The sequence below is a fragment of the Mesorhizobium sp. M0496 genome (assembly GCF_040321205.1).
Taxonomy (GTDB): Bacteria; Pseudomonadota; Alphaproteobacteria; order Rhizobiales; family Rhizobiaceae; genus Mesorhizobium.
Window position 1 is genome coordinate 167,127 of sequence record NZ_JAMYRC010000003.1, and the last position, 57,671, is coordinate 224,797.

The following is a 57,671-nucleotide window of genomic DNA, read 5'->3' on the forward strand; positions in this document are numbered from 1 at the left end:
CATTGACGTAGAAACGAATGTGCCGCTCGTCATTGCCGGGCAAAAGCGTATCGATCGGCTCGATGTCGGCCTGCCGCTGCTGCGCCTTTTCGAAAGCAGCCGCGAAGGCTGGCCGGTCCCGTTCATGGATCACCGTATCGAGCCGCACACGGCGATCGACCGCATCGCGATCGACGACGGATGAAAACAGCGACAGGAACGGCGCATTGGTGCGCAGGATGCGCCCGTTATGGTCGACGCCGGCTATCGCCATCGGTGTCGAGTTGAAAAAGCGGGTGAAGCGCACTTCCGAGGCCCGCAAATCGGCGGAGGAGTCCTCGCCTTGGGTGCGGTTGAGCACGATCGTGCGCGTCGGCCCGTTGAGGCCTTCGCGGCTGGCCGAAACGCGATGCATGAAGCGCACCGGCAGCGCCTCGCCCGTCATCGTCGTCAAGTCGAGATCGATGACCGCGTTGCGCGTCGTGCCGGGGTCGGCCTTGACCGAACGGACCAGCGCCATGCCGTCGCCGGCCACGATCTCGGCCAAGGAGACGGCACCGGGCGTGAAGCTGGTGAGGTCGATGCCCAGCCATTCGGCGAGCGTGGCGTTGATGTAGGTGACGCGGCCCTCCTGGTCGGCCGAAAAGAAGCCGGCCGGCGCGTGGTCGAGATGATCGATCGCTTGCTGCAAATCGAGGAAAAACCGCTCCTGCTCGGCCCGCTCCTGCGAAATGTCGGCAAGCTGCCAGGCCAGCATCGGCAGCCGCTGGCCTGGAACGCTGAAGGTGCGGGCGCGCGCCCGGTACCAGCGGGCGCCGGGCTCGGCTCCGGGCCGAATGGATTGCGCGAGCCGAAACTCGCCGTCGCCCGGCTGGCCGTCGCGCAGGCCGGACGCCAGGCGATAGATCGTCACCGAAGCTTCGGGGACATCCGAGAGCAACCCCTCGACCGTCTTCAAGTCGGCTGCTGACGACGCTCCGGTCATGTCGGCATAGGCGCGATTGGCGTAGACGACACGGCCCTTGGTGTCCGTGACGAGAAGCCCCTGCGACATCGAATCGACGAAGGATTTCGACAGTTCGTCGCCTGTCGAGCGCGGCGTGACCTGCACGAAGCCGATCGCCGTGGCAAACAGGAAGCCGACGCCGATCATCGCCAGCACACCGAGCATGCCGAGCAGGAAAGGATCGCCGAGGCGCTCGCGGAAAAGGCCGAAGACGATCGCCGCCCCCGTCAGGACGACGATGAAAATGATGAGCCGGGTGACCGCGCCCGGTCGCGTATTCTGGTCGACGATCGGTACCGGATAGAAATCGCCGCGCGCTTCCTTGGCCATGTGCCCCCTGCTCGTGAATTCCGGTGTTCCGACACCCGCCCCTAGCGGGTTGAATCACATTCTCCTAGTCCGGAAAAGGCCTTGGCGGCAAATGTCCGATAAAAATGATGTCTTCCGGCCTTTGGAGTTTTTCAAGCTGTTCACCAGCGTGAAACGTAACTTGCGGTGGCCCGCCGCAACGGTCTAGTGTCACGTTTCTTCCAAGGGCAATCAGGGGAAACCAATGCAATGGCTGGATAGCGTGGCGGGCCCTGGTTATGCCGCAGCACTGTTGTGGACGTTTGCAGCACTTGTCTTGCTGGTCATCGTTCTCGTCATCATCAAGCTGGTGCGCAATCTGACGTTCGGAACCTTCGTTGCCGGTGGCCGGAACCGCAAGACGCGGCTGGCTGTCATGGATGCGACCGCCGTCGACAGCCATCGCCGGCTGGTGCTGGTGCGCCGCGACGACATCGAGCACCTGCTTTTGATCGGCGGCCCGACCGACGTCGTCGTCGAGCGCGATATCCGTCTTTCGGCGCTACGCCGTCCGGCATTGACCGGAGACGGCGGCTTGCAGCCGGTCCCAGCCACCGCGGCCCCGGCGGCAAGGCCGCGTCCGCCGCAACCCGCTCCACCGCCGGCGAGACAGGCACCCGCCCCGCAGCCGGTGAACACCGCACCGCCCGCCCGCCCGCGCCAAACAGCACCGGCGCCGGCACCGGCACCGGCGCCAAGACCGGCAACGCAAAGCTACCAACCGACCAATGTTACGCCGCTGCCCGCCTATGGCTCCGCCAATGCCAACACGGTCAGGCATGCGCCGCCGCCGTCAGCAGCGCAGGACAGCATCGACGACACGCTGATGAGGGAACTCGAAGTGTCGCTTGACCAGCCCCGCTCCGGCAGCCCGGCGGGCAAACCGGCGGCAAAGACGCCACAGTCGCTCGACGATGAAATGACCAAGCTTCTCGGCGAACTCTCCAGCCAGAAGCGATGAGCGGCCGCTGAATAGCTATCCCACGCGAAAATCGTAACCGGTTGGGCTGCCGAACCACACTTTTGGAAGGCCCATTCTTCAAGGGCCCATACTTCAGAGCCCATGTGTCAAGCGTTTGTGGATTTCGTACGCCTTGGAAGGTGTCTGCCGCGCCAATAAAAATGGCCGGAAAACCCGGCCATTTCAAGATCATCGTCGCCCATGACGGCTGGTCGCGCCGCCGGCCTTGACCCTCAGTCGTCGCGGTAGACTTTTTCGCGGCGCTCGTGCCGTTCCTGCGCTTCGATCGACAACGTCGCGATCGGACGTGCATCGAGCCGCTTCAGCGCGATCGGCTCGCCGGTCTCTTCGCAGTAGCCATAAGTGCCTTCGTCGATGCGCTGCAGTGCGGAATCGATCTTTGCAATGAGCTTGCGCTGACGGTCGCGCGCCCTGAGTTCGATGGCGCGGTCGGTTTCCGAAGAGGCGCGATCGGCCAGATCGGGATGGTTGGCGTTTTCTTGTTGCAGGATTTCCAGTGTTTCGCGCGCTTCGCGCAATATGTCATTCTTCCAGGTGACGAGCTTTGAGCGGAAGTAAGATTTCTGCCGCTCGTTCATGAACGGCTCGTCTTCGGAGGGTACGTAATCGGCGGTAACGATGTCGTTCATTCGACTCACCCAAACTGCCCCAAATTTGGCGCCTATATATTCGCCGTCCGACGCCTGCACAAGCGCAATCAGCCGCTGTCTCACGCAATTGTTAATGTGCGCCGGCGCGCGCCTTTGCAGCGGCATACGGTCGTTTTGATACCAAACTACTCTGTGGCGCTTTGGATCCGGCGCAACATGCTTTCGGAACATCGGCTGTGATTTTCGGCCGGTGCACAACCGCCTTTTGCGGCACCGCACCATGGGTGATTCGGGTATTCGAAGCACACAAGCCATTGTGCGCAACGCGTTCTCGTGGCTAATCCTGGAAGGCTTCGGCATCGGAGGTTGGGTGAGCAGGCTTTATCTGTTGCGACATGCCAAGGCTGGCTGGGCACTGCCCGGCATGCGCGATTTCGATCGCCCGCTCGATGAATCCGGCCGTGCCGACGCCGAAATGATGGGCGCCGCCATGCGCTCCCGCTCCTATGTTCCGGACCTGAGCTGTGCTCCAACGCCAAACGCGCCAAGGAGACGCTGGAAGGCCTGGCCGGCCAGACCGACACTGGCCGAGTGCTGTTCTTCGACTCGCTCTACAGCGCGGACGCGGCCGGTTACCTCCATCTCATCCGCGAAAATGGTGGGGCGGGCTCATTGCTGGTCATCGGCCACAATCCGATGACGGAAGACCTCACCATGGCGGTTTCGGGCGACGGCGACGAGACGGCGCGGGCAACGCTCAACCATGGGTTCCCGACCGCGGGCCTGGCGGTCGTCCGCTTTGACGGCGCTCTTGCCAAGGCCGCCCAGGGCACCGGCTATCTCGAAGCGTTCCTGACGCCGGCCGATCTTTGAAGCCATTTCAAAGCCTGGTTGCAGAGCCTATATCGGACGGACCGAAGCCCTGAGAGATCACATTTTGGCATCATCGCTGACCACCTTAACCGACGAGGCGAGGATTGCCCTCGACACGTTGTCGGGACGCGCTACCGGGCTTTTTTCCCCATCGCTGCGCCTCGGCGTGACCGGATTGTCCCGCGCCGGCAAGACGGTGTTCATATCGGCCCTTGTCCACAATTTGATCCATGGCGGGCGCCTGCCGCTGTTTGAGGCGCAAAAATCGGGGCGCATCGCCCGTGCCTTCCTCGAGCAGCAACCGGACGACGCCGTGCCGCGCTTTCAGTACGAGGATCATATCGCAGCCCTGGTCAACGATCGCGCCTGGCCCGATTCGACTCGCGCCATTTCGGAACTGCGGCTGACCATCGAATATGAATCGGCCTCCGGCTGGAGCCGCATGTTTTCCTCAGGCAGACTGTCGGTCGATATCGTCGATTATCCCGGCGAATGGCTGCTCGACCTGCCGCTACTCGGCAAATCCTTCGCCGATTTTTCGCACGAAGCCTTCGAAATGGCCGTTCTGCCGGTGCGCGAGGACCTGTCGCAGGCGTGGCGGGCGCTCTCGGCGGAGATCGACCCGAATGCCGATGCCGACGAGATGACGGCGCGCCGCCTGGCCGAGAGCTTCGCCGCCTATCTGAAGGCGTGCAAGCTCGACGAGCGGGCGCTTTCGACCTTGCCGCCCGGCCGCTTCCTGATGCCTGGTGATCTCGAAGGCTCGCCGGCACTGACCTTCGCGCCCTTGGCCGGGATCGGCGACAGGCGCCCGCGCCCGGGGTCGCTGCACGCCATGATGGACAGGCGTTACGAGGCCTACAAGACGCATGTCGTGAAACCGTTCTTCCGCGAACACATCACCCGCCTCGATCGTCAGATCGTGCTGATCGACGCCATGCAGGCGCTGAACGCCGGCCCCGGCGCCATGGCCGACCTGGAACGCGCGGTGACCGAGATCCTCAGCTGTTTCCGTCCGGGCCGGGGCAGCTTCCTTACCGACCTGTTCTCGCGGCGCATCGACCGCATACTGGTTGCCGCGACCAAGGCCGATCACCTGCACCACGAAAGCCATGACCGCCTGCAGGCTATCGTGCGGCGGCTTGCCGACCGCGCCGTGGCGCGCGCGAATTTCACCGGCGCGGATGTGGATGTCGTCGCCATGGCGGCGATGCGCGCGACACGCGAAGGCACCGTCAAGCAAGGTCGAGAGACGTTGCCGGTCATCATCGGCATGCCGATCGCCGGCGAGAGGATCAACGGCGAAACCTTTGATGGAAAGACGGAAACAGCCATATTTCCCGGTGACTTACCGGAGAAGATTGATGCGGTGTTCGATGTTTCGGGCCCCGATCACAAGCAGGACTCCGCGGACCCGGCAATCCGCTTCGTCCGTTTCCGTCCACCAAAGCTCGAACGCACGGCCGAAGGCGTCACGCTGTCGCTGCCGCATATCAGGCTCGACCGTGCCTTGCAGTTCCTGATCGGAGATCATCTGGCATGACCGCGCCCCGCAAGCCGGCAGCATTCCGCATCGAGCCGGAGCCCGTATCCCGGCAGGAAGCGCCGCAGGCGCACCGTGCCCACGCCGATCGTGCACAGACCGACACGGGGCGAAAGCCCCGCGCGATGAAAACCGATGTGGCGATGGTCATTCCGGCGGAAATCGATGTCTTCGACGAGCCCGACATCATTGCCGCGGAGCCGCCGCCGGCGATCGCCCCCAGGAAACGCTCGCTGCTCGGCAGCATCTTCTTCGGCGCTTTTGGCATCCTGGTTTCGCTGGCTGTCGGCCTGTGGACCGACCAGCTCATACGCGACCTCTTCGCCCGCGCCGAATGGCTGGGCTGGCTGGCCGCGGGCATGGCTGCCGTCGCCATGCTGGCGTTGCTGATCATCCTGATTCGCGAATTCCTGGCGATTGCCCGTCTCGCCGAGGTCGAAAAGCTGCAGATGCGGGCGCTCGACGCGATCGCGCGTGACGATCCCAAGGCAGCACGATCGGTCGTCGACGAATTGTCGGCCTTTGTCGCGGCCAAACCCGAGACCGCGGCCGGCCGGCGCGCGCTGGCCGAACTGCGAGGCGAAATCATCGACGGCGGCAATCTGGTGCGCCTGGCCGAAGCCGAAATTCTCGGCCCCCTCGATGCCAGGGCAAAAATAATGATTCTTGAGGCCGCCAAACGCGTCTCGCTGGTGACGGCGGTCAGCCCGCGCGCACTCGTCGATGTCGCCTATGTCGTATTCGAGGCCGGGCGGCTCATCCGCCGCCTGTCGGAACTTTATGGCGGACGGCCGGGAACGCTGGGTTTCTTCCGCCTTGCGCGTAGCGTGCTGGCGCATCTGGCGGTCACCGGCTCGATCGCGATCGGCGACAGTTTCGTCCAACAGATCGTCGGCCACGGCCTGGCGGCGCGCCTTTCGGCCAAGCTTGGCGAGGGCGTCGTTAACGGCATGATGACAGCGCGCATCGGCATCGCGGCGATGGAAACGGCGCGCCCCCTGCCCTTCAGCGCCGCGAAGCGTCCCGGACTGGGCGATTTCCTCTCCGCCCTGACATCGTTTGCCACCAGGAAAGACGGTGAAACAGCCCCGCCTGGCAAGTGAGCCGGGCCGGAGCGTTTGGACCTTCGGAATTGTTACCGGACTGCTTTGTGGCGACACCGTAGTGACGAAGCATTAACCAATCTTGTTCATGGTCAGACGGGTTCCAAACAGCCTCTTTGTTGCCGGGTGTCGTCGATGAAAAGCGTATTTCTGTCCAGCCTCCTGCCCCTGGCAACCGTGATCACAGCAGTCGTCGGTATTGCCGGAGCGGCCTCCGCGGCGGAGCCGGACAAGCAATTCTTCCAGTCGGCCGAAGGCAAATGGATCGGCCCCGGCGAAATCGTCGCCGGCAAGTACAAGGGCACCAAATTCAACTGCAGCTTCACCGGCTCGACACCCGACGGCAAGGTCGGCATGTCACTTGACGGCGGCTGCCGGGTCGGCATGTTCACCCAGCCGATGTCGGCCAAGATCGAGCGCAAGGGCCGCGAGGGCTACAAGGGCAGCTTCATGGGCGGCGCGAGCGGCTCCGGCCTCGACATCATCGGCGGCAATGTGGTCGATCCCCGCAAGGTGGTCTTCACCATCAACCGCAACCAGTTGCGCGGCGTCATGCAGGCGCGCATCCCCGACGACAATTCGATGACAGTGACCATTGCCGTGCGCGTCGACGACCAGTTGGTGCCGGTGATCGGCATGAGCCTGAAGCGCGTCGACGCCGTCGAAGTCGGCTCCATCGCCCCGAACTGACAAATCATCGATCGCTGAAAGCAAAAAAGGCGGCGACCCCATGGTCACCGCCTCATTCTAACAGCTAGAATCGGGCGCTTAGCCCTTGATCGCGGCCGTTACTTCGTCGTTCAGCCGCGAGGCTGTAGCAGCGCCAGTAGGGCCGTCGCCGCCGCAAGGACAGCGGTCAGAGTCAAGGGCGCCGTGGCACCATAGGTGTCCACGACATAACCACCGACAACCGCGCCGATCGTGATGGCAACTTGGAAAGAGACGACCATCAGGCTACCCGCCGCTTCCAGCGCATCAGGCGCCGCACGCGACAGATTGGTCGGCAGCACCACCGGCCCCATGCCGAAGGCGAGGCCCCAAAGTGTAACGAACCCGAAGGCAACGCCGATGTGCACGCCCCAAAGCACCAATGCCAGCGCCGCAAACGCCATCAATGCGGCGGTTACCACGAGAGCAATGCGGATATTGGCGTCGGCCATGCGGCCGCCGGCAATATTGCCAATCACGGCGGCGATGCCAAATCCGAGCAGAGCCAGGGCAATTGGCCCGGTTGCAAGCAGCGTCACGTGTTCGAGGAAGGGACGCACATAGACAGAGCCAGCAAAATGCCCTGTCATCAGCAAGACAATGGCAAGCATGCCGAGTTGAATACCACGCCGCCGTGTCAGCCGAAATACGTCTGCAAGACTGTTGCTTGCTGCTGCAGGCAAGGTCGGCAGGCTAAGCAACTGCAAAAGCATGGCAATCACGGCCAGCCCCGCCGTCATGGCCATGGCGCTGCGCCATCCCAGCCAGTCGCTGATCAACGCACCCATCGAGGGCGCGGCAATGGTGGCGAGCGAGACCCCGAGGGTGACGATGGCCATGCCTCGACCTGTCGCATTGGCGCCGACCAGCCTTGCAACGACAGCAACCGAAAGTGCCCAGAAAGCGCTGAGAGCAATCCCCAGTCCGGCCCTGCCTAGCAACAACAGCCAGAAATTAGGCGCCAACGCTGCAAGAATATTGGAACCGACCGCCAAGGCCATGAGGCCAACCAGCACCGTCTTGCGGTTCAATCGGCCGATGAGAACATTGCTCAACATGGCCGTCACGGCGCCGACGGAGGCGGTGGCGGTGACGACCTGTCCAGCCGTCCCCTCGCTGATGCCGAGATCACGCGCCATTGGCGTCAACAGACCTGCCGGCAGGAATTCGGCTGATACAAGGGCAAAGCTGGTGGCCGCCAATGAAAGGACCGCGAACCAGGTGGCCGCGCTCCACGCGACCGGCGCGTCGGCATCAAGGCCAATCGCGGCGTCTTCAAGCTGTAATGTTGTGTCAGTCACTGAAGGATCTCCAAAGTTTAGAGATCTTCATAGGCGAGTCCTTACGGATGATATGTATCTCAAAATCCGAAATTCATGTCTATTCGTCCGGGAATTGTGCGGCGCACAACACCGGGCGAGACATTGGTGATGCGCTTGAACGCGCGAGCGAAGGATGCCTCGGAATCATAGCCCAAACGGGTAGCGACTTCGGCAACCGACAAGCCGTTTTGCCCCAGCAACTCGCGGGCAAGCTGCATACGCAGGCGAGCGAGATAGCGTGCGGCACCCTCCCCCAATACAGCGCTGAAGCGCTCGGCGAAAATCGAGCGCGATTGGCCTGCCACGCCGGCGAGGCTTTCCAGCGTCCAGTTACGGCCGGGGTCTCGGTGCATTGCTGCCAGCGCGCGGCCAATATGGGGATCGCGGATGGCTGCGAGCCAACCCGTGGTCGAGGCTCCCGAGCAATTGACCCAGCAGCGGATGAGCCGGGCTGTCAGCAAGTCCGCCATACGCGACAAGATGGTGGCGCTGCCCATCTGCGGATGTGCGGCCTCCGCCGTCATGGCCGCCAGCAAAGGACCAACGACCGGGTCATTGCCGGCCACGTCGCAACCCTTGATGATAGGCGGCATCAACGAGATCAATGGGTTAAGCGCACAGGAGTCCAAGGTCATGGAGCCGCAGAAAAGGGTGCTCGTCGCGCCCGTTCCTTCCCGGACCACCTCGCAGACGTTGCCCCCCAACTTGATCACCTGGCAACCCTGGAGCGAGTCGCCTGCAACATTCGGCGCACTCGCCAACCGATGGGCGATGCCTTGCGGCAGCAGCACCAGATCGCCATTGCGCAACTCCTGCCAGCCTTGCGCTTCGGTATGAATCCAGCATGGACCCTGGCCGACAAAATGGAAACGAAGCAGATTTTGTTGCGGAAAGTCTATGCTCCATGGATGCCGGAGCTCGCAGCGGCCATAGTTGACACCACTCAAGCGAAAGTCTTGCAGAACTTCGCTAAGCGCGTCCATCGGGATGTGCGGCAACGACGGGCGGGACGAATAGTCAGGCATATAGCTGATATAGATGCCGAACGTCCGGCAAGCAAGCGGAGACCATTGTTCCACCAAGGAAATCGCGTCAACGGCACCCTACCCTTCCTGTCAAGCTTTGTGCCCTTGCCTCCCGCTCCCAGTGCATGCAAGGAGTGCTGTCAGACACAGGGAAAAGAGGCATGGCGGAAGCATCGGGCAGCGAGCTTATTCAGGTGGTGGCGCTGCTTGCCGCGGGTGTCGTCGCGGTTCCGATCTTTAAACGCATGGGGCTGGGCTCGATCCTCGGCTATCTCGCCGCAGGCGTGGTCATCGGCCCGTTCGGCCTCGGCGTCTTTTCCGAATCGGAAGCCATTCTTCACGTCGCTGAACTCGGCGTCGTCATGTTCCTGTTCATCATCGGGCTGGAAATGCAGCCGTCGCGGCTGTGGGGCCTGCGCCGCGAGATCTTCGGCCTCGGCGCCCTGCAGGTCGGCGTCTGCGCGCTTCTGCTGACCGGCGTTGGCATGGCGGGAGGATTTCCGATCGCGCAATCCTTCGTCGCCGGCGCCGGCTTCGTGCTGACCTCGACGGCGATAGTCATGCAGCTTCTCGAGGAGCGCGGCGAAATCGCCTCCCCGAAAGGCCAGCGCATCGTATCGGTCCTGCTGCTCGAGGATCTGGCCATCGTGCCGCTGCTGGCCCTGATCGCATTTCTGGCGCCCGGTGGGGCCGACACCAGCCTGTCGGAGCGGCTGACGGAGGTCGGCATCGGCCTCGCCGCGATCGTCGGCCTGGTGGTGGCCGGCCGGTATCTGCTCAATCCGTTCTTCCGCATCCTGGCGGAAGCCCGTGCCCGCGAGGTGATGACGGCAGCAGCACTTCTGGTCGTTCTCGGATCCGCGCTCGCCATGCAGCTTAGCGGCCTGTCGATGGCGATGGGCGCCTTCCTGGCCGGCGTGCTGCTGTCCGAATCGACCTTCCGCCATCAGCTCGAAGCCGACATCGAACCCTTCCGCGGCATCCTGCTCGGCCTGTTCTTTCTCGCGGTCGGCATGTCGCTCGACCTGCATGTGGTCGCCGCGAACTGGCGGCTGATCGCCATCTATGTCGTCGCCTACATGGTGATGAAGGCGTTCGGCATCTACATCGTTGCCCGCATCCTGAAATCAGGTCATCGCGAAGCGCTGGAGCGCGCGGTCTTCATGGCGCAAGGCGGCGAATTCGCCTTTGTCCTTTACTCGGCGGCCGCGGCCGTCGGCATCATCGACGGCAACGCCAACGCGACGCTGACGGCGATCGTCATCATCTCCATGGTTCTGACGCCGCTGGCGATCATCGCCTTGCGGTATCTGACGCCGCGCGACGAGCAGTCGCTCGACGGCGTCGATATCGCCGATGGCCTGACCGGCAGCGTGCTGGTCATCGGTTTCGGCCGCTTCGGGCAGATAGCCAGCCAACCGCTGCTGCTGCGCGGCATCGACGTGTCGATCATCGACAATGATGTCGAAATGATCCAGGCGGCGGCCGATTTCGGCTTCAAGGTCTACTATGGCGACGGCACGCGGCTGGACATCCTGCATGCCGCCGGCGCCGGCCGGGCACGCGCCGTGCTGATCTGCGTCGACAAGGCTGATGTGGCCGTTCGCATCGCCCAGTTGATCAAGGCTGAGTTCCCACTGCTCACCGTGCTGGCCCGCGCTTTCGACCGCGGAACCGCGCTGCAGCTCATTCGCGCCGGTGTTGATTTCCAACTGCGTGAAACCTTCGAATCCGCACTTGTTTTCGGTGGCTCGGCCCTGGAATCGCTGGGTGTCGATCCGGAAGATGTGGCTGAAACAATCGAAGATGTCAGGCGCCGCGACACCGACCGCTTCGAAACCCAGCTCGCCGAAGGCATTCGCGCCGGACAGCGCTTCTTGAGGGGCAATATCGGCACGCCGATTCCGACGCCGCTTTCCACGCCGCGCCGCCCTGGCCAGGCGCTCAACGAAGAGACGGCCGGCGTGCTGCACAAATCCGAAGCGGCCGATTGAGCAAGGAATTATGCATGGAATTGGACAGCAGAGCCTTGTCGGTCACCAAATTCTGGCGCGATGCCGGCGAGGATGCGTGGTTCGAGAAGAACGAGGCATTCGATGCCGACTTCCGCAACCGCTTTCTCGATCTCCACTACGCCGCCGCGCGGCGTGAATGCGACGCCTGGCTGGAGCATGCCGAAGGCTCGCTGGCGCTGATGATCCTGCTCGATCAGTTTCCGCGAAACTGCTTTCGCGGCACCGGCCATATGTACGCGACCGACCCGCTCGCCAGATATTTTGCCGCAAAGGCGATCGCGGCCCGTCATGATCTGGCGCTTGAGGAAGAAATTCGCGTCTTCCTCTATCTGCCATATGAGCATTCGGAACTGCTTGCCGACCAGCACCTATCGGTCGATCTGACCCAGGCCAGGGCCGAACCCTATCTGAAGTATGCTGTCGAACACCGCGATATCATTCAGAGTTTCGGCCGTTTCCCGCACCGAAACAGGATGCTTGGCCGCGAAACCACCCCGCAGGAGCAGACATTCCTGGATGGCGGCGGATTCTCGGGCTAAACGTCCGGCTGCCGCCTCGTCCGGACCTCAGGCCAGCCACCAATCCCGGCCGGACGACAATCGCTCGATGCCGGATGTGTCGACGGCGACCAGCCGGTCCGTGATGCTGCGACCACTGACAACCAGGCCGGGCGCGATCTCGGCCAGCGGCGCCAGCACGAAGGCACGCTCCAGCATGCGCGGATGCGGCACCTCCAGCCCGGTTTCGTGAATGACGCGGTCGCCGAACACCAGAATGTCGATGTCGATCAGCCGCGGCCCCCAGCGCTCCTCGCGCACCCGCTTCAGCTTGCGCTCGGCATCGAGGCAGAGGTCGAGCAAGGCACGCGGCGCCAGCCCGGTGGAAATTGCGGCAGCCGCATTGAGAAAATCCGGCTGATCGAGCTTGCCCCAGGGCGGCGTGCGATAGAGCGAGGAGACGCCGGTGACACGCGTGTCCGCGTCGGCGTCCAGCATGCGCAACGCCGCGCCCATTGATTTCGCCGGGTCGCCGAGATTGCCGCCAAGGCTGAGATAGACCGTACTATTCGGGCCAGACAACGGTCACCTCGACGTAATCGAGCACGCCGGGCACCGGGGCATTGGGCTTGCGCACGGTGATCTCGGCTTTCTTGATCTGCGGAAAACGCGCCGTCAGCGCACGCGCCACTTCGAGCGCCAGGGACTCGATCAGAAAACGGCGATGCCCGGTGATGATCTCTTCGATCACCGTGAACGCAATGCCGTAGTTGACGGTATCCTCGATGGAATCCTCGACAAGCGCCCGGCCGGGATCGACGGTGAGAGCGGCATCGACATAGAAGCGCTGGCCAAGCCTTTCCTCCTCGTCCAGCACGCCGTGCCGGGCAAAGAAAGCGCAGTTCTTCATGCGGATGACATACATCGCTCAGTCTCTCGCCCGGTCGGTTTGACGCGCCAGCATAGCATCTGCGAGCGCCAGCGCGTCCACGTTGAATGCGACATCGTGGACGCGAAACAGATCGGCGCCCTTGAGCCGCAGGATGACGCTGGTCGCCGCCGTTCCAACACCTCTGTCGGCCGCATCGCGGCCGGTGACTGTGCCGATGAAGCGTTTTCGCGACGTGCCGGCCATCAGCGGCAAGCCGAGTGTATGCAATTCCGAAAAGCGCGCCATCAGGTCGAGATTTTCGTCCGCCGTCTCCTTGGCGAAGCCGAATCCCGGATCGAGCACGATATGGTCGTCGGCAACGCCGTTCTGGTGGGCGATTTCGAGCGATTTTCGCAGGAATTCCAACTGATCGGCAATCACGTCCGGCAGCTTCTGGCGATCCCGCCCGGTATGCATGATGACAAGCCCGGCGCCGGTATCGGCGGCGACACGCGCAATGTCAGGCTCGCGCTGCAAACCCCAGACGTCGTTGACGATATGGGCGCCGGCGGCCACCGCGAACCTGGCGGTGTCGGCGCGATAGGTGTCGACCGAAATCAGCACCTCACTGGTGCTCGCCAGCGCTTCGATCACAGGCAGGATGCGGGCCTGTTCCTCGCTTGCCGATACCGCGGCGGCACCGGGGCGGGTCGATTCTCCACCGACATCGACGATCAGCGCCCCTTCCGCCATGATGCGCCGTGCCTGGGCCAGCGCCTTTTCAGGGGCGTCGAACAGACCGCCGTCGGAAAAGCTGTCGGGCGTGACGTTGAGGATGCCGACGACCACGGCCTTGCCGCCAAGGTCGAGATGGCGTCCATGCGCCAACTGCCATCGCCTAGCCGTCATTGTTCATCAACCATGGGGCTCATCAACCTAGGCTCATCAACCATGTGTGATCCCTAGCGGATCAATTCCGTTGCGCCGGCAACGGCCGTAAAGCAAGGTGGTCGAAGAGGCAACATGATGAAACGATCCATGCTTGGCATCAAACAATCCTTGGCTGGCGCGCTGCTGCTCGCCGTGACCCCGATCCCGGCGGGTGCGGCCAACCTCGTCAAGACGTACAGCTACTTCGCCGTTGGCGGCAGCACGCTCGACGACATCGAGGCGCAGCTCTTCAAACGCGGGCCGGAGGTGAAAAGCACGGGCACACGCCACCCGGGCGCCACCCAGATGGCCTTCACCACCCGCGTCAGCTATGCGCAGACATCGAACTCCTGCCGGATCGCCGACGCTGTGGTGACCGTCAAGGTGAAGGTGATCCTCCCCGAGTGGCGACGCCCACGCAAGTCCGATGCCGATGTCAGGCTGTTCTGGGACACGCTGGCCGCCGACATCAAGCGCCATGAGGAGCGCCACGTCGAGATTGCCAAGAACCATGGCCGCGAACTCGAAGAGGCGCTGAAAGCCACCTACCCGCAAAAGAACTGCAGCGCCGCCAAGGCCAAGGCCGCCGCGATCACTGCGGCTGTTCTTGCCAGCCACGACCGGGCCCAGCTCCAGTTCGACCGTGTCGAAAGCGTCAATTTCGAGAGCCGCATCCTGAGGCTGCTGCGCTACCGGATGGAGCGCATCGGGAACGGTCAATTGCCGCCGGCCTGAGCGCGCTCGAACTGACGAAAGCCAAATTCGCCGAAGCGTAGTGCCAGCTTCGAAAAACTTTCGAGCCCCTGTCGAAATCGGCCTATATGGGACGACATATAGCAGGCTCGCCAGGCGCGAGTTCAAAACGCCAATGCTATCGAGACGGTCAAAGCACCGGAACGGCTGAACAGCGCCGGTCAAATCGCAAGCTTACGGATGAACGATCATGGACCAGGCTGTCGACAATCAAACGATGGTGGAAACTGGCGCGCCGCTGACCGAGAGCGAGAAGAACGCCATCATCGGCGGCGTGCTCCTGTCGATGCTGTTGGCGGCACTCGACCAGACCATCGTCGCGCCAGCCATGCCGACCATCGGGCATGCGCTCGGAAACGCACAATATCTGCCATGGATCGTCACCGGCTACCTCCTGACTGCAACCGCCGTGGCCCCGCTCTACGGCAAGATATCCGATGTTTATGGCCGCCGGCCGACCGTTTATGCCGCGATCCTGATCTTTTTGGCGGGATCACTGGTCAGTGCGATGGCCCCCAACATGTTTGTGCTGGTTGTCGGGCGGGCGATCCAGGGCGCCGGTGGCGGCGGCTTGTTCGCCTTGACACAGACCGTCGTCGGCGATCTCGTTCCGCCACGCGAGCGGGCACGTTACGCCGCCTGGTTCTCCGGCACATGGGCCGTTGCCAGCATTGCCGGACCGTTGCTCGGCGGCACTTTCGCCGAGCACCTGCACTGGTCGCTGATCTTCTGGATCAATATCCCGCTGGGTTTTCTTGCGATGGCGATCATCAACAAGCCGCTCAAGAAACTGCCCATCGCTGCCAAGCACCATCGCATCGACGGCCTGGGCGCGCTGCTTCTGATCATTGCCACGGCGCTGTTGCTGCTGGCCTTGAATTGGGGCGGCAGCGCCTATCCCTGGATGTCGCTTGAGGTCATCGGCGTTCTCTGCGGCTCGGCGATTTTCTGGGGCGCTTTTGCCTTGCGGCTGATGCGAGCCGCCGAACCGCTCATCTCGCTCGAAGTGCTTGGCAATCCAATCGTTCTGGCAGGCACGCTTTCGATGTTCCTGCTTCAGGCCGCAAGCGTCGGTATGGCGGTGTACCTGCCCGTCTATCTCCAGTCGGTGCTCGGCCTGTCGGCAGCAGAGTCGGGCACCGCGATGCTTGGGCTTCTGCTGGGGACCGTCGGCGGCGCGACATTCAGCGGGCGTATGATACCGCGCTTCACCCACTACAAGCGCATTGCAATGGTGGGCGTCGTCTTCAGCATGCTGTGCCTCTGCCTGCTGGCCTTTGTCGCGGGGCATGCATCGCTGCTGGAAGTAGAGGTTTTGACGATTTGCATAGGGTTGGGGACCGGAACGACGTTTCCGGTCACCACCGTGTCGGTCCAGAACGCCGTCGACCGCATGCATCTTGGCGTCGCGACCGGTGTGCTGACATTCCTGCGCTCGCTGGGCAGTGCGCTTGGGGTCGCGATGCTCGGCGCGGTCGCTCTGGGCTATGGCCTGCCGCTTGCCGGCGAAGGCGTGCGGATCGCTGGTCATAGCGCATCGGTCGAGCCGTTCGTGATGATCTTTGTCGTCGCCGCAGCCACATTGCTGCTGGGGCTGATCACGCTGATGCTGATGCCCGAAAAGGAGCTTCGCGGTTATGCCGACGACGCAGCTCCAATCCTCGCGGAGTAAAAAGTTAGCCGGAGACGCCGAGCTTCTTCTGCAGACTGGTCGACGAGGTCGTGTACTGGAACACGATACGCTCGCCGGGGCTGATGATGCGCTTGGCGGCCTGCGCCATCAACGCCACCTCGTGGAAGCCCGACAGGATCAGCTTCAGCTTGCCCGGATACCAGTTGATGTCGCCGACCGCGAAGATGCCCGGCACCGATGTCTGGAACTTCTCTGTATCGACCGGAATGAGGTTCTCGTGAAGATTGAGGCCCCACTCCGCGATCGGTCCGAGTTTCATGGTCAGGCCGAAGAACGGCAGCATGCGCGTGCAAGGCACCTCGACGTCGCCGTCCGGTCCCTTGATGGTGGCCGATGACAGCTGGCCCTCAGTGCCGGTCAGTCCGGTCACTTGCCCGACCTGGAACTCCAGCTGCTTCATCTCCTGCATGGCATACATCTTGTTGACGCTGTCGGGCGCGGCACGGAACTCGGGCCGCCGGTGCACCAGAGTCACGCTCTTTGCCACGGGCTGCAGGTTGAGCGTCCAGTCGAGCGCCGAGTCGCCGCCGCCGACAATGACGAGGTCGTGGCCGCGAAAATCCTCCATCCGGCGCACCGAATAGAAGACGCTCTTGCCTTCAAAAGGTTCAATCCCCGGGATCGGTGGACGCTTGGGCTGAAAGGAGCCGCCGCCGGCGGCAATCACCACCACCTTGGCCTCGAACACTTCGTTCTCATCGGTGGTGACGCGAAAACTGCCGTCCTCCAGCTTTTCCAGGCTGGAAACCATGCGGTTGTAGGTGAAATCAGGCTTGAACGGCGCGATCTGCTCGAGCAATTTGTCGACCAACCCCTGCGCCGAAATCGAGGGCCAGCCGGGAATGTCGTAAATCGGCTTTTCCGGATAGAGTTCCGCGCATTGGCCACCGGGCCGGTCGAGGATGTCGATCAGGTGGCACTTCATGTCGAACAGGCCGAGTTCGAACACGGCAAACAGGCCGACCGGCCCTGCCCCGACAATAAGCACGTCTGTCTTGGTGGTCTCGGTCATGCGATGTGCCTCGCTGCGAAGAGAGCAGGACACTGCATGACCAATGCTCCGCTGCCAAGCCGCAGCGGGAAAAATCAGTTGGCAAAGATCCCGCGCTTATCCCTGGCGGGCGGGCACGCGGACAACCAGGCCGTCAAGCGCGTCGCGCACCTTGATCTGGCACGACAGGCGTGAGTTCGGCTGGACCTCGTAGGCGAAGTCCAGCATGTCCTCTTCCATCGCTTCCGGCTCGCCGACCTCAGCCGTCCAGGCTTCGTCGACATAGACGTGACAGGTCGCACAGGCGCAGGCGCCGCCGCATTCCGCCTCGATCCCGGGCACAGCGTTCCGGATCGCGTTCTCCATGACCGTCGAGCCGTTCTCGGCGTCCATTTCGAAATGTGTGCCGTCATGGGCGATGAAAGTCAGCTTGGTCATTTGTCACCTGAAGGGAGTCTCAGCCGAGATAATCACTCCGGCGAGCAAGTCAACTGCCGCGCGAAAGCGCCGCTTCGTGACGTTTTCCGCAAACCGGGTTTAGCGCCGGATTCAGCGACTGATGGCGGCGATGAAATCGCGCACTTCGTCGATCAGCGTGCCGAGCCGCTTGAGCGTCTGGTTGTCTTCCGGCCGGTGCTCGATCTCGGTGACGCAATCGGCAATGGCAAAGGCACCCACGCCCCGTGCCGAGCCCTTGAGTCCATGGGCGAGCAGAAGCCGGTCCTTGATGTCGGCGTCGACTATTCTGTCGCGCACCGACAGCGCCTGTTGTACAAACAGCGCCAGCACCTCCTGCTCGAGGCTACGGTCGCCCATCGTCTGGCGGGCAAGGTGTGCCAAATCGACCGGCCGTGACCGTCTTGGTCCGGATACGTCGCCCCCGGGCATTGAGAAGGCGATGCCGCTTTCGCCACGCATGAACTCGAACTCCGTTTTCTTCGATCGCCCAAAAACCTAAGCGAATCCAGTGGACAACGGGTTAATGGTTGGCCCGGAAAAATGGTGCGAAAACGGCGCCGAAATCACGGTTGCGTTAACCTTATATTTAAAGTTTTACGTATCCCGCGGAATGCATGTTTTCTTTACCCCCCTGTGTCATTACGATACGAGGGGTCCATTTTCAGCCTCCTGCGCGTGGTAAGACAAACAGAATTATAAGCCCGCGGCAGCTAGTACAGGGTAGCGAAGGCATGGCAAAGAAACCAACGACGAGAACTCTCGACAACGAAGTGGCCAGGGAACTGGAAAAGGCGCTTGATTTCGACCTCAGCAATGATGTCGGCAGCGGCGACCTCGACATCGCGGCTTCGATGGAGGATCTGGAAGCGCAGATATCCCAGGCCGCCGACGAGCTGGCACGCGAGGGACGCGATCAGAAACCGGAGCCCGTGGTCAATCAGAGCCAGTCCCAGAGCCAGGCCGCAAAACCCGCGCCAAAGGCCAAGCCTGCCGAGTTGCGTCCCGTGGAAACACGCAATGGCGCCCAGCCTGCGGGTTTCGCGCCGGCCAATGACGATCGCCAGAAGGACTACAAGACGCTCCTGCACAGCCTCAACAGGCGTGCCTCGAACACCATTTACTGGGTTGTCGCCTTTGTTTCGCTCGCCTGGTTCGCCGGCGCCGGCGGATTGGCCAATCTTCTTTTCGGACCGAGCATCTGGAAAATCCGCACGCTTGACCAGTTCCTTGCCCGTCCGGAGCTGATCGGCCTCGCCGTCGCGGCGATCGTGCCCGTCATCCTGTTCTGGGCTTTCGCGGCCATGATTCGCCGCGCCCAGGAAATGCGCATCGCCGCCCAGTCGATGACCGAAGTGGCCTTCCGTCTGACCGAACCGGAAAACCTTGCCCAGGATCGCGTCATGATGATCGGCCAGGCCGTTCGTCGCGAGGTCGCGGCCATGGGCGAAGGCATCGAACGCACGCTTGCCCGCGCCGTCGAGCTGGAAACGCTGGTGCACAGCGAAGTCAACCAGATCGAACGCTCCTATTCCGAGAATGAATCCCGCATCCGTTCGCTGGTCGACGGGCTAGGCAGCGAGCGCGAGGCCGTCGTCACGCACGCAGAGCGCGTCCGCGCCTCGATCACCGGCGCGCATGAGACGCTGAAGGACGAGATCGGCGCCGCCTCCGACATCATCCGTGATTCGATCCTCAATGCGTCGACCAAATTGTCGATGACCATCACCAATTCCGGCGACACGCTCATCGACCGCATCAACGAAAGCTCGATGTCGATCTTCGATTCGGTGGAAGGCCGGCTCGATTCGATCACCGACCGCCTGTCGACCTCCGGCGAGGCTTTCGCCAGCCTTCTTGATACCCGCATCGCCAAGCTGACGGACACCACGGACGGCCTGACACGGTCGTTGACCGATCTGCTCGACGATCGCACCACCGGCATGGTGTCGCTGCTTGGCGGTGCTGCACGCACCCTCAATTCCGAGTTCGAGGCCAGCCTCAACGGCATCGAGCGGACGCTCGCCGAACGCGGCCAGGCGCTGATCAGCGAGTTCCAGACGCGCGCCGAGGCGCTGGACACCGGAACGCAGAAGCTCAATGCAGCCCTCGAGGCCCGCGCCCGCCAGATCAACGAGACGCTGGTCGAGCGCGCCCGTGAAATCGCCCACACCTTTGCCGAGAGCAAGGACACGCTGTCGGCGATGATCGATCAGGGCAAGACCCAGATCGGCGCCGACATGGCCGACATCGTCACCTCGACCTCCTCCATGCTCGAAGCCCGCGCCAGCGACTTCGCCGGGCGCATGGAAGCCGCCCGTCACGTCGTCTCGCGTTCGTTCGACAGCGACATCCAGCGGCTCGCCGATGCCCGTGTCGGCATCGAGGAAGCCGTCGAGAACCACAGCAGAAAGCTGTCCGAAAGCCGCGAGCGCATGGCCGAAGCCATGCAGGCCGATCTGGCGAAGTTCGCCGAGGGCCGCGCCGGCATCGATGCGGCGGTGACCAACCAGGTGCAGAAGCTGGCCGAAGGCCGCAGCCTGATCTCGCGCGCTCTCGAAGAAGATTTGCGCAAGGTCAATGAATCGCGAGCGGCCATCGATGCGTCGCTCGGCAGCCATCTCGAAAGGCTGGAAGAAGGCCGCAACAGGCTCTCCACTGCCCTGAACGAAGACTCCGGGAAATTGGTGCAAGCTCGTACGATCATTGATGAAATGGTTGCCGGCCACGTCGGAAAGCTCGCCGAGGGCCGCAACATCCTGTCGCGCGCACTGGAAGCCGATCTCGGCAAACTATCCGACAGCCGCGCCGACATCGACGGTCTTGTCGCCGGTCAGGTCGAGAAGATCGCGGAGGGCCGCGCCGTGCTCGCCAAGGCGTTGGAAAACGACATTATAGGCATCAAAAATCTCATCGAAACCCATTCCGCCAAGCTGGCGGAAGACCGCACCCAGCTTTCGCACTCGCTCGACAGCGATCTGTCCGGCATACGCGGCCTGATCGAGGGTCATTCGGGACGCCTCGCCGAAGACCGCAGCCTGCTTTCGCAGACCCTCGAAGCCGACCTTGCCAAGCTTGCAGAGAGCCGCTCGAGCATCGACGGTCTCGTCGCCGGTCAGGTCGAGAAGCTGGCCGAAGGCCGCGACATTCTCAAACGGGCTCTGGAATCCGATCTGAACACGATCAAGGGCGTCATATCGAGCCAGTCGGAAAAGCTGGCCGAGGATCGCGGGCAGCTTTCGCGGGTCCTGGAAGCCGACCTGCAGAATGTGAACAGCGTCATCGCCGACCACATGAACAAGCTGGTTCAGGACCGTTCGACCCTGTCGAAGGCGCTCGAGGACGATCTCGCCAAGCTGGCCGACAGCCGTTCCAGCATCGACGGGCTGGTTGCCGGTCAGGTCGAGAAGTTGTCTGAGGGTAGAGATATCCTGCGGCGCGCCCTGGAATCCGACCTCAATGCGATCAAGGGAACCATTGCAGACCAGTCGCAGAAACTGGTCGATGACCGGGCACAATTCGCCCGGGCGCTCGAGGCTGATCTCGAAAGCGTCAACAGCCTGGTCAACAGCCATTCCGAACGGCTCGCCCAGGACCGTTCGACCTTGTCGAGGTCACTTGAGGCCGACCTCGAAAACGTCGGCGGCCTCGTCAACAGCCACGCGGAAAGGCTTGTCCAGGAACGCTCGACCCTGTCGAAGGCGCTTGAAGACGATTTGGCCAAGCTCGCCGAAAGCCGCTCCAGCATCGATGGCCTGGTCGCCGGCCAGGTCGAGAAACTGGCCGAAGGCCGCGATATTCTCAAGCGCGCGCTGGAAGCCGATCTGGCCAAGCTGGCCGAAAGCCGCTCCAGCATCGACGGTTTGGTCGCTGGTCAGGTGGAGAAACTGGCCGAAGGCCGCGACATTCTCAAACGCGCCCTCGAAGCTGACTTGCAGAAGCTGAGCGAAAGCCGCAGCGATATCGACGACGTCATTGCCGGACATGTCGGCAAGCTGTCCGAGGGTCGCAATATGCTGACCCGCGCGCTGGAAGACGATCTCGGCAAGCTCGCCGAGACCCGCAAGGACGTTGACCGCTCGCTGTCGGGCCATATCGACCAGATAGCCGCCAGGAGCACCAGCATTTCCGACGCGATCGCTGCCGATGTCGAGAAGATCGAGCAGGCGTTCGGCCGTCAGACCGGCATCATCGAGGAGCGCGCCGGCACTATGGAGCGTGCGCTCTCGACAGGCGTCGACAACGTCCGTGCCGTGCTCGAGAAGAGCGCTGTGTTTGTCGCCGGCGCCCTGCGCGAAAAGGTGCTGGAAGTCACCAGCACGCTGCATGAGCAGGCCGGTGCCGCGTTCAGTGACGCCGACCGCAAGATCGCCGAGCGCGCCGAGCAGACCTCTGCCGCCCTGCTGGCACGGGCCGAAGATATCGCCCGCACCTTCGAGGACGCCGACCGTCGCCTGCACGCCCGTGCGGAAGATACGTCGAACGCCTTGCTTGCCCGCGCGGACGATACGTCCAGCTCACTGCTGGCCCGCGCCCATGAAACCGCCGATCAGCTGGCCGCTCGTGCAAGCGAGATTGCCGGCGCCTTCGACGTGGCGGACCAGAAGCTCGCCGCCCGCGCCCAGGAAACCGCCGATCAGCTGACCGCCCGTGCAAGCGAGATCGCCGGCACGTTCGATGCAGCCGACCAGAAGCTGGTCGCCCGCGCCATCGAAACGGCCCAGTCGCTGGCCGCGCGCGCCGGCGATATCCTGCGCAACTTCGAAGGCGCCGACCGACGGCTCGGCATGCGCATCGGCGAATCGGCCGAAGCGCTTGCCGCCCGTGCCTCGGACCTTGGCCGCATCTTCGATGCAGCCGACCAGCAATTGGTCTCGCGCATCGCCGAAGGTTCGGAAGCACTGTCCAGCCGCGCCTCGGAAATCGGCCGCATCTTCGACGACGCGGATCAGCGCCTGGTGTCGCGCATCGCCAGCAGCACCACCACGATCGGCGAGCATGCCGAAACCATCGTCGGCGCCTTTACCGATACCGAGCAAAGGGTCGCCGAACGTGCAAGGCGGACCGGCCAGGAAATGGCCGTGCATGCCCGCGAAATCGAGCAGGCGCTTGCCGGCGCCGATGAGCGGCTTGCGTCGAGCGCTGCGGCTACGGCCGCCCGTGTCGAAGAGCAGGTCTCAGGCGTCGAGAACCGCCTCGCCCACACGGCCGAGACGATGGGCCAGAAGCTCAACGAGCAGGTGTCGAATGCCGAGGCGCAACTCGTTTCGCGAGCCAATGTGATCGCCGAGACCTTCACTGCGGTTGGCCAGCATATCGGCCAGAGCACCAACGATGCCGCCAAGACGATCGGCGCCAACACCCGCGAACTCAACACCATGCTCGCGGCGCGTTCGGCCGAAATGTCGAAGATCCTCGACGAAACCGCACGGCCTTTGGTCGAGCGCTTCGCCCAGGGCGGTTCGGAACTGCAAAAGAGCATGGAAGAGGTCACCGAACGCGCCACCGAGAAGCTGCGCAGCGAGAATGCCGCACTTGTCGACGCGCTCGCCAGCCGCACCGCCGAGACCTTGTCGGCGGTCGAAGGCGCCCGCTCGTCGCTGTCCGACAGCGTCGCCGACCTCATTGGCCGCATGACCAAGTCCAGCTCGCAGCTCGGTCAGCTGATCGAGCAGGCCGCCGTCAATCTCGGCGAGGTCGATGAACGCCTCAGCGGCAGCACGCAAAGCTTCGCCGCCACCACCGAGAAAGCCGCGCAGACCTTTGCCAGTTCGGCGCGACTGGTCGATTCGAACACGACAAGGCTGACGGACCTGTCGTCGTCCACCTTGCGCGAGGTCGCGTCGATCGCCACCAAGTTCGACGAACACAGCCGTCTGCTGTCCAGCGCTTCGGACCTGTTGAGTTCGGCCCAGAGCAACCTCGAGCACACGCTCGAAAGGCAGTCGTCGCTCGAGGATCTCGCCGTCGGCCTGGTTAAGAAATCGGAAGATCTCGAAAGGGTCATGCGCTCGTTCGAAAATCTCGTCGGCCAGACGCTGCAGAACGCCGAAGGCAAGACGATGGAGTCGGCCGACAAGATCCGCAACGCCATCACCGACGTCGTCGATTCGGCTACCAAGCGCTTCGCCGATGCGACCGAGGAGATGCGGCGCACCGCGGGCTCGATCAAGAGCGAACTCGACCTCACCCGCGCCGAACTCAAGAAGGGCGTCATCGAGATGCCGGAAGAGGCAAAGGAATCGACCTCGGCCATCCGCCGCGCCGTCTCCGAGCAGATCAATGCCCTGAAGGAGCTTTCGGACATCGTTGCGAAGTCCGGCCGCAGCAGTGATGGCGCCGAGCCCCGCAATCTGCGTCCGGCGCCGCAAGCGCCAGCCGCACGCACCGCCGAGCCGCCGCGTCGCGCACCGCCGGCACCGCAGCCGGAGCTGCGCACCCCTCAGGCGCCGTTGGGCGGCCCTGCATTGCGCGGCACGCTCGACCTTGAGCGCCCCGCCGAGGCGGCACCACGCCAGCGTGGTGATGCACGTACGCCTCAGGGCGGTTGGGTGCGCGATCTCCTGACCGCGGCGTCGAACGACGAGGACCTGAGGTCCGCAGCACCTTCGGCGCCCGCGGAAGCACCGCGCGCGGCCCCTGCCCAGCGCTCGCCCCTGCATGTCGTGGAATCGCTGAACTCGCTCTCCGTCGATATCGCGCGAGCCATCGATCACGAAGCTTCGATCGAGTTGTGGAACCGCTACCGGCGTGGCGAACGTGACGTGTTCACGCGGCGGCTCTACACACTGAAGGGCCAGCAGACGTTCGACGAGATCCGTCGCAAGTATCAGGCGGAGGCCGAGTTCCGCGCCGCCGTCGACCGCTACTGCGACGATTTCGAGAAGCTGCTCAAGGATGTCTCGCGCAACGACCGCGACAACATCATGGCGCAGACCTACCTGACGTCGGACACCGGCAAGGTCTACACCATGCTGGCCCACGCCAGCGGCCGCCTGCATTGATCAGCCGATAGGGCAAAAAACAAAAAGGCGGGAAATTTCCCGCCTTTTTCATGTCGGCCGATTTGTGTTGTTGGCGCATCTGCCGACGCCGCGGCCGTTGCAGTGCCTCTGACATCAGCGTTGGCAGAAGTGTTATGCGATCAAGCCTTTACGGAGATCAGATCACCGAATCCGTCCAGCGCACGATCTGCCTGGCGGCATCGCCGAACGCGTTGTCGAGCGCACTGACATAGGCCGGATTGCCGCTGCCCGAAACAGGCGCGGAGGCGGTGAAGCTCTTCGAGGCACGCACCTCGCCATTGCGGTCGTTCAGAATGCGCACGAACAGGTCGACCTCGGCATGTTCGCCGCCGTCGACGCTCACTTCGAATGAACGGATCTCGACGATCACCTGATAATCGATCGCCAGGCCCTCGCCCGGCTTGCCGACGCCGGCAAAGCTGCCTGAACGCTGGAACGTCTCGGCCAGCCGCGCCTGCACGATCAGCGGCAGCCGGTCGGCCCATTGCGCGCCCTTGAGATACTGGATCGAGCGATCCGATGGCTTGATGACGATGTTCTGGCTGTCCAGCGCCTTGAGCGCCGAAGGCTGCGCGATCAGGATCTGACGGCGGCTATGGCCATGCGCGTCGACCGAAGGCGCCGACAGCTCAAAGGTGTCGAGCGGCGCAGGCTTGCCACCCAACGCTGCGCAGCCGACCAGCGTCAGGGCAAGCAGTGCCGCAGCCGATGTCCGCCCGCCCGTTCTCACCCACACAGATTTCACACGCGATCCCCGTTGTCCCCGGATCGTAAGATCAAGCCGCTTTCGCGGCCCATGTTTCTGGGGCGCGCCGACACCGAAGTCAACGCCGCGCCCTGCCATCGAACTGCCGGACCTCGCCCTCGCCACCCGAAAGGATGCGCTGCGGATTGCGGCTGAGATCTGTCACCGCCTCCTCAATGCGGCTGATCGAACGGCGGCTGTCCTGCACCAGCGCCTCGACATTCGAAAGCCCCTGGCCCGAGAAGCGCGTCAGATTGTCGGTGATGACGCCAAGACGCGCATTCAGCGTGTCGGCTACCTGCTTGAATGATTTCAGCGTGGCTCTGGCGTCGGCCATCACGCCATCGGCTTGACCCGAGCCGAGCAAGGTGTCGACCCTGGCGAGGATGCCGTCGACGCGCACCGAGGCATCGTTGAGGCGTTGGGCGAGTTGCTTGGCATCCTTGATCGTCTGGTCGATGTCGTCGGCCCGGTTGGCGAATTTGTCGGTCACTTCTGCGATGTCGGCGGCCGCCTTGTCGGCGTTTTCGCTGGCCTTCTGGATGTTGGCGAGTGCGGAACGCACCTGCGCCGGATCGATGCCGTCGAGCACACCGTCGACCTTCGTCAGCGTGCCTTGCGTCTGCTTGGCGAAATCGTTGACCGATCCGACGGCCGTATCGACGTTCTTGATCACGCCGTCGAGCTGTTTCGAAGTCTCCTTGAGGTTGCCTGTCACCGTATCGACGTTGGCGACAATGCTCTTGATCTTGTCCTTGTCGACGGCGTTGAGCAGACCTTCGGCTGCCTTGAGCGTGCCGTCGAGCTTGCCGGAAACGCCTTTCAGCTCATCGGACAGCGCACTGGCGGCGGACAGGAACTTGTCGATACCGTCCGAATTCTTGGCCAGCGCATCGGAGAAGGTCTGCACGTTCTGCACGGTCTGCGTCAGCGGCCCGCGAACGTCCTTGGTGAAGCCTTCGAGTTCCGTGAGCACCTTGTCGGCGCGGGTAAAGATGTTCTGCGCTGTCTGCAAGAGGTTGGTCACCGCCGACGGGTTGGCGACGATCTCGGCGACCTTGCCTTCCTTTTCCGCCTGGTCGAGGAGTTTTACTTCCTTGGGGTCAGCGCCCTTGAGTTCGATGTTGGCCTGTCCAGTGAGGCCGGCAAGACCGATATCCGCCTGCGTCGACTTGGTGATCGGCGTCAGTCGATCGATCTCGGTGTCGGCGATGGCGACAGTCGGATTGTCGACGTCGATATAGACGCGCCTGACATCACCAACCTTGACGCCGTTGAACAGCACGAAACTGCCGCGGCCAAGCCCGGACGCCGAGCCTGGAATGCGCACGCGCAGCAACGTCGTCTCGCCCTTGTCTCCGATCGCCGCCGTCCAGTAGACGAAGGCAAACGCCGCCAGGATCGCGGCCAGCGTGAAAATGCCGACAATGACGTAATTGGCTCTGGTTTCCATTGTCCCACTTATGGCTATGCGCGCGCGGCAAGATCAAGTTGCCGAGCGCGTTTTCCGCGGAAATAGGACTTTACCCACGGCTCCTCGCTCTTCAGCATGTCGTCGATGGTGCCTTCGACCAGTACTTTCTTCTTGCCGAGCACGGCCACGCGGTCGCAAGCGGTGAAAAGCGTGTCGAGATCGTGCGTCACCATGTAGACGGTCAGATCCATCGTATCGCGCAGCTTGACCACCAGCTCGTCGAACTCCGCCGCGCTGATCGGATCGAGGCCCGATGTCGGCTCGTCGAGGAAGACGATATCGGGGTCGAGTGCCAGCGCCCGCGCCAGCGCCGCTCGCTTGATCATGCCGCCGGAAAGTTCGGACGGAAATTTCTGCGCCGCGTCCGGCGGCAATCCGACCAGTTCGATCTTGAGCAGCGCCAGCTCATCCATCAGCTTCTTAGGCAGGTCGAGATATTCGCGCATCGGCACCTGGACGTTCTCCAGCACCGTTAGTGCCGAAAACAGAGCTCCGTGCTGGAACAGCACGCCAAGCCGCATATCGATGCGCAGACGCTCCACTTCGCTGGCCTTCTCGACATCGACGCCGAACAGCTTGATCGTTCCCGACTGCTTGCGCGTCAGGCCAAGGATGGTTCGCAACAGAACGGATTTGCCGGCACCTGAGGCGCCGACAAAGCCGAGGATTTCGCCACGCCTGATATCGAGCGACAATTTGTCGAGGATGAGCTTGTCGGCGAAGGAGACGCTGATGTTGTGCGCGGAAAGCACGATGTCGCCTTCGCCCGCATCGTCCGCCACCGCAATCGTCTTTGTCCTGCGCCGCAGCTTCATTTCAAAACTCGATCGCTGCGTAGAACATGGCGAAAAGCCCGTCGAGGATGATGACGACGAAAATCGACTTCACCACCGAGGCTGTCACGTGCTGGCCGAGCGATTCCGCGCTGCCGCCGACCTTCATGCCTTCGACCGAGGCAATCGTGCCAATGATCATGGCCATGAACGGCGCCTTGATCAGGCCGGCGAAAATCGTACTGAGATCGATGGCGACACGCAGCCGGTCGAGGAAGGCGGCCGGCGCGATGTCGGAATAGAGCCAGGCAGCCAGTATGCCGCCGCCGAGTGCGGCGAAATTGGCGATGATGGTCAGGCACGGCAAGGCGATGACCAGCGCCACCAGCCGCGGAAAGACCAGGACGCCGATCGGGTTGAGCCCGATGACCTTCAGCGCGTCGACCTCCTCGCGCATCTTCATCGAGCCGATCTCGGCGGTGATCGCGCTGCCGGAGCGGCCGGCGATCATGATCGCCGTCATCAGCACGCCGAGTTCGCGCAGGATCAGCACGCCGACCAGGTCGACGACGAATATATCGGCGCCGAAATAGCTGAGCTGATAGGCGCCTTGCTGGGCAACGATGGCACCGACGATCGCCGACATCAGCACCACCACCGGAATGGCGCCGACACCCATGCGGTCGATCTGGTTGAAGATCGCCGCCGGGTTGACGGCGTGGCCGCGGCCGAGCTTCATCTGCGCGCCGCGAATGGTGGCGCCGAGGATGTTCATCGAGGAAAGGAAGTCGTCGCGCATCTCGTAGACGCGGCGGCCGACCGCCTCCAGCGCGCGGATGACGATATTGGGCGGACCGGCAGCGCCGGATTCGGGTTCGCGCCGCACGGCCTCGCCTACCGCGTCGAGCAGGATCGAAGCGATCTCGCTCTGGCCTTGCATCTGGATCTCGACGCCCTTCTTCTCGAAGGCGCTTACCAGCCGGTCGATCAACCAGGCGCCGGCGGTGTCCATCTTCTCGATCTTGGAAACATCGAGCGCCAAGGTCTTGAAGCCGCTTCGTTTTTCGATCTTGCGCATGTCGGCGTCGATCAGCGCGACGGTCCGTGTCGTCCAGATTCCGGAGAAGGCGCAGCCGAGAACGCCGTCCTCCTCGCCGATTGCCACGCGCGGTTCGTGGTCAGCCTCCCCTGCGGTCGTGCCGCTTGCGTCGCGCTTGCCGATGGTCAACATGGCATCCTGTTTAGCCTGACGGGTCTGACCTGTCGATTTGCCGACAACGCTTGTCGCATAGCAGGAGCAGAAAAATATGGCGCGTGTCATTTCGGTCGAGGCCGAGCGTTTTCCAATCGCCGGAACCTTCACCATCTCGCGCGGTTCCAAGACCGAAGCCGAAGTGATCTCCTGCACGATCAGCGAGGGCGGCCACGCCGGCCGCGGCGAATGCGTTCCCTACAAGCGCTATGGCGAGACCATGGACCGCGTGCGCGAGACGATCGAGGCCATGCGCGACCGGATCGCCGGCGGCATCAGCCGGGCCGCCTTGCTCGATGCCATGCCGGCCGGAGCTGCCCGCAACGCCATCGACTGCGCCCTGTGGGACCTCGAAGCCAAGCTGAGCGGCAAACCAGTAGCATCCAGCATCGGTGCCGCTCCACTACGGGCGCTCGAAACCGCCTACACGCTGTCGCTCGGCGAACCGGAGGCGATGGCGGCGCAGGCCCGCGCCAATGCCGCACGGCCGCTTCTCAAGGTCAAGATCGGTGGCGACAACGATATCGCCCGCATCCGCGCCGTCAGGCAAGCGGCACCCGACAGCCGAATCATCCTCGACGCCAATGAGGGCTGGAACGACGACAATATCGTTGCAAACCTTGCATTCGCCGCCGAGCAAGGCATCGCGCTGATCGAACAGCCGCTGCCGGCCGGCCATGACGAGATCCTGGGCCATATCGCGCATCCCGTGCCGATCTGCGCCGATGAAAGCGTGCACGAGGCGAAGAACCTCGCAGCTCTTGTTGGCCTCTACGACGCCGTCAACATCAAGCTCGACAAGTCGGGCGGCCTGACAGCCGCCCTTGTGCTGCGCGATCGCGCCCGCGAACTCGGTTTCGGCGTCATGGTCGGCTGCATGGTCGGCACGTCGCTGGCGATGGCCCCGGCGGTGTTGCTCGCTCAGGATGCAGATTTCGTCGACCTCGACGGTCCGCTGCTGCTTGCCCGCGACCGTGTGCCCGGCCTTGTCTATCAGGGATCGCTGGTGTCACCGCCTGATACGGCGCTGTGGGGCTGAGCGCGCCGCAAACCCGATCAGCACCAGTCCGATCAAGGCGATCGGGATCATGGCAAAAAAGCCGTCGACGCCGAAACGCTCGTAAAGCGGGCCGGACGCCAGCGTTACCACCGCCATGAAGAAGCCGTTGGAGAAATAGGCAATGCCTTGCGCGGCACCGGTTCGCTCCTCGGAGACCGTTTCGCCGATCATCTTCTGCAGGCCGATCAGCACCAACGCCACCGAAACCGAGTGCAGCGACTGGACGCCAAAAAATCCGGCAACGCCGAGCCCGAGCGGCCAGACCAGCGGAAAGGCGATCCAGCGCACGATCGAGCCGATCCCTGCCATCACCATGATCGACACGACGGAGAACCGGTCGAAAAAGCGGGTGAACATCATGAACATGCAGACTTCCGACACCACGCCCCAAGCCCACAAAAGGCCGACAACCGAATCGCTGAGGCCGATCGATTTCCAGTAGATGGAGACGAAGCCGTAGAGAAATGCGTGGCTGGCGGTGATGATGCCGACGCCGATCGAAAAATACAGGAAATACGGGTTGAGAAGCTTCGGTGCTGAATGCTGGATGTCTGTGGCCGACAGCGGTGAAGCGCGCCGCGGACGGCCAAGACGCGGCGCCAGCAGCCCTGCGGCAAGGGCCGCGACAAACGCCACGAGAATGATCACCGGAACCGCCCGCGACCCGGTTGCCGACAGGATGAAGCCGCCGGCGACATTGGCGAGCAGATAAGAGATCGAGCCCCATTTGCGCATGCTCGTATAGTTCGAGCCGAAGCGGCGCACACCCGAAAGCGCCAGCGAATCGGCGATCGGCGAATGCGGCGTCCAGACGATGGTCAGCGCCAGCGAAACCGCCAGCACCATGGCGTAGGTCGGCGTCAGGAAATAACCGGCTGACAAAAGCAGCGACGCAGCTACCAGCGCGACGTAGACATCGGCGCGATCCCTGGCACGATCAGCCAACGCGGTCAGCAACGGCGTCGTCACCACGCGCAGGAACATGGGGGCCGCCAGAATGACGGCGATCTGCTCGGCATGAAAACCCTTGGCCTGTAGCCACAGCGGAAAGTAAGGCAGATGCGTTCCGAGCGGCACGAACAGCGTCGCGAAAATCAGGCTCATGCGCAGTTCGAAATGGCGCGGCTTGACGAGTTGTTCGGGCGAAAGCGGCGGCAGGGACATGAATCGATCCAATAACGCTGCACTCGGCCGGATGGCAGCGCGTATCGATCCCTTAACATGGGCGAAAACCGGGCGAAACCGGTTGGACTAATCGATTGATCCCGGAGTCCGGACGAACGCCGGCGCTATGCCGCCTGCCCAACCCGGTCTTCGATGAGCAACGGGATAAAGGGCTCGTCCGGCGCCTCGGGCAGCACCTGTGCCCAGGTCAGGATTTCCATCCGGCCATCAAAATGCTCGACCACAGCCGTGCAGCTTTCCACCCAGTCACCGGTGTTGATGTACTGGACATCGCCAAAATTCTCGATGACGGCATGATGGATGTGGCCGCAGATGACGCCGTCGACATGCGAGCGGCGCGCCTCGTCCGCAAGCATGGTCTGGAACGAGCCGATGAAGTTCACCGCCTTCTTGACGTTGACCTTGGCCCAGGAGGAAAACGACCAGTATGGCAGGCCGAGCAGCTGGCGCAGCCGCGTCACCACGCGGTTGACCAGCATGGCCGCGTCATAGGCGTGGTCGCCGAGGTAGGCGAGCCAGCGCGCGTTGTGGACGACGGTGTCGAACTGGTCGCCATGGATGACGAGCAGGCGCTTGCCGTCGGCGGTCTCGTGGATGGCGCGGTCGGCGACAACGATGCCGCCGAAATGCACGCCCTGGAACTGGCGGGCGAATTCGTCATGGTTGCCGGCGATGTAGGTGATATTGGCGCCCTTGCGCGCCTTGCGCAGCAATTTTTGCACGACGTCGTTATGGCTTTGCGGCCAGTGCCAGCTCCGCCGCAGCCGCCAGCCGTCGACGATGTCACCGACCAGGTAGATGATGTCGGCGTCGTGATGTCTAAGGAAATCGATCAGGAATTCGGCCTTCGCCGCCTTCAAGCCCAGATGGACGTCGGAAATGAACATGCTGCGAAAAGTGCGGGGCTCTTGGCCGGACATCGCGATTTCACCCTTGCTTTCGCGAGAGCCTATGCCCCGATTCATGCAACAACCGTATGACGGTTGCGATTGGTCCAGCCGAAGGACTAGCTTGCCGCCGGCTCACAAGGAGAAATCATCATGGATCTCGGTATCAGCGGGAAGAAGGCCATTGTCTGCGCTTCGAGCAAGGGACTTGGGCGCGGTTGCGCCATGGCGCTGGCCGAGGCCGGCTGCGACATCGTCGTCAACGGGCGCAATGCAGAGCTGGTGGCGAAAACCGCCGCGGAGTTGCGCCAGCGCCATGGCGTCAGGGTGACGGAAGTCGTTGGCGACGTTTCCAAGCCCGAGGTGCAGAAGGCGCTGCTCGCGGCCTGCCCGGACCCGGATATCCTCGTAAACAACAACGGCGGACCGCCGCTTCGCGATTTTCGCACGCTCGACCGCGAAAAGATCCTCGAAGGCGTCACCCAGAACATGGTGACGCCGATCGAGCTGGTTCAGGCTGTCCTCGACGGCATGGCGGCGCGCGGCTTCGGCCGCATCGTCAACATCACCTCGCTATCGGTCTACGTGCCCATTCCAGGCCTAGATCTGTCGTCCGGCGCGCGCGCTGGCCTGACCTCGTTCCTGGCCGGCGTGGCGCGGACGGTGGCGGATCGCAACGTGACCATCAACAGTCTTTTACCGGGCAAGCTCGATACCGACCGGCTGCGCGGGCCGCACGAGGCCGGCACATCAGAGGATCCTGCCGCCGCAGCAGCCCGCAAGACGCGCATCAGCGCCGATGTTCCGGCCAAGCGGCTCGGCACGCCGGAGGAATTCGGCCAGATCTGCGCTTTCCTGTGCTCGGTCCATGCCGGCTATCTGACCGGGCAGAACATACCGGTCGATGGCGGTCTCTACGTCAGCGCCTTTTGATCGACGCGCCTGCCGACCAGCAGCAAACATTTGCGATAAAATCGGCATAAGCACTTGATAGACAATGGTTTTCTATGGGCCGCAGGGTAAAGCCGCCGGCGCGTCAATTAGCGTCGCGAAAAACCTCGGCTGCATGCTAAAAGGGAATCTCCAGGCAGATTTCGAGGGAGCGGCCGCATGGAAGGCGAGAGCAAAAAGACGGCACGTTCGGACCTCGACGAAGCCGCCCTCTACTTCCACAAGCATCCAAGGCCGGGAAAGCTCGAGATCCAGGCGACCAAGCCGCTCGGTAACCAGCGCGATCTCGCGCTCGCCTATTCGCCTGGTGTCGCCGCCCCTTGCCTGGAAATCCGCGACGATCCGGCGACCGCCGCCGACTATACCGCGCGCGCCAATCTGGTTGGTGTCGTCTCCAACGGTTCGGCGGTGCTCGGCCTCGGCAATATCGGCCCGCTGGCCTCCAAGCCGGTCATGGAGGGCAAGGCTGTCCTGTTCAAGAAGTTCGCCGGTATCGACGTCTTCGACATCGAGATCGACGCGCCCGGCATCGAGCGCATGGTCGAGACGATCTCGGCGCTGGAGCCGACCTTCGGCGGCATCAACCTCGAGGACATCAAGGCACCGGAGTGCTTCGAGGTAGAGGAGCAGTTGAAGGCCCGCATGGGCATACCGGTGTTTCACGACGATCAGCACGGCACCGCCATCATCGTCGCCGCCGCCGTGCTCAACGGGTTGGAATTCGCCAGCAAGACCATATCGGACATCAAGATCGTCACCTCAGGCGCCGGCGCGGCGGCCTTGGCTTGCCTCAACCTGCTGGTCTCGCTCGGCGCGCGTGTCGAAAACATCTGGGTCACCGACCGTTTCGGTGTCGCCTACAAGGGCCGCACCGACGAGATGGACCGCTGGAAAGACCCTTATGTGAAGGATACCGAGGCGCGCACGCTGGCTGATGTCATATCAGGCGCCGACGTCTTCCTCGGCCTGTCGGCCGCAGGCGTGCTGAAGCCGGAACTGCTCCAGCACATGGCGCCAAAGCCGCTAATCCTGGCGCTGGCCAACCCCAATCCGGAGATCATGCCGGAGGTGGCGCGCGCGGCGCGTCCCGACGCGATGATCTGCACTGGCCGTTCCGATTTTCCCAACCAGGTCAATAACGTACTGTGTTTTCCTTACATCTTTCGCGGTGCGCTTGACTGTGGTGCCAGCGCCATCAACGAGGAGATGAAGATGGCAGCGGTGCGGGCGATCGCAGCGCTCGCCCGTGAAGAACCGTCCGATGTCGCGGCTCGCGCCTATTCCGGCGAGACGCCGATCTTCGGCCCCGAGTTCCTGATCCCCTCGCCTTTCGATCCGCGCCTGATCCTGCGCATCGCCCCGGCCGTCGCCAAGGCTGCCTGCGACACCGGTGTCGCGACAAGGCCGATCACCGACTTCGCCGCCTATATCGACAAACTGAACCGCTTCGTCTTCCGCTCCGGCCTGGTGATGAAGCCGGTTTTCTCGTCCGCCAAGGCGTCGAGCGCCAAGCGCGTCATTTATGCCGACGGCGAGGACGAGCGCGTGCTGCGCGCCGCCCAGGTGGTACTCGAGGAAGGCATCGCCGAGCCGATCCTGATCGGCCGCCCGCATGTCATCGAAGTGCGCCTGAAACGCTATGGCTTGCGCATCAAGCCCGGCGTCGATTTCGGCCTGATCAACCCGGAAGACGATCCGCGCTATCGCCACTATGTCGACCTGCTGATCGAACTCGCCGGCCGGCGCGGCGTGACGACGGAGGCCGCGCGCACCATGGTGCGCACTGACAACACGGTGATCGCAGCGCTTGCACTGAAGCGCGGCGATGCCGACGCCATGGTCTGCGGCCTCGAAGGCCGCTTCGAGCGGCATCTGCGCAACGTCACCCTGATCATCGGCCCGCGCACCGGCGTTAGGGATCGCGATCTCTCGACGCTGTCCATGCTGATCTCGCAGCGCGGCATCATTTTCCTGACCGACACGCACGTCTCCGTCGATCCGACGGCCGAGGAGATCGCCGAGATGACGGTACTGGCGGCGGAAGAAATCCAGCGCTTCGGCATCGAGCCGAAGGCAGCACTCCTGTCGCATTCGGATTTCGGTTCGCGCGATTCACCCAGCGCGCTCAAGATGCGGCAAGCGGCAGCGATCCTGGCGCGCATCGCGCCCGAGTTGGAGTGCGACGGCGAGATGCATGCCGATTCCGCTTTGTCGGAGCATCTGCGCCAGCGCGTCTATCCGCACTCGCGGCTGAAGGGCGAAGCCAATCTGCTGGTGTTCCCCAATCTCGATTCGGCCAACATTACGCTGACCGCGCTCAGAACCATGATGGATGCGCTGCATGTCGGGCCGATCCTGCTCGGCACGGACATGCCGGCGCACATATTGACGCCGTCGGTCACCTCGCGCGGCGTCGTCAACATGACGGCGCTTGCCGTGGTCGAAGCCGCCCACAAGGCGCAGGCGGTCGTCAATCTGGGCTGAACGCGGATTTCGCGATAAACTGCAGTTAACCGCGAACACGATAGCCTTGCGGGCCAACGGGCGGGATTTGGGCAGGCGGAGTTTGGGCGGATGGCAAGCGGAGGGTGGAAGCAGGCGCATACTGCCGTGCTGCTCGGCCTCCTGCTGTCCAGCGCCTGGGTGGCCGAACCGCAGGCCGCGTCGCGGGTCTGCCGCCAGTTGGAGGCCGATCTTGCCGCGGCCTCACGCAGTGGCGGTGGTGGTCCGGCACTGATCAGGAAATACGATTCCGCAATTGCCAGGCAGCATGAGCAGATATCAAAAGCCCGCAGCCAGGCGAGCCGGGCCGGGTGCGGCTTTTCGCTGTTTGGCCGCAACCTCAATCAATGCGCCGGGCTCAACGCTACCATCGACCGCATGAATGCCAATCTCGACGCCCTGCAAAACAAGCGCGAGCGGATGGCCGGCGGTGGCTCGCGCCGTGACCGCGGACGCATCCTTGCGGCACTTGATGCCAATGGCTGCCGTAACGACACCGTTGCGCCACGCCGTGCTCCCCTCCAGGAAGCCAACCGCGACGGCGGCAGCACAAACCTGTTCGACCAGCTTTTCGGCGGCAACAGCCAGCAGCTCGATACGCTCGATAATACACTTGACCAGCCTGACGATCCCGGCGAGGAGCGCGACGTTCGCCGGGTGCTCAACCGGCCCGGCGTACCGGACTTTCCGAGCGTCGGCGGTGAATTCCACACTTCCTGTGTGCGCACCTGCGACGGATACTTCTTTCCGATGTCGAACTCGGCCTCGGCAGGCGATTTCGAACGCGACCAGAAGAATTGCGAATCGAGCTGCCCCGGCACCGAGATGCAGGTTTTCTACTCGCGCGGCATGGACGACGATTCGGCCTCGATGACGTCGTCGGTCACCGGCCGGCCCTACAGCGAATTGCCGACCGCCTATCTCTACAAGCAGCCCGACATGTCGCGGCCGCCGGCTTGCGGCTGCAACGCCGCCGCGCAGGGCTTCCAGATCATCGCCGGCAACCCGCCAAGCCCGGAGCAATCGCAGCCCGAAACGGACGCTGCACCGTTCATCCCAGTCCCCGTTTCCAAGCCAGACCCGGGCGTTGATCCGGAAACCCTTGCAAATCTCGAAGGCGGACTCGACCGCGACGCCATAAAACGGCTTTCCGCCAAGCCGGTGACCTCGCCGGTGTCCGCGCTGCCGCCGGAACAACGCAAAATCAGGGTCGTCGGGCCAACGTTCCTTCCCGACCCATCAGCGGCAATAGATCTGCAAGCTCCGGCCCCGAAGGCAGTCCGGTAAGGGCTGTTCTGAGCGGCATGAACAGGGCTTTGCCTTTGCGGCCGGTCGCTTCCCTGATCTTGCCCGTCCAGTCTTTCCAGATCGTCCCGTTCCAGGGTTCCTCCGGCAACAGATCGAAGGCCTGACCAAGAAAATCGCGGTCGTCATCGGAAAATTCCGGCTTCTCCTGCGGTCCTTCGCGCACGATACGCCACCAGTTGACCGCATCGGCCAGCCGATCGAGATTGCCTCGCACCGCCAGCCAGAACGGTTCGGCCTGCTCGCCCGAAACGCCGAGCACGATCAGCCGGTCTTGCGCCTCGGCGAACGGCATATGATGCAGCAGTGTCCGGTTGAGCACGAACAGCTCGTCAGGGTCGAACTTGGCCGCGGATTTCGATGTCGCCGCAGGATCAAAGCGCTCCGCGAGTTCACCCATAGTCGGCACCGCCGCGACATTCTCCGAGGTGCCGACCAGCACGGCCAGCGAGGCGACGGCCATCGGCTCGATGCCGTCCTCGCGCAGGCTTTCGATGGAGAGCGCGCCGGTGCGTTTCGACAGTCCTTCGCCCGATGCCGTGGTCAACAGGTTGTGGTGGCCGAACACCGGCGACACGGCAGCCAGTGCCTGGAACAGGGCAATCTGCACGCCGGTATTGGTGACGTGGTCGTCGCCACGGATGACATGGCTGACGCCCATCTCGATGTCGTCGACCACTGAGGGCAGCGTATAGAGATAGGTGCCGTCCTCGCGCACCAGCACCGGATCGGAAAGCGAGGCGAGGTCGACGGTTTCCTCGCCGCGCACCAGATCGTTCCAGTGGATTTCGGTGCGTTCCGGCTGTTGCGGATCGCCCGAGAAATTGGGGAGGAGAAAACGCCAGTGCGGCCGGCGGCCATCGGCCTGGTATTCGGCGATCTGCTCTTGGGTCAACGTCAGCGCCTCACGACCATAGACCGGCGGCAGGCCGCGCGTTCGGCGCACCTTGCGCCTGAGATCCAGTTCCTCCGGCGTTTCGTAGCAGGCATAGAGAACGCCTGATGCCTTCAGCCTCTCAACCGCTGCGTCATAGACCTCGAAGCGTCGCGACTGGTACTCGGTGGCGTCCGGGAAAATGCCCAGCCAATGCAGATCGTAGAGTATCGCGTCTGAAAATTCCTGCTTCGAGCGGGCAATGTCGGTGTCGTCGAAGCGCTGGATGAAGCGGCCCTTGTTGTTCATGGCAAACAGCCAGTTGAACAGAGCCGTGCGCGCATTGCCGATATGGATGCGGCCGGTTGGCGACGGGGCGAAACGAACGGTAACTGTCATGAGTGGGGCGTACCGGATGCTTTTGCGATTGACAAGACGCGCCCCCGCGCTGCCCGGCAGACATAGAACATGGCGAACGCGATGAAAAGGCCGGGGTGGCGCGTCTCAGGCGGCGCATAGGCGGCGGCCAGCCTGACGGCGCCCGCCTTGACCGAGCGCAGCCAGCCGATGGCGCCGACGAACAAGTTGTCGAAGGCAATCAGTGGCCGAAGTCGTCGGAACTAAGACGGGTCCAGCGGTCGCCCATCACCCCACCGATAAAGATGTCACCGGAGCGGACCGCTTCCGTGACCTCGGCGATTCGCGAGCGGACCATCGTCCCCCCGGCATAGCGGAAGAAGAGATTCTTGTAGCCAAAGAGTTGAGGCATGAATCTGCTCTGCGTCTGCCCCGTGATGCCCACGCAGCCCATATCCCACGCGGCCGCGATAAGCCCATCCAGCGTCGCGCGCCAGTGAGATCCGGACGACTGGATTTGCAACAGGTTCGCGATGTCGCCGGCTTGACCGTAGAAGGCATAACAACCGAGCATTTTGCCCGTTTCGCCGTAAGTCCCACCGAAATGAAGCGGGCCGTCGGCCCGCTTCACGGCGGCCAGCGCGAGCAGCCGTGGCAACTCGCCATCCTTCCAACTCGGCCGAAGAGCGTAATCGGACAGCAAGGTCGGCAGCCGCTCGGCAAATTGCGCGGCATCGATCGTCTCACGGTGGACGCGTTGCGACGATGAAAGCTGGACGGGGGGCTCGAACCTTCTTTTCGCAAGAGCATCGAGTGCTCTCGCGCAGGGATCGAGTGCCAAGCGAGGCAGGCCGGGCCATTTACGGTGCAGTGCGGAGGCGGCCATCGCGGCCGGCCGGAAAATACAGGTCCATCCCAGACAATGCACAGGCAGGAGCTGATACTTCATCGGGCGCGCGAAGGCCAGAGATGTCCGGTTGGCCGAATCGGTCAGTTGCAGATCGAATTCGCCTTGGTGCAAGGCACGCAGCAATTGCGGTCCCGCCGAGCCATCGTCGGTGCCGGGGTCGGCCATGAGCGGACCGATGATGGCCGCATTCAATGCCGCTCCGTTAAGCTCGTAGCGGGCTTTCAGGACGCCGAGGAACCCACCCAGACGACCCTGCCGGTTAATCTGGACAAGAGCGTTACTGGCACCGGACTGGCCGGCTGGGCCAAGATAAATCTCTCTCATATACTCGGTCGTCTCCGCGATCGCGCGATCGAGGAGATGACGCCGCCGCCGGCGAAACTTCGTCAGGAAGAGTTCGGCGACGCGCTCGAGATCTTCGGCAGCGAGCGGCCGGACCGAGCCGTGCTGAGAGTCCAGCACCGACGGCGCAGCCACCTTTCCCGGACCGGCATTTGCGGAAACAAGATGCATCGTGAAAACCGCTTGAGGTTGCTTTGATATGCATATATCAACCACCGATAGAAACAACGCATCTCCATCGGTAACGTAAACAGACGTCCCAAACTCAGAATCTGGAATGGACTTCACAGTCCGGTTTGCTCGACCGGCACACGCTGAGTGACAGGACTAGAGGTGACCCCCGGCCAAAGCCGGAGGCCTCCTCAGATCAGACAGCCAGACCCTTGGTCAGTTCCAGCGCCTGGCGCTCGAACAGGCGACGGTAGATGCCGCCTTTCAGCCGGATCAGTTCGTCATGCGAGCCTTCCTCGACAATGTTTCCGCGATCGAAAACCAGCAGCCGGTCAAGCGCCCGCACCGTCGAAAGCCGGTGCGCGATGACCAATGTGGTGCGGCCGACCATCAGCCGCTCCATCGCCTGCTGGATCAGCACCTCCGATTCCGAATCGAGGCTCGATGTCGCCTCGTCCAGGATCAGGATGCGCGCATCGGCAAGAAAGGCGCGCGCGATCGCCACGCGCTGACGCTCGCCGCCCGACAGTTTCACACCGCGTTCGCCGACCAGAGTGCCGTAGCCCTTCGGCAGGTTGGTGATGAAATCATGCGCGCTCGCCAGCTTTGCGGCGTGCTCGATCTCATCCTGCGTCGCGCTCGGCCTGCTATAGGCGATGTTCTCGGCCAGCGACCGATGGAACAGGATCGGTTCCTGCTGGACGATGGCGATCTGCCCGCGCAGCGACGCTTGCGCTACCTGCGAGATGTCCTGACCGTCGACCAGGATCTTTCCCGCATTCACGTCATAGAGGCGCTGGATCAGCTTGACGAAGGTCGTCTTGCCCGATCCCGAATGGCCGACTAGCCCGACACGTTCACCCGGCGCGATGTCGACCGAAAAGTCACGGTAGAGCGCCGATCGGTGACTGCCATAGTGAAAAGTGACGTCGTCGAAGCGGATAGCCCCTTCAGTGATCCGGATCGGCTTGGCGCCGCGCCGGTCTTCGATGCCGAGCGGTTCGGACTGGAAATCGACCAGCTCCTCCATGTCGTTGATCGAGCGCTGCAGATTGCGGATATGCGTGCCGATATCCCTGAGATAGCCCTGCAGCACGAAGAGCGAGGTCAGCACGAAGGCGACGTCGCCGGCGCTCGCCTGTCCCCACGACCACAGCATCAGCGCCAGGCCGATCACCGCGGCCCGCATGACCAGCAGCAGCGCCCCTTGCGTGGTGCCGTTGATGGTGCCGCGCACCCAGGTGCGGCGCGTGCGCGCACGCCATTTGGCGACGACCCTGGCGAGGCGACGCTCCTCGCGCTCCTCGGCGCCAAAGCCCTTGACCACGGCGTTGCAGCTCACCGCGTCGGCCAGCGAGCCGCCGAGGCGCGTGTCCCAGGTGTTCGCGAGCCTTGCCGCCGGGGCGACATAGCCAAGCGACAGCATCGTCGTGACCATGATGAACAGCATCGAACCGGCGGCGACGACCGCGCCCATCAGCGGCCAGAACCAGCCGAGCAGCAGCGTCGAGCCGACCAGCATGACGACGGACGGCAGCAGCGCGATGAGGATCGTGTCGTTGAGCAAGTCGAGCGCCCACATGCCGCGTGTCACCTTGCGCACGGTCGAGCCGGCAAAGCTGTTGGCATGCCAGTCGGTGGAAAAGCGCTGGACGCGATGGAAGGCGTCGGCGGCGATATCCGCCATCATTTTCAACGTCAATTCGACGATGCCCATGAAGGCAAGGTTGCGCAAAACAACGCCGGTCAATGCAAGGGCCATCAGCATCGAAAACGCCGTCACCGCGGCATTCCAGGCAATGGCGTCCGCGCCGGCGCTGCTGGCGACAGCGTCGACCAACCGGCCGGAATAGAGCGGCGTCAGGACGTCGGCCAGCGTCGACAGCAGGAAGCCGCCCATGATGAGCAAAAGCCGCCACGGCTGGCGCCGCCAATGGGTGAGCGTGAAGCCAAGAACGCTGCGAAAGGCGCTCGCGCGCAAATCGATTCGAAAACGAGCCATGATGTCATTCGGGCGCAAACGAGCCCGATCCCAGTAAAGTCGAAAATTGAAGAAGCCGCGCAAGGGGCCAATGAGCGCCCAGAAAGCGGAGTGGCATATTTGGCGTCTCGCCCGTAATCGGGCGGCGACCGGCATCGGCATAAGCCTGTGCTCGATCCGGCTTCCGTGAGAGGACAAAACCCTCGCGGAGCGCCCGATGAGACCTAGGCTTCGCGGCCTCGCATTACCATTTGAAATACTGCCATTCGGACCTCCCGCAAATGAATCGCGGAGACGTCCTTATAGAGACGCGCAGATGCATCGCCAAGATCAGTACACGCCAAAAGCGTATCTGGTCCAACCACTGCGATTATTTTGCAACAATGTCGGCGCCGCGTGTCTCACCCAGGAATGCGATCCAGGCGCATGTAGCGGCCATCGGTCGATGGCTTGAACCCAAGCTTTTCATACAAACCATGGGCGTCGCTGGTCGACAGGCTCCAATGGAAAACAGTCCTGACTTCAGGATGATCGATCAGGGCCTGGACGAGGCGTCCACCTATGCCCTGCCCGCGGTTCTCCGGCCAGATGATGATGTCGGCGAGATATGCGAACACCGTGCGATCGGTGATTGCCCGGCCGAAGCCGACTTGCTTGCCATCGATGTAAGCGCCGACGCAAAGCGAATTGGCAAAGGCGCGACGATGGACTTCGTCACTGCATCCAACGCCCCAATAGCTTGCCATCAGCAGGTCGGATGTCGCCCGGAAATCGATCCGTGACAGGTCGAAGCTGATTTCACAGTCGGGCATGGCTATCTCCGGTCGAGGCCGCCGTGCGCCTTCCGTGTCTAACCGCCATCTCTGAAGCGGTTGGTAATGGGGTAGCGGCGGTCGCGGCCGAAATTCTTCTTGGTGATCTTCACGCCCGGAGCCGCCTGCCGGCGCTTGTATTCGGCGATGTAGAGCAAGTGCTCGATGCGCGTCACCGTTGCCCGGTCATGGCCGCGCGCAACGATGTCGTCGACGCCCATCTCGTTTTCGACCAGGCATTCGAGAATGTCGTCCAGCACCGGATAGGGCGGCAGCGAGTCCTGGTCGGTCTGGTTCTCGCGCAATTCCGCCGATGGCGCCTTGTCGATGATGTTCTTCGGGATCACCTCGCCCGACGGCCCGAGCGCGCCCGGCGGCACATGGCTGTTGCGCCAGCGCGACAGAGCATAGACCTGCATCTTGTAGAGATCCTTGATCGGATTGAAGCCACCGTTCATGTCACCGTAGAGCGTGGCGTAGCCGACCGACATCTCGCTCTTGTTGCCGGTGGTGACGACCATCGAGCCAAATTTGTTGGAGATCGCCATCAGTATGGTGCCGCGCGCGCGGCTCTGCAAATTCTCCTCGGTGATGCCTTCCTTGGTGCCTTCGAACATCTGCGTCAACGTATGCAGAAAGCCCTCGACCGGCTCGAAGATCGGCACGATGTCATAGCGGCAGCCGAGCGCACGGGCGCAATCCTCGGCGTCCTTCAGCGAGTCCTTCGAGGTATAGCGGTAAGGCATCATCACCGCGCGCAGGCGTTCTTCGCCGAGCGCATCGACGGCAAGGGCGGCGCAGATCGCCGAATCGATGCCGCCCGAGAGACCGAGCACGACGTTCTTGAAGCCGTTCTTGTTGACGTAGTCGCGCAGGCCCAGCATGCAGGCGCGATAATCCGCCTCCTCGCGGTCCGGGATCTTCGACATCGGCCCTTCCGAGCAAACCCAGTGATCGCCTTGACGCTTCCAGGTGGTGACGTCGACCGCTTCCTCGAACTGGCTCATCTGGAAGGCCAGTGTCTTGTCGGCGCCAATGGCAAACGACGCGCCATCAAAGATCAGCTCGTCCTGGCCGCCAAGCTGGTTGGCGTAGATCATCGGCAGTCCGCACTCGATGACCTGGCGGATGACGACCTGGTGGCGGACATCGATCTTGGCGCGATAATAGGGCGAGCCATTCGGCACCAGCAGGATTTCCGCCCCGCTTTCGGCCAGCGTCTCGCATATGTCGACATCGCCCCAGATGTCCTCGCAGATCGGAACTCCGATCCGCACGCCGCGGAAATTGACCGGCCCCTGAATTTCGGGCCCGGCCTGGAAAACGCGCTTCTCGTCGAATTCGCCGTAATTCGGCAGATCGAGCTTGTAGCGCTCGGCGATGATCTTGCCGCCATCGGCGAAGACAATCGAATTGTGCGTGCCGCTCTTGCGCTTCAATGGCGTGCCGATGATGACGCCCGGACCGCCGTCGGCGGTATCGGCGGCAAAGTCCTGTGCCGCCTTTTCGCAGGCCTTCAGGAAAGCCGGCTTCAGCACCAGATCTTCCGGCGGATAGCCGGCGAGGAAAAGCTCGGTATAGAGAACGAGATCGGCGCCCTGGCGGGCGGCATCCGCCCTCGCCTCGCGGGCCTTGGCGAGATTGCCAGCAATGTCGCCGACTGTCGGATTAAGCTGGGCGATCGCGATGCGCAGGATGTCGAGGTTCTTGGTCATGCCTGCTGACTTAGCGCGGCAAATTTCACCGGGCAATGGCGTTCGTTTGGACCACTCCGGCCGATTGTGGCCGCACTGCCGGCGATCAGTCGTCACCCATATATTCGCGCAACGATTGCGGAGAATGGTTCTCCCCGATCGACATCGCCAGGATGCGCGATATGTGGCGGCGCGGCAGACGTGTCTGCGCCGCCCACTGATTGATCTGGGCCTGGATCTTGTCGAGATCTCTCTTCGAGGTCGGGCTTTCGGCGATTTCGAGCCCCGAGTCGCGCAATGCCGCCGCCATATCGCCCGAAATGACGAAGGCATCCCAGCCTAGCCAGCGCAGGAAATACTGGCCGGTGTTGCCGCCGAGCCGGCTGCCATGTTTGCCGAGATAGGCCATCAGCCCGACTTGGTCGTCGGCCGGCCAGTTGGCGAGGAATTCGCCGAAGCCACCATGCTCCTTCGACACGCGCTCGACGAAGGCAGCGTTGTCGCGAACGGATTTGATCTTCTGCGGATTGCGCACGATGCGCTGGTCGGAAGTCAGATCGTGCCAGAAATCATCGGGCTGAAACAACAGCCGTTTCGGCTCGAAGTGGAGAAACGCCTCTTCGAAGCCCGGCCATTTCTGTTCGATGACGCGCCAGACGAAACCGGCGGCAAAGACGCGCTCGGCCATAACAGACAGAATGCGATCGTCCGCGATCTCTGCCACGGCGGCATTGTCGGGCGCCGGGCCCAGCAGCGACGTCAGTTCCTCTTCGCCGCCTTTGCGTTTTGCAGCGCGTGCGCGGATTTTTGCGAAATTGGGCATTCTGCTTGCATCCTCACGTCCTGCTTTTGACGAACCGGCATCTTCCTATATGGAAACCAGGCTGCCAAGCCGATGCTTTGTATGGAGACATCCATGAACAAGACCGTGCCCGAACTGGCCAATCGCTGGCTGAGGCGAAACCCGGAGAATTTGAGCGAGCTTGAGAGGCGGGTGCTGCAAAGCACCGTCGACCGCAAGCCCATAGCACAGGACATCAATGACAATCTTGCCGGTCTTCAGGGTGCGGGCGACCGTATCGCCGACGCCATAGCGCGCGTCGGCGGCTCGTGGACGTTCATCCTCTCCTTCATCGCCTTCCTGATCCTCTGGATCGGCGCCAATTGGTGGCTGCTGGGGCGAGAGTCGTTCGACCCCTACCCTTTCATCTTCCTCAACCTCGTCCTCTCGATGATCGCCGCCTTGCAGGCACCGGTGATCATGATGTCGCAGAACCGTCAGGCGGCGCGCGACCGCATCGACGCCGCCCACGACTACGAGGTCAACCTCAAGGCCGAGATCGAGATCATGGCGCTGCATGAAAAACTGGATGAACTCCGCCACGGCCAGATCCTCGGCATGCGCGACGAGATCGTGCGACTGGCCGATCTCGTCAAGCGGATCGACGAAAGGCTGTCTTCGCAGTCGACTTCATGACCGACGCGATCCATCATTTCATCGAACAATACGGGCTGCTCGCGGTCTTTCTGGGCTGCGTCGCCGAAGGTGAAAGTGCCGCTATCCTCGGCGGCTTCTTCGCCCACCAGAACGTCTTCGTGCCGTGGCACGCCTTTGTCGCGGCAGCCCTTGGCGCCTTTGCCGGCGACACGTTCTTCTTCATCCTTGGACGAAGCTTTGCCAACCATCCCTATGTCGTCAGACTGAGCAAGCGGCCCGGTTTCCGCCGCGCCTATCGCCTGCTTAACTCGCACCCCAACATCTTCGTGCTGTCGAACCGTTATGTCTACGGCATGCGCCTGGTCGGCGGCATCGCGGCCGGCCTTTCCACCATCGCGGCGCCGCGCTTCGTCATCCTCAACGCCATTTCATCGGCGATCTGGGCGGTGCTGTTCGGCACGATCGGTTATGTCTTTGGACTGGGGGCCGAGCACTTCATCGGCCAGGCGTTCATGCGTCACGAACGGTTGTTGGTCGGGCTTGGCATCGGCCTGACCGTGGCGATCCTTGCTTGGTTCGTCGCCCGTCACATCGCCAAGAGAGAGCGCGCCAAGGAGAGCTGACGTCAATCAACGCCGAGCGCCACATCACCCCGATCGAGGATCAGCGGGATGATAAGGTCTTCCTCGTCGGCAAGATGCCGGCTCAGCATGGCGATCAGCCGGCTGTTTTCATTAGCATAGGCGTCGGCGGCGAAGCGCTGTCTGTCCTCGCTCTCCTGAAGCGTCTTGATGAAGGCGTTGGCCGCCTCGGCATTGCGCTCCAGCCCTTCGTGGATCGAGTGATGGTCGGCATCGAGTATCTCGAAGCCGCGCTTCAGCCGGGGCTCGGCCTTGGTGAAGACCGGGAAATATTGGTAATCCTCGACATTGTGGTGGCCGTCGAGATTGCCGAGAAAATGATTGAGGCGCGGCGCGAACCAGCGCGCGAAGTCGGGGGCCGTCAGCCTGCCCTCGCGGTAGTCGCCGATACCGTTGGTCAGCATGCCGCCGAGTTCGCGGAACATGTCGTGCCGCTGCAGCCACATATTGGCGATGCCGTGGATGTTGGCATGGCCTTGCCAGTTTTCACGCGGGTATTTCTCAGCAAGCCAGCGCAGATCGTCCGGCAGTCCAGCTCGTTCGAGAAGCAGAGTTTTTGTGGCCTCATACATGACATTTCCTCAGACCATGATCCCGAAAAGTCGACACCACTTTTCGGAATGAATCTGGGGCGGGATCAGGTCGGGGTAACCGTCATATAGGAGCCGAAGTGTTAGATCGGTAGGCCCGTGATCCGCTCGATGATGGCGATGCCCCAGACACCGGCGACGATGAGCACCGAAATCAGCACCGCCAGCGAACCGCAGTCCTTCGCCAGTTGGATGTCGACATTGAACTCGCGGCTGAAGGCATCGCATGCCGCCTCGATGCCGGTGTTCAGCACTTCGACCAGGATCAGCAGCAGCACCGCGCCGATCAACAAGGCATAGCCGCGCCATGAGATCGAAACGAACCAGCCGAGCGGCAAGGCAAGCGCAAGCAGCACCAGTTCCTGCTGGAAAGCCTTCTCGCCGGCGGCCAGCTTGCGAAACGCCCGCACCGAATTGAAATAAGCGCCGATCAGCCGCTGCATGCCAAACCCCTTTCCGAATCACCGGCACGGGATAATGCAATTGCTGGCCAGATCAACGAAATAAGGCGATTTTTCCAAGAATCATTCGGCGACCGGTATGGACGGTGTCGATTTTTCAAACTGTGGCAGGCCGTCGTCGATCGAATAATAGTCGCCCTTGTCGCCGACGAAAATATGGCATTCGCCCTCAAGGCCTGTCGGCTTGTCGAACGACCCCGCCATGACTGAAATGTAGTCCTGGTCTCGCGGCTTCCAGAACAGCACCGACCCGCACGCTTTGCAAAAACCGCGCCTGGCGAAGGCGGATGCCTCGTACCAGGTGATGCTTTCCGTGCCTTCGATCACGATGTCGGCGTTGGCAACATTGGTCGCGGCGTAGAAATGTCCGCTCTGCTTGCGGCATTGCGAGCAATGACAATAGACGACGCCACGTAGCGCTCCGTGCGTTCTGAAGCGGACCGCTCCGCACAGACACGATCCTCGATGACTGTCGCTCATGTCGACCCCTTCTTGAAGAAAACTCTGCTTGGCCCGAGCATCGCCATCAGGATTCCAGCTTTGCGGTGGCCACGCGCAAGCAAATGCGACATGTGCTGGCGCGGCGAATCCGAAATTCAGTTTCATTTTTGAGAGTGCAATGCGCGAATTCCGGATTCAGCGCCATCAAACTGGCGTTGTCACCTCTCCGGTTTTTTAAATTAAGGAAACTTTAGCGCGGGCGCATTTATAGTCACGGCAAGCGAAGGCCGTAGGTGGGGACGCGTCTCTTCGCAAATTGTTCTGGACTATCGGGTAGCATTCCCCAGGTCGGCGACACATGGAACCCGCAAACTCTGCGGCGGGATCCGAGGGGAAGAGTGATCAGAACATGCAGCCGGCAGCAGCCCCGACAGAACGAAGCACCGACATCGCAGCCACGGTTGTCGCCACAATGCGCCAACTGGGTGTGCTCGGCCTGCCGCGCAACTACGAGATCTTCTACGAGGCACTGAGCGGCACCAATCGCGACCTCAGCCTCGCCGTCGTTTCGCTGAGCAACCGGCCGACACAGGATGAACTGGACCAGATCGGGCGCACTTTCTTTGCCCATAACCATGGTCCCGGCATCGTCGAGCATGCCAGGGACGTCATTGCAAGGGAGCTTGAGGCGGTCGCTTCGCTGTTGCGGAGCGAGCGCAGCCACATCGAGAAATACGGCAGGATCCTCGATGAGACATCGAGCGGGCTCAGCGGCCGCAGCCTCCTGTCCCAGGATCTTTTGCAAAAGATCGCCAGCGCCATGGCGACTGCCACCAATTCGACGATCGATCACGGCCGGCAGGTGGCATCGATGCTCAGCGACAAGACGGCCGAACTCGAGAGCGTCAAGTCGAAGCTCGAAGAGTACAAGCGGCTGGCCGATACCGATCCCTTGACCCACATCTGGAATCGCCGCGCCTTCGACAAGGAAATCACCAGGATCTACAACAGCAACAAGGGTATCTTGTTCAACGCCCTGGTCCTTGCCGACATCGATCGCTTCAAGGACATCAACGATCGCTACGGCCACCCGGTCGGCGACAAGATCATCCAGATCATCGCCGACATTTTCCAGACCAGCATTCGCGGCGACATGTTCGTTGCCCGCACCGGCGGCGAGGAGTTCGCGCTGATCATCGAGGGCGCTAGCGAGGACGCCACCTACGAGATCGCCGAGCGCATTCGCGCCCTCATCGAGCAGACGGCGTTCACCAGCAGCCAGACCGGCACCAACTACGGCACCGTCACCGTCTCGATGGGCATCTGCATGGCATCCGAGGCCGAGGGGCCGGAAGATCTCTACACCAAGGCCGATCGGGCGCTCTATCGCTCGAAGGTCAGCGGCCGCAACCGCGTCACCAAGCACTCGACGATGGCCGGCCGGGCCGGCAAAAGCTGGCTGCTCTACAAGAAGGACTGAGCCTCCCGTCGATCGCCTCTGCGGATTGTTTTGCGCGCACCCCTTTCCATGTGAATTTCTGTGGGCTATATTTTCTATAGAAATAGGAAAACGACGCGATGCAACCTCAAACCGCTGCCAAGACAGCCGATAATGCAGTCCTGACCAAGGCAACGCTGCGCGCGGCCGATCTGCTGGACATCACCGCCAGGATGCTGGCCTCGGTAATAGGCGTTTCGGAGGCCACGGTTTCGCGCATGCGCAGGGACGAATTCCTGCTCGAGCGCGGCACCAAGCCATTCGAGCTCGCCGTGCTGTTCGTCAGGCTGTTCCGCTCGCTCGACGCCATTGTCGGCGGCGACGCGGCTGTCGCCCGGGCATGGCTGAAGAACGCCAACACGGCGTTCGACGCCGCTCCGCTTGAAAAAATCCTCACCATCACCGGACTTGTCGATGTCATCGCCTATCTGGACTCCCGACGCGCGCTCGTCTGAGGCCGTCGGCATCGACGGCAAATACTGGCGCATGGTCGAGGCTCAGCACCATGTCTCGACGCTGAAAATCGTCGACACACTCGACGAGCAGGAGATGCTGGAAGACCTGATCGAGGAAACCAAACCACAGATTCCCGTCGAATGCCGCCATCTCCACTATCTCCTGACGACGCCCTTCCGCTACGGCTCGGTCTATCCGCATGGCTCACGCTTCCGCCGCGCCGGCAGGACCAAGGGCGTCTACTATGCGGCCGAGACCATGATGACCGCGGTGGCCGAAATGGCCTTCTACCGGCTGCTGTTCTTTGCCGAGTCGCCCGAAACACCCTGGCCGAGCGATGCCGCCGAATACACGGCCTTTGCCGCCGCGATTAAATGCGCTGGGGCAATCGATCTCACCCGGAAGCCGCTTGATCGCGACGCGGCTACATGGATACATCCGACCGACTACGCGGCCTGCCAAGCCATTGCCGATGTCGCCCGCGAGGCCGGGCTGGAAGCGATCCGCTACCGCTCGGCGCGCGACCCCAAAGGTGCCAACATTGCGCTACTGACCTGCCGCGGCTTTGCCAAGGCCAAGCCGATGGAGCCGCGGACATGGCGCATTCGCCTCGGCGCGTTCGGCGTTCAGGCGATCTGCGAATTTCCGGAAAAGCGGATCGAGTTTTCCAGAACCGCCTTTGCCGACCACCGTCTCGCCAACTTGCGGTGGGAACGCGGGCACTGAACCAACCAAAAGAAAAGCGCCGGATTTCTCCAGCGCTTCTTCCGTCAACCATTCATGCCGAAATCAAGCTCAGCCGTTGACGGCCTGCTTGTGCTGCACCGGGTGGCTCTTCTTCAAGAGATCCGAGACCAGGAAGGCAAGTTCGATCGCCTGGTCGGCGTTGAGGCGCGGGTCGCAATGGGTGTGGTAGCGGTCCTGCAACTCCTCGGCGGTGATGGCGCGCGCGCCACCGGTACATTCGGTGACGTTCTTGCCGGTCATCTCGACATGGATACCGCCCGGATGCGTGCCTTCGGCGCGGTGCACCTCGAAGAAGGTCTGCACCTCCTTCAGGATGCGGTCGAACGGCCGCGTCTTGTAGCCGGCGGCCTCGATCGTGTTGCCGTGCATCGGGTCCGAAGACCACACCACGCTGCGGCCTTCCTTCTGCACCGCGCGCACCAGCTTCGGCAGATGGTCGGCGACCTTGTCGGAACCGAAGCGCGCGATCAGTGTCAGCCGGCCGGGCTCGTTCTCGGGATTGAGCAGGTCGATCAGCTCCAGCAAGCCGTCCGGCGTCAGCGACGGGCCGCATTTCAGCCCGAGCGGGTTCTTGATGCCCCGGCAATATTCGACATGCGCATGGTCGGGCTGGCGGGTACGGTCGCCGATCCAGATCATATGGCCCGAGGTGGCATACCAGTCGCCGGAGGTCGAATCGACGCGGGTCAGCGCCTCCTCATAACCGAGCAGCAACGCCTCGTGGCTGGTGTAGAAATCGGTTTCGCGCAGGGCGTAGTTAGTTTCCGAGGTGATGCCGACGGCCTTCATGAAGTCCATCGTCTCGGTGATGCGGTTGGCGAGCGACTCATACTTTTCGCCCTGCGGGCTGTCGGACACGAAGCCGAGCATCCAGCTATGCACATTCTCCAGGCTGGCATAACCGCCCTGCGCGAAGGCGCGCAGAAGGTTGAGCGTCGCCGCCGACTGGCGGTAGGCCATCTCCTGGCGGGCAGGATCGGGAATGCGCGACTTGGCGTCGAATTCGATGCCGTTGATGATATCGCCGCGATAGCTGGGCAGCGTCACCCCGCCCTTGGTCTCGTTGTCGGACGAACGCGGCTTGGCGAACTGGCCGGCTACGCGGCCGACCTTCACCACCGGCTGTGCGCCGGCGAAGGTCAGCACTACCGACATCTGCAGGAATACGCGGAAGAAGTCGCGGATGTTATCCGCGCCATGCTCGGCGAAGCTCTCGGCGCAATCGCCACCCTGGAGAAGGAATGCGTCACCGGCAGCGACGGCCGCAAGCTGCTTCTTCAGCTTGCGTGCCTCACCTGCAAAGACCAGCGGCGGAAAGGTCGCGAGCTGGGCTTCCGTGGTCTTCAGCGCGGCAAGGTCCGGATAAGCAGGAACCTGCTTGATCGGTTTTGCTCTCCAAGAATTCGGCGACCATTTCGTCATCGCTGCACCCAACGCTCTTTCCGAGCAATTCCAGGAAAAGTGTGAAGCGGTTTTCCGCCCGGAATTGCGTCTAACAAACAAATGGGCGCCATCGCCCGCCAACCCGCCCCATAAAGGGATCGCGGCTCCATACACGAAGCCGATTTCCTATTCTAGACCGGATTTGGCTGCGTGGCGAATGCCCGCCTGGCGAGGCGGTGTCCTATCCCTGCCCTACGCCGCCGCCTTCTCCACCAGCCGCGCCAGTTGTGTCATGACGACCGCGGAGCCCGCCAGCCGCTTCTCGGGCGTTGGCCAGTCGCGCACGAAGACGACGCTGTGGTCCGGCCGGATCTTGGCCAGCGACCCCTGCTCGCCGATGAACCGGACCAGCCCGACCGGGTTGGAGAATTCACGCTTGCGGAAATGGATGACGACGCCTTTCGGCCCGGCATCGAGCTTTTCGACATTGGCCTTGCGGCAGAGCGCCTTGATGAAGACGATCTTGAGGAGATGCTTGACCTCCTCCGGCAGCGGGCCGAACCGGTCGATCAGCTCGGCGCCGAAAGCATCGATCTCCTCGGTGTTTTCGAGATCGCCGAGGCGGCGATAGAGCGCCAGCCTGAGCTGCAGGTCCGGAACATAGCTTTCCGGGATCATCACCGCCGTGCCGACGGCGATTTGCGGCGACCAGCCGCCGTCCTGCACCTCGCCGGAATCCTTCACCTCGGCGACGGCCTCTTCCAGCATCTGCTGGTAGAGTTCGAAGCCGACCTCCTTGATGTGGCCGGACTGCTCTTCGCCCAGAAGATTGCCGGCGCCTCTGATATCAAGGTCGTGGCTGGCGAGCTGGAAGCCGGCGCCCAGCGTATCCAGCGATTGCAGCACCTTCAGCCGGCGCTCGGCGGTGTCGGTCAGCTTGCGGTTGGCTGGCAGCGTGAACAGCGCATACGCGCGCACCTTCGAGCGGCCGACGCGGCCGCGCAGTTGGTAGAGCTGCGAAAGGCCGAACATGTCGGCGCGGTGGATGATCAGCGTGTTGGCCGTTGGGATGTCGAGGCCGGATTCGACGATGGTGGTCGACAGCAGCACATCGTACTGGCCGTCATAGAAGGCATTCATGATGTCGTCGAGTTCGCCCGGCGGCATCTGGCCATGGGCCACCGCCACTTTCAGCTCGGGCACGGATTCTTTCAGGAAATCATGGATTTCTGAGAGATCGCTGATGCGCGGCACCACGTAGAAGGAGTGCCCGCCGCGATAGCGTTCGCGCAGCAGCGTTTCGCGGATCACCAGCGGATCGAAGGGCGAGATGAAGGTGCGCACTGCCAGGCGGTCGACCGGCGGGGTGGCGATCAGCGACAGTTCGCGCACCCCGGTCAGTGCCAGTTGCAGCGTACGCGGGATCGGCGTCGCCGACAGCGTCAGCACGTGCACATCGGTCTTCAGGTCCTTCAGCCGTTCCTTGTGCTTGACGCCAAAGTGCTGCTCCTCGTCGATGATCAGCAGGCCAAGATTCTTGAACGAGATCGCGGACCCCAGCAGCGCATGGGTGCCGATGACGATGTCAACCTGGCCTTCGGCGATGCCTTTCTTGGTTTCAGCCAGTTCCTTGGCGCCGACCAGCCGCGAGGCCTGGGCGACGCGGATCGGCAGGCCAGAAAAGCGCTGCGAAAACGTCTTGAAATGCTGGCGCGACAACAGTGTTGTCGGTACCACCACCGCCACCTGAAAGCCTTCCATCGCCGCGATGAAGGCCGCGCGAAGTGCCACTTCCGTCTTGCCGAAGCCGACATCGCCGCAGATCAGCCGGTCCATCGGCTTGCCGGCGCCAAGGTCGTCGCGCACGGAGTCGATCGCCGTCTGCTGGTCATCGGTCTCCTCATAGGGGAAGCGGGCGGAGAACTCGCCATAGAGACCTTCGGCCGGCACCAGCGCCGGTGCGGCGCGCATCTGCCGTTCGGCGGCGATGCGGATCAATTGCCCGGCCATGTCGAGCAGGCGTTTCTTCAGCCGCGCCTTGCGCGACTGCCAGGCGCCGCCGCCGAGCTTGTCCAACGTCGCCTCGGCTGTGTCAGAACCGTAGCGTGACAGAAGCTCGATGTTTTCGACCGGCAGGAACAGCCGGTCGTCGCCAGCATAATGGATTTCCAGGCAATCATGCGGCGCGCCGACCGCTTCGATGGTGCGCAAGCCGATGAAACGGCCGATGCCGTGGTCGGCATGGACGACGACGTCGCCCGCCGACAGCGCCGAGGCTTCGGCAATGAAATCCGAGGGACGCTTCTTGCGCTTCGAGCGCCGGATCAGCCGGTCGCCGAGAATGTCCTGCTCGGCGACGACGACCAGTTTTTCGGTCTCGAAGCCGGATTCGAGCGGCAGCACGGCGAGCGCCGCCTGCCCCGGCTCGAGCTTTTCGGCTTCTGCCAACGTTGCAACCTGCTTGAGGTTGCCGAGGTGGTGTTCGGCGAGAATCTGGCCAAGCCGGTCGAGCGAGCCCTCGGTCCAGCCGGCAATGACGACGCGGCGGCGCGCAGCTCGCTCATCGGCGATGTGTTTGACGACGACGTCGAACACATTGATGCTCGGGTCGGCGCGTTCCTCAACGAAGCTGCGGCTGTGGCGCGAACCGGCGTGGTAGACTTTCTTCGCGCCGGCATCGGGAGCATCGAAGGGCGTGAAATCGATCGCTTCACGCGGCCCGAGCGAGGCGATCAGGTTTTCCGGCGAGAGATAGAGCATGTCCGGCGGCACCGGCTTGTAGGGCACGGCGTCCTTCAAGGCACCATCGGCCTGCTTCCTGCGCGCCTCGTAGTGATCGAGGATCAGCGTGCGGCGTTCGGCCAGCGCCTCATGCGCCAGATGGTCGAAGACGACAGGCGTATCGGTGAGATAGTCGAACACCGTCTCCAACCGCTCGTAGAAGAACGGCAGCCAGTGCTCCATGCCGGCGAAGCGCCTGCCTTCGCTGACCGCCGCATAGAGCCCGTCGTCGCGCTGCGGCGCGCCAAAAGCTTCGATATAGGAGCGGCGGAAGCGGCTGATCGTTTCCGGCGTCAGCGCCACTTCGCTCATCGCCTGCAGCGCCATCGACTTGCGTTGGCCGGTGGTGCGCTGGGTGGCCGCATCGAAGACACGAATCGATTCCAGCGTGTCGCCGAAAAAGTCGAGCCTGAGCGCCTCGGCCCAGCCGGGCGCGAACAGGTCGAGAATGCCGCCGCGCACCGCGAATTCGCCGATGCCGCGTACCGTCGGCACGCGTTCGAAGCCGGACGTCTCCAGCCGCGACACCAGCGCGTTCATGTCGATCTGGTTGCCTGGCCTGGCATGAAAAGTCTGTGCCTCGACCAGTTCGGCCGGCGGAATACGCTGCAGCAGCGCATTGGCGGTGGTGAGGATGACGGCGCGATGCGGTTTTTTCGCCAGCGCGATCATGGCGGTCAGCGCATCCAGGCGCTTGGCGGCGGCGTCCGAACCGGGCGAGACGCGGTCGTAGGGCAAACAATCCCAGGCCGGCAGTTCCAGCACGGGAAGGCCGGGGGCCGCGAAGGACAGCGCCTCGATGATCGCCGGCAGCCGCTGGCCGTCGCGCGCCACGAACAGCACCGGCTTGTCCGGCGCGATCTCGAGTGCCGCCTGTACCAGCGCGAAAGCTTCGTAGCCATCGGCGACGCCGTCGACGATGAATTGGCCGGCGCGGCCTTTCGGCAGACCGATTGTGGGAATGAGGCTCATGAAATCACGGTCTTGTTTTATCGCAATTCCAAACGGAAAACCGCTTCGCACTTTTCCTGGAATTGCTTGTGTTCAGAATGTCATTGGGTGGCGGAAAGCCAGGATCTTTTGCAGGACGGCACAATCGATATCCGCCGGGACCGGGCGTTCGCCGGTGACCATGGGCAGGAATTCGGTGTCGGGAATGTCGAGAAGCTTCTCATATTGGTCGATTTCCTCGCCGGTCAAGGCGCCGATCTCAGCGTCGGCGAAAGTGCCGAGGATCAGATCCATCTCGCGCATGCCGCGATGCCAGGAGCGAAACAGAAGCTTGCGGCGGCAGGCGTCCAGCCCCTCGCTTGATCTCGTCGTTCCAGTCATTGTGCCGCATCCTCACTTGCTGCGGCGCATATAGCGTGGATAGAAGGTGCTGTCAGCCTTGCGCTGTAACCGCCGCGACATAAGCTGACATCATGCGCCCCACCATCCTCGATCCGCTGTTTGTTCCGATCACCTCGCTTGCCGGCGTCGGGCCGAAGGTTGGCGCCCTGATCGAGAAGGTCGTCGCCGCCGATCTCGGTGATCGCGCCGCGCGCGCCGGCGACCTTCTGTTCGTGCTGCCGCACACCGTCATCGACCGCCGCAGCCGTCCGGGTATTGCCGGTTCGGCCGAAGGCCAGATCGTCACTCTCGACGTGCGCATCGACCGCCACCAGCCGCCGCCGCGCGGCAACAGGTCGGTGCCCTACCGGGTCTACGCCCATGACGACACCGGCGAGATCGCGCTGACCTTCTTCCATGCCCACGCTTCCTATCTCGAAAAGGCAATGCCCGAGGGCGAGCATGTCGTGGTCTCCGGCCGCATGGAATGGTTTAACGGCCGCCCGAGCATGGTCCACCCCGACCATATTGCGCTGGCCAGCGAAGCGGAAAACCTGCCGCTGGTCGAACCGGTCTATCCGCTCACCGCGGGGCTCTCAGGCAAGGTGCTGCGCCGGGCAATCGGCCAGGCGCTTGCGCGCGTGCCTGAATTTCCCGAATGGCAGGACGGCGCCTTCATGCGCCGGCACACATTTGCGGCCTTTGGCGATGCGCTCGCACGCATCCACAATCCGGCAGATCCGATCGACGTCTCCATCGACGGCGCCGCATGGCGGCGGCTCGCCTATGACGAGTTGCTGGCGGGCCAGGTATCGCTGGCGCTGGTGCGGGCAAAAGTCCGCCGCCTGTCCGGGCGTCCCCTGGTCGGCGATGGTCGCATCGCCGAGAAACTGCGCGCCGCACTGCCCTATTCGCTGACATCAAGCCAGGAGTTTGCGCTGGCCGAAATCAATGCCGACCTCGCCGATCCCGAACGCATGCTGCGGCTTTTGCAGGGCGACGTTGGCTCCGGCAAGACGGTCGTCGCGCTGCTCGCCATGGCGCGTGCCGTCGAGGCCGGCGGCCAGGCCGCCCTGATGGCGCCGACCGAGATCCTGGCGCGCCAGCATCTGGCGACGATCGCGCCGCTTGCCGCCAAGGTCGGACTGCGCATCGCCATTCTCACCGGCCGCGAAAAGGGCCGCGAGCGCACCGACACGCTGGCCGGTCTGGCCGGCGGCGAGATCGACATCGTCGTCGGTACCCACGCGCTGTTCCAGGAGACCGTGACCTTCCACGACCTGGTCTTCGCCGTCATTGACGAGCAGCACCGCTTCGGCGTCCATCAGCGCCTTGCCATCACCGCCAAGGGCGATGCACCAGACATGCTGGTGATGACGGCGACACCAATCCCGCGCACGCTGGTGCTGACCGCCTTCGGCGACATGGACGTGTCGAAGCTGACGGAAAAGCCGGCCGGCCGCCAGCCGATCCGCACCGTCACCTTGCCGCTGGAAAGGCTGGACGAACTGGTCGGCCGCATGGTCGACGCCGTCGCCGGCGGCCAGAAGATCTACTGGATCTGTCCGCTGGTCGAGGAATCCGAAGAGATCAAGCTGATGTCGGCCGAGGACCGTTTTGCCTCGCTGAAGCCGCTGTTCGGCGACCGCATCGGCCTTGTCCATGGCCGCATGAAGGGCACCGAGAAGGACGAGGCGATGCGCGCCTTCAAGCAGGGCGAGACACGCATCCTGATTGCCACCACGGTGATCGAGGTTGGCGTCGATGTGCCCGACGCCACCGTCATGGTCATCGAACATGCCGAGCGCTTTGGCTTGGCGCAACTGCACCAGTTGCGCGGCCGGGTCGGGCGCGGTGACAAGCCATCTTCCTGCGTACTGCTCTACAAGGACCCGCTCGGCGAAACCGCGAAGCGCCG

At 62.9% G+C, this 57,671-nt stretch carries 47 protein-coding genes and 1 pseudogene (2 of these 48 cut by a window edge); 20 read left to right on the top strand and 28 right to left on the bottom strand.

The window, feature by feature from the left end; all coding sequences use genetic code 11:
- On the bottom strand, window positions 1-1,315 hold the 5' portion of the coding sequence (cckA, locus tag NKI73_RS05720) for a cell cycle histidine kinase CckA (RefSeq protein ID WP_352627874.1). Its footprint begins 1,259 nt before the window's first position; 1,315 of the gene's 2,574 nt are visible here — the first part of the coding sequence; its start codon is at window positions 1,313-1,315; its stop codon lies beyond the left edge, outside the window.
- 223 nt (window positions 1,316-1,538) lie between these two features.
- Between cckA and NKI73_RS05725 the strand changes: the two genes are divergently transcribed.
- Complete coding sequence (locus tag NKI73_RS05725; RefSeq protein ID WP_352627875.1) at window positions 1,539-2,294, top strand: hypothetical protein; 756 nt, start codon at window positions 1,539-1,541, stop codon at window positions 2,292-2,294.
- Window positions 2,295-2,527: 233 nt separating this feature from the next.
- On the opposite strand, the gene dksA is transcribed toward NKI73_RS05725, so the two are convergent.
- A complete protein-coding gene (gene dksA / locus NKI73_RS05730) occupies window positions 2,528-2,944 on the bottom strand; it encodes an RNA polymerase-binding protein DksA (protein WP_013531862.1) in 417 nt (138 codons plus the stop codon).
- A gap of 331 nt (window positions 2,945-3,275) precedes the next feature.
- Between dksA and NKI73_RS05735 the strand changes: the two are divergent.
- The 4 genes and pseudogenes from NKI73_RS05735 to NKI73_RS05750 all read left to right on the top strand — a co-directional run bounded on the left by NKI73_RS05735 (window position 3,276) and on the right by NKI73_RS05750 (window position 7,114).
- A pseudogene (locus NKI73_RS05735) lies at window positions 3,276-3,778 on the top strand (SixA phosphatase family protein).
- Between the two features lie 64 nt (window positions 3,779-3,842).
- Window positions 3,843-5,321 (top strand): YcjX family GTP-binding protein, encoded by a 1,479-nt coding sequence (locus tag NKI73_RS05740; protein ID WP_352627876.1) that lies wholly within the window; start codon window positions 3,843-3,845, stop codon window positions 5,319-5,321.
- On the top strand, window positions 5,318-6,424 hold the full coding sequence (locus NKI73_RS05745) for a YcjF family protein (RefSeq protein ID WP_352627877.1): 1,107 nt from the start codon (window positions 5,318-5,320) through the stop codon (window positions 6,422-6,424). The genes NKI73_RS05740 and NKI73_RS05745 overlap by 4 nt, the downstream gene beginning before the upstream one ends.
- A gap of 135 nt (window positions 6,425-6,559) precedes the next feature.
- Window positions 6,560-7,114: a hypothetical protein gene (locus tag NKI73_RS05750; protein ID WP_352627878.1), complete on the top strand. Its 555-nt coding sequence runs from the start codon at window positions 6,560-6,562 to the stop codon at window positions 7,112-7,114.
- A gap of 110 nt (window positions 7,115-7,224) precedes the next feature.
- On the opposite strand, the gene NKI73_RS05755 is transcribed toward NKI73_RS05750, so the two are convergent.
- Window positions 7,225-8,433 carry an MFS transporter gene (locus NKI73_RS05755; RefSeq protein ID WP_352627879.1) on the bottom strand — a complete coding sequence of 403 codons (1,209 nt, stop codon included), beginning with the start codon at window positions 8,431-8,433 and terminating at the stop codon, window positions 7,225-7,227.
- A gap of 59 nt (window positions 8,434-8,492) precedes the next feature.
- The gene (locus tag NKI73_RS05760) at window positions 8,493-9,479 is read right to left on the bottom strand and encodes an AraC family transcriptional regulator (protein ID WP_352627940.1); all 987 of its coding nucleotides are present in this window, start codon (window positions 9,477-9,479) and stop codon (window positions 8,493-8,495) included.
- Window positions 9,480-9,640: 161 nt separating this feature from the next.
- Between NKI73_RS05760 and NKI73_RS05765 the strand changes: the two genes are divergently transcribed.
- Both NKI73_RS05765 and NKI73_RS05770 read left to right on the top strand, forming a co-directional pair.
- Window positions 9,641-11,473 carry a monovalent cation:proton antiporter-2 (CPA2) family protein gene (locus NKI73_RS05765; RefSeq protein ID WP_352627880.1) on the top strand — a complete coding sequence of 611 codons (1,833 nt, stop codon included), beginning with the start codon at window positions 9,641-9,643 and terminating at the stop codon, window positions 11,471-11,473.
- 14 nt (window positions 11,474-11,487) lie between these two features.
- Window positions 11,488-12,033 (top strand): DUF924 family protein, encoded by a 546-nt coding sequence (locus NKI73_RS05770; protein WP_352627881.1) that lies wholly within the window; start codon window positions 11,488-11,490, stop codon window positions 12,031-12,033.
- Between the two features lie 27 nt (window positions 12,034-12,060).
- Here the strand turns inward: NKI73_RS05770 and folK are convergent, their stop codons facing one another.
- From folK to folP, 3 genes are read right to left on the bottom strand one after another with little or no spacing between them, the layout of a single operon-like run.
- The gene (gene folK, locus NKI73_RS05775; protein WP_352627882.1) at window positions 12,061-12,573 is read right to left on the bottom strand and encodes a 2-amino-4-hydroxy-6-hydroxymethyldihydropteridine diphosphokinase; all 513 of its coding nucleotides are present in this window, start codon (window positions 12,571-12,573) and stop codon (window positions 12,061-12,063) included.
- Window positions 12,557-12,916, bottom strand: coding sequence for a dihydroneopterin aldolase (folB, locus tag NKI73_RS05780; RefSeq protein ID WP_352627883.1), 360 nt, complete (start codon window positions 12,914-12,916; stop codon window positions 12,557-12,559). The genes folK and folB overlap by 17 nt, the downstream gene beginning before the upstream one ends.
- A gap of 3 nt (window positions 12,917-12,919) precedes the next feature.
- Window positions 12,920-13,771: a dihydropteroate synthase gene (gene folP, locus NKI73_RS05785; protein ID WP_352627884.1), complete on the bottom strand. Its 852-nt coding sequence runs from the start codon at window positions 13,769-13,771 to the stop codon at window positions 12,920-12,922.
- 114 nt (window positions 13,772-13,885) lie between these two features.
- On the opposite strand from folP, the gene NKI73_RS05790 reads away from it, so the two are divergent.
- Window positions 13,886-14,527, top strand: coding sequence for a DUF922 domain-containing Zn-dependent protease (locus NKI73_RS05790; protein WP_352627885.1), 642 nt, complete (start codon window positions 13,886-13,888; stop codon window positions 14,525-14,527).
- Between the two features lie 208 nt (window positions 14,528-14,735).
- On the top strand, window positions 14,736-16,217 hold the full coding sequence (locus NKI73_RS05795) for an MDR family MFS transporter (RefSeq protein WP_352627886.1): 1,482 nt from the start codon (window positions 14,736-14,738) through the stop codon (window positions 16,215-16,217).
- Window positions 16,218-16,221: 4 nt separating this feature from the next.
- Here NKI73_RS05795 and NKI73_RS05800 read toward each other — a convergent pair whose 3' ends face one another.
- The 3 genes from NKI73_RS05800 to NKI73_RS05810 form a co-directional block, all read right to left on the bottom strand.
- On the bottom strand, window positions 16,222-17,250 hold the full coding sequence (locus NKI73_RS05800; protein ID WP_352627887.1) for an NAD(P)/FAD-dependent oxidoreductase: 1,029 nt from the start codon (window positions 17,248-17,250) through the stop codon (window positions 16,222-16,224).
- Window positions 17,251-17,346: 96 nt separating this feature from the next.
- Window positions 17,347-17,667, bottom strand: coding sequence for a 2Fe-2S iron-sulfur cluster-binding protein (locus NKI73_RS05805; RefSeq protein WP_352627888.1), 321 nt, complete (start codon window positions 17,665-17,667; stop codon window positions 17,347-17,349).
- A gap of 111 nt (window positions 17,668-17,778) precedes the next feature.
- Entirely contained in the window at window positions 17,779-18,147 is a 369-nt protein-coding gene (locus NKI73_RS05810; RefSeq protein WP_352627889.1) for an Hpt domain-containing protein, read from the bottom strand.
- Between the two features lie 272 nt (window positions 18,148-18,419).
- Between NKI73_RS05810 and NKI73_RS05815 the strand changes: the two genes are divergently transcribed.
- Complete coding sequence (locus NKI73_RS05815) at window positions 18,420-24,689, top strand: coiled-coil domain-containing protein (RefSeq protein WP_352627890.1); 6,270 nt, start codon at window positions 18,420-18,422, stop codon at window positions 24,687-24,689.
- Window positions 24,690-24,846: 157 nt separating this feature from the next.
- Here the strand turns inward: NKI73_RS05815 and NKI73_RS05820 are convergent, their stop codons facing one another.
- From NKI73_RS05820 to NKI73_RS05835, 4 genes are all read right to left on the bottom strand, one after another.
- Window positions 24,847-25,455 (bottom strand): ABC-type transport auxiliary lipoprotein family protein, encoded by a 609-nt coding sequence (locus tag NKI73_RS05820; protein WP_502905611.1) that lies wholly within the window; start codon window positions 25,453-25,455, stop codon window positions 24,847-24,849.
- A gap of 79 nt (window positions 25,456-25,534) precedes the next feature.
- Window positions 25,535-26,908 (bottom strand): MlaD family protein, encoded by a 1,374-nt coding sequence (locus tag NKI73_RS05825; RefSeq protein ID WP_352627892.1) that lies wholly within the window; start codon window positions 26,906-26,908, stop codon window positions 25,535-25,537.
- 14 nt (window positions 26,909-26,922) lie between these two features.
- On the bottom strand, window positions 26,923-27,744 hold the full coding sequence (locus NKI73_RS05830; RefSeq protein WP_352627893.1) for an ABC transporter ATP-binding protein: 822 nt from the start codon (window positions 27,742-27,744) through the stop codon (window positions 26,923-26,925).
- Window position 27,745: 1 nt separating this feature from the next.
- Window positions 27,746-28,933, bottom strand: coding sequence for an MlaE family ABC transporter permease (locus tag NKI73_RS05835; RefSeq protein ID WP_352627894.1), 1,188 nt, complete (start codon window positions 28,931-28,933; stop codon window positions 27,746-27,748).
- Between the two features lie 76 nt (window positions 28,934-29,009).
- Between NKI73_RS05835 and dgcA the strand changes: the two genes are divergently transcribed.
- The gene (gene dgcA / locus NKI73_RS05840) at window positions 29,010-29,993 is read left to right on the top strand and encodes an N-acetyl-D-Glu racemase DgcA (protein ID WP_352627895.1); all 984 of its coding nucleotides are present in this window, start codon (window positions 29,010-29,012) and stop codon (window positions 29,991-29,993) included.
- Here dgcA and NKI73_RS05845 read toward each other — a convergent pair.
- Together NKI73_RS05845 and NKI73_RS05850 are read right to left on the bottom strand one after the other, a co-directional pair.
- Window positions 29,964-31,178, bottom strand: a complete 1,215-nt coding sequence (locus tag NKI73_RS05845; RefSeq protein WP_352627896.1) for an MFS transporter — start codon at window positions 31,176-31,178, stop codon at window positions 29,964-29,966. The genes dgcA and NKI73_RS05845 overlap by 30 nt on opposite strands.
- 125 nt (window positions 31,179-31,303) lie before the next feature.
- Window positions 31,304-32,119, bottom strand: coding sequence for a UDP-2,3-diacylglucosamine diphosphatase (locus tag NKI73_RS05850; RefSeq protein ID WP_352627897.1), 816 nt, complete (start codon window positions 32,117-32,119; stop codon window positions 31,304-31,306).
- 120 nt (window positions 32,120-32,239) lie between these two features.
- Between NKI73_RS05850 and NKI73_RS05855 the strand changes: the two genes are divergently transcribed.
- The 3 genes from NKI73_RS05855 to NKI73_RS05865 all read left to right on the top strand — a co-directional run bounded on the left by NKI73_RS05855 (window position 32,240) and on the right by NKI73_RS05865 (window position 36,826).
- Complete coding sequence (locus NKI73_RS05855; RefSeq protein WP_352627898.1) at window positions 32,240-33,019, top strand: SDR family oxidoreductase; 780 nt, start codon at window positions 32,240-32,242, stop codon at window positions 33,017-33,019.
- 177 nt (window positions 33,020-33,196) lie between these two features.
- Window positions 33,197-35,521, top strand: a complete 2,325-nt coding sequence (locus NKI73_RS05860; RefSeq protein WP_352627899.1) for an NADP-dependent malic enzyme — start codon at window positions 33,197-33,199, stop codon at window positions 35,519-35,521.
- 90 nt (window positions 35,522-35,611) lie between these two features.
- Window positions 35,612-36,826, top strand: coding sequence for a DUF2865 domain-containing protein (locus NKI73_RS05865; RefSeq protein WP_352627900.1), 1,215 nt, complete (start codon window positions 35,612-35,614; stop codon window positions 36,824-36,826).
- Here the strand turns inward: NKI73_RS05865 and gltX are convergent.
- The 6 genes from gltX to NKI73_RS05895 all read right to left on the bottom strand — a co-directional run bounded on the left by gltX (window position 36,744) and on the right by NKI73_RS05895 (window position 44,808).
- Entirely contained in the window at window positions 36,744-38,117 is a 1,374-nt protein-coding gene (gene gltX, locus NKI73_RS05870) for a glutamate--tRNA ligase (RefSeq protein WP_352627901.1), read from the bottom strand. The genes NKI73_RS05865 and gltX overlap by 83 nt on opposite strands.
- Window positions 38,118-38,316: 199 nt before the next feature.
- Entirely contained in the window at window positions 38,317-39,498 is a 1,182-nt protein-coding gene (locus NKI73_RS05875) for a hypothetical protein (protein WP_352627902.1), read from the bottom strand.
- A gap of 196 nt (window positions 39,499-39,694) precedes the next feature.
- Window positions 39,695-41,500 (bottom strand): ABC transporter ATP-binding protein, encoded by a 1,806-nt coding sequence (locus NKI73_RS05880; RefSeq protein WP_352627903.1) that lies wholly within the window; start codon window positions 41,498-41,500, stop codon window positions 39,695-39,697.
- 380 nt (window positions 41,501-41,880) lie between these two features.
- Window positions 41,881-42,291, bottom strand: a complete 411-nt coding sequence (locus NKI73_RS05885; RefSeq protein ID WP_352627904.1) for a GNAT family N-acetyltransferase — start codon at window positions 42,289-42,291, stop codon at window positions 41,881-41,883.
- A gap of 38 nt (window positions 42,292-42,329) precedes the next feature.
- Window positions 42,330-44,006: an NAD+ synthase gene (locus NKI73_RS05890; protein ID WP_352627905.1), complete on the bottom strand. Its 1,677-nt coding sequence runs from the start codon at window positions 44,004-44,006 to the stop codon at window positions 42,330-42,332.
- Between the two features lie 85 nt (window positions 44,007-44,091).
- Window positions 44,092-44,808, bottom strand: a complete 717-nt coding sequence (locus NKI73_RS05895; RefSeq protein WP_352627906.1) for a DNA-3-methyladenine glycosylase I — start codon at window positions 44,806-44,808, stop codon at window positions 44,092-44,094.
- Window positions 44,809-44,901: 93 nt separating this feature from the next.
- On the opposite strand from NKI73_RS05895, the gene NKI73_RS05900 reads away from it, so the two are divergent.
- Window positions 44,902-45,462 carry a DUF1003 domain-containing protein gene (locus tag NKI73_RS05900; protein WP_352627907.1) on the top strand — a complete coding sequence of 187 codons (561 nt, stop codon included), beginning with the start codon at window positions 44,902-44,904 and terminating at the stop codon, window positions 45,460-45,462.
- The gene (locus NKI73_RS05905; protein ID WP_352627908.1) at window positions 45,459-46,046 is read left to right on the top strand and encodes a DedA family protein; all 588 of its coding nucleotides are present in this window, start codon (window positions 45,459-45,461) and stop codon (window positions 46,044-46,046) included. Before NKI73_RS05900 ends, NKI73_RS05905 begins: the two co-directional genes overlap by 4 nt.
- Before the next feature lie 2 nt (window positions 46,047-46,048).
- Here the strand turns inward: NKI73_RS05905 and NKI73_RS05910 are convergent, their stop codons facing one another.
- From NKI73_RS05910 to NKI73_RS05920, 3 genes are all read right to left on the bottom strand, one after another.
- Window positions 46,049-46,636, bottom strand: a complete 588-nt coding sequence (locus NKI73_RS05910) for a hemerythrin domain-containing protein (protein WP_352627909.1) — start codon at window positions 46,634-46,636, stop codon at window positions 46,049-46,051.
- A 101-nt stretch (window positions 46,637-46,737) separates the two neighbouring features.
- Window positions 46,738-47,097: a diacylglycerol kinase gene (locus NKI73_RS05915; RefSeq protein WP_352627910.1), complete on the bottom strand. Its 360-nt coding sequence runs from the start codon at window positions 47,095-47,097 to the stop codon at window positions 46,738-46,740.
- A gap of 81 nt (window positions 47,098-47,178) precedes the next feature.
- Window positions 47,179-47,595 (bottom strand): GFA family protein, encoded by a 417-nt coding sequence (locus NKI73_RS05920; protein ID WP_352627911.1) that lies wholly within the window; start codon window positions 47,593-47,595, stop codon window positions 47,179-47,181.
- A 370-nt stretch (window positions 47,596-47,965) separates the two neighbouring features.
- Between NKI73_RS05920 and NKI73_RS05925 the strand changes: the two genes are divergently transcribed.
- The 3 genes from NKI73_RS05925 (at window position 47,966) to NKI73_RS05935 (ending at window position 50,236) form a co-directional block, all read left to right on the top strand.
- On the top strand, window positions 47,966-49,036 hold the full coding sequence (locus NKI73_RS05925; RefSeq protein WP_352627912.1) for a GGDEF domain-containing protein: 1,071 nt from the start codon (window positions 47,966-47,968) through the stop codon (window positions 49,034-49,036).
- Between the two features lie 98 nt (window positions 49,037-49,134).
- Window positions 49,135-49,509, top strand: a complete 375-nt coding sequence (locus NKI73_RS05930) for an MbcA/ParS/Xre antitoxin family protein (RefSeq protein WP_352627913.1) — start codon at window positions 49,135-49,137, stop codon at window positions 49,507-49,509.
- The gene (locus NKI73_RS05935; protein ID WP_352627914.1) at window positions 49,469-50,236 is read left to right on the top strand and encodes an RES family NAD+ phosphorylase; all 768 of its coding nucleotides are present in this window, start codon (window positions 49,469-49,471) and stop codon (window positions 50,234-50,236) included. The genes NKI73_RS05930 and NKI73_RS05935 overlap by 41 nt, the downstream gene beginning before the upstream one ends.
- Window positions 50,237-50,305: 69 nt before the next feature.
- On the opposite strand, the gene NKI73_RS05940 is transcribed toward NKI73_RS05935, so the two are convergent.
- The 3 genes from NKI73_RS05940 to NKI73_RS05950 form a co-directional block, all read right to left on the bottom strand.
- Complete coding sequence (locus NKI73_RS05940) at window positions 50,306-51,679, bottom strand: class II 3-deoxy-7-phosphoheptulonate synthase (protein WP_352605358.1); 1,374 nt, start codon at window positions 51,677-51,679, stop codon at window positions 50,306-50,308.
- A gap of 213 nt (window positions 51,680-51,892) precedes the next feature.
- The gene (mfd, locus tag NKI73_RS05945; RefSeq protein WP_352627915.1) at window positions 51,893-55,393 is read right to left on the bottom strand and encodes a transcription-repair coupling factor; all 3,501 of its coding nucleotides are present in this window, start codon (window positions 55,391-55,393) and stop codon (window positions 51,893-51,895) included.
- 72 nt (window positions 55,394-55,465) lie between these two features.
- Complete coding sequence (locus NKI73_RS05950) at window positions 55,466-55,753, bottom strand: succinate dehydrogenase assembly factor 2 (protein ID WP_352627916.1); 288 nt, start codon at window positions 55,751-55,753, stop codon at window positions 55,466-55,468.
- Between the two features lie 92 nt (window positions 55,754-55,845).
- Between NKI73_RS05950 and recG the strand changes: the two genes are divergently transcribed.
- Window positions 55,846-57,671 carry the 5' portion of an ATP-dependent DNA helicase RecG gene (gene recG / locus NKI73_RS05955; RefSeq protein WP_352627917.1) on the top strand. 283 nt of this gene lie beyond the right edge of the window, so the window shows 1,826 of its 2,109 coding nt (coding positions 1-1,826); the start codon lies at window positions 55,846-55,848; its stop codon lies off the right edge, out of view.

Excerpts from the sequence above, each read along its gene's own strand:
- NKI73_RS05725 (WP_352627875.1), top strand. The coding sequence starts at position 1,539 with ATGCAATGGCTGGATAGCGTGGCGGGCCCTGGTTATGCCGCAGCACTG.
- dksA (WP_013531862.1), bottom strand. The coding sequence starts at position 2,944 with ATGAACGACATCGTTACCGCCGATTACGTACCCTCCGAAGACGAGCCG.
- NKI73_RS05745 (WP_352627877.1), top strand. The coding sequence starts at position 5,318 with ATGACCGCGCCCCGCAAGCCGGCAGCATTCCGCATCGAGCCGGAGCCC.
- NKI73_RS05750 (WP_352627878.1), top strand. The coding sequence starts at position 6,560 with ATGAAAAGCGTATTTCTGTCCAGCCTCCTGCCCCTGGCAACCGTGATC.
- NKI73_RS05760 (WP_352627940.1), bottom strand. The coding sequence starts at position 9,479 with ATGCCTGACTATTCGTCCCGCCCGTCGTTGCCGCACATCCCGATGGAC.
- NKI73_RS05765 (WP_352627880.1), top strand. The coding sequence starts at position 9,641 with ATGGCGGAAGCATCGGGCAGCGAGCTTATTCAGGTGGTGGCGCTGCTT.
- NKI73_RS05770 (WP_352627881.1), top strand. The coding sequence starts at position 11,488 with ATGGAATTGGACAGCAGAGCCTTGTCGGTCACCAAATTCTGGCGCGAT.
- folB (WP_352627883.1), bottom strand. The coding sequence starts at position 12,916 with ATGTATGTCATCCGCATGAAGAACTGCGCTTTCTTTGCCCGGCACGGC.
- folP (WP_352627884.1), bottom strand. The coding sequence starts at position 13,771 with ATGACGGCTAGGCGATGGCAGTTGGCGCATGGACGCCATCTCGACCTT.
- NKI73_RS05790 (WP_352627885.1), top strand. The coding sequence starts at position 13,886 with ATGATGAAACGATCCATGCTTGGCATCAAACAATCCTTGGCTGGCGCG.
- NKI73_RS05795 (WP_352627886.1), top strand. The coding sequence starts at position 14,736 with ATGGACCAGGCTGTCGACAATCAAACGATGGTGGAAACTGGCGCGCCG.
- NKI73_RS05800 (WP_352627887.1), bottom strand. The coding sequence starts at position 17,250 with ATGACCGAGACCACCAAGACAGACGTGCTTATTGTCGGGGCAGGGCCG.
- NKI73_RS05805 (WP_352627888.1), bottom strand. The coding sequence starts at position 17,667 with ATGACCAAGCTGACTTTCATCGCCCATGACGGCACACATTTCGAAATG.
- NKI73_RS05810 (WP_352627889.1), bottom strand. The coding sequence starts at position 18,147 with ATGCGTGGCGAAAGCGGCATCGCCTTCTCAATGCCCGGGGGCGACGTA.
- NKI73_RS05815 (WP_352627890.1), top strand. The coding sequence starts at position 18,420 with ATGGCAAAGAAACCAACGACGAGAACTCTCGACAACGAAGTGGCCAGG.
- NKI73_RS05825 (WP_352627892.1), bottom strand. The coding sequence starts at position 26,908 with ATGGAAACCAGAGCCAATTACGTCATTGTCGGCATTTTCACGCTGGCC.
- NKI73_RS05830 (WP_352627893.1), bottom strand. The coding sequence starts at position 27,744 with ATGAAGCTGCGGCGCAGGACAAAGACGATTGCGGTGGCGGACGATGCG.
- NKI73_RS05835 (WP_352627894.1), bottom strand. The coding sequence starts at position 28,933 with ATGTTGACCATCGGCAAGCGCGACGCAAGCGGCACGACCGCAGGGGAG.
- dgcA (WP_352627895.1), top strand. The coding sequence starts at position 29,010 with ATGGCGCGTGTCATTTCGGTCGAGGCCGAGCGTTTTCCAATCGCCGGA.
- NKI73_RS05845 (WP_352627896.1), bottom strand. The coding sequence starts at position 31,178 with ATGTCCCTGCCGCCGCTTTCGCCCGAACAACTCGTCAAGCCGCGCCAT.
- NKI73_RS05850 (WP_352627897.1), bottom strand. The coding sequence starts at position 32,119 with ATGTCCGGCCAAGAGCCCCGCACTTTTCGCAGCATGTTCATTTCCGAC.
- NKI73_RS05855 (WP_352627898.1), top strand. The coding sequence starts at position 32,240 with ATGGATCTCGGTATCAGCGGGAAGAAGGCCATTGTCTGCGCTTCGAGC.
- NKI73_RS05860 (WP_352627899.1), top strand. The coding sequence starts at position 33,197 with ATGGAAGGCGAGAGCAAAAAGACGGCACGTTCGGACCTCGACGAAGCC.
- NKI73_RS05865 (WP_352627900.1), top strand. The coding sequence starts at position 35,612 with ATGGCAAGCGGAGGGTGGAAGCAGGCGCATACTGCCGTGCTGCTCGGC.
- gltX (WP_352627901.1), bottom strand. The coding sequence starts at position 38,117 with ATGACAGTTACCGTTCGTTTCGCCCCGTCGCCAACCGGCCGCATCCAT.
- NKI73_RS05875 (WP_352627902.1), bottom strand. The coding sequence starts at position 39,498 with ATGCATCTTGTTTCCGCAAATGCCGGTCCGGGAAAGGTGGCTGCGCCG.
- NKI73_RS05880 (WP_352627903.1), bottom strand. The coding sequence starts at position 41,500 with ATGGCTCGTTTTCGAATCGATTTGCGCGCGAGCGCCTTTCGCAGCGTT.
- NKI73_RS05885 (WP_352627904.1), bottom strand. The coding sequence starts at position 42,291 with ATGCCCGACTGTGAAATCAGCTTCGACCTGTCACGGATCGATTTCCGG.
- NKI73_RS05890 (WP_352627905.1), bottom strand. The coding sequence starts at position 44,006 with ATGACCAAGAACCTCGACATCCTGCGCATCGCGATCGCCCAGCTTAAT.
- NKI73_RS05895 (WP_352627906.1), bottom strand. The coding sequence starts at position 44,808 with ATGCCCAATTTCGCAAAAATCCGCGCACGCGCTGCAAAACGCAAAGGC.
- NKI73_RS05900 (WP_352627907.1), top strand. The coding sequence starts at position 44,902 with ATGAACAAGACCGTGCCCGAACTGGCCAATCGCTGGCTGAGGCGAAAC.
- NKI73_RS05905 (WP_352627908.1), top strand. The coding sequence starts at position 45,459 with ATGACCGACGCGATCCATCATTTCATCGAACAATACGGGCTGCTCGCG.
- NKI73_RS05910 (WP_352627909.1), bottom strand. The coding sequence starts at position 46,636 with ATGTATGAGGCCACAAAAACTCTGCTTCTCGAACGAGCTGGACTGCCG.
- NKI73_RS05915 (WP_352627910.1), bottom strand. The coding sequence starts at position 47,097 with ATGCAGCGGCTGATCGGCGCTTATTTCAATTCGGTGCGGGCGTTTCGC.
- NKI73_RS05920 (WP_352627911.1), bottom strand. The coding sequence starts at position 47,595 with ATGAGCGACAGTCATCGAGGATCGTGTCTGTGCGGAGCGGTCCGCTTC.
- NKI73_RS05925 (WP_352627912.1), top strand. The coding sequence starts at position 47,966 with ATGCAGCCGGCAGCAGCCCCGACAGAACGAAGCACCGACATCGCAGCC.
- NKI73_RS05930 (WP_352627913.1), top strand. The coding sequence starts at position 49,135 with ATGCAACCTCAAACCGCTGCCAAGACAGCCGATAATGCAGTCCTGACC.
- NKI73_RS05935 (WP_352627914.1), top strand. The coding sequence starts at position 49,469 with ATGTCATCGCCTATCTGGACTCCCGACGCGCGCTCGTCTGAGGCCGTC.
- NKI73_RS05940 (WP_352605358.1), bottom strand. The coding sequence starts at position 51,679 with ATGACGAAATGGTCGCCGAATTCTTGGAGAGCAAAACCGATCAAGCAG.
- mfd (WP_352627915.1), bottom strand. The coding sequence starts at position 55,393 with ATGAGCCTCATTCCCACAATCGGTCTGCCGAAAGGCCGCGCCGGCCAA.
- NKI73_RS05950 (WP_352627916.1), bottom strand. The coding sequence starts at position 55,753 with ATGACTGGAACGACGAGATCAAGCGAGGGGCTGGACGCCTGCCGCCGC.